Raw genomic sequence first — 57,671 nt, 5'->3', positions numbered from 1 at the left:
ATGAAAACCGAAACTCCGATAATAATATATTGTGTAACCATATTGCTCCTTATATTTTTCTTATATTAATAACTATTTAATTTTATCGAATTTTGAATTGAATATTCAATATTCGCGAAGCTTGAGTTCTTATTCTGGTATTTTTTGCCATAAACAATATTAATAATGATTTCAAAAAAACACAATTTAGTTTATTTTATGCAACTTAATGTGATAAATATTGTCAAATTATCACAAAATATGAATTTTTTTTCATATTTTTATCTTAAAAATGGTAAATATATTTTAAAAATTCACTTTTGGTCGAAATAACGCATTAGCAGTCATATAATTAAAGTATGATGACATTACGTGAAGTTTCATATTCGTTTCAAGATTTAAGTATCAAACTTTATGATACAAAAATAACCTTAAAAAAATTAAGTTATTTAACTTATTTTTATGTGAAATCATATGTACTTGATTATGATTTGTGACCATTTCCTGTCGCTATGAAAATGAATGTTGATGATTTTGTAATAACTAAATTAAAATCTTTTTATGGTTTGGACAATGCTCGCCGTTTTAAAATCAAAGATCCAATTGAAATGAAACGTGTTTATTCAATTTTTGAAGAATACGGTCTTTGAACCGAGGAGGCACTTTTAGAGGAAATTCGACGTGAACCTTGATATACCAAAATTTCACATTTAAAGAGCACAAATGGTCTCTACTACCACGTCTCAAAATTCGACATTAAAAACGCTTTAGAGTCCCAATCCACCCCCGAAGAAATCGTACCACTTTATTTCATAGATGACGATGAATATACATATTAAAAAATTATCGAAAAAATTAATTTTTGATGCAAAAAAGCACTAAAAAATGCTTTTTTTCTTTTTTTAGTGCTTTTGCTTAAGACGAATGTGAAAATTTTTAATTCTAACTAAATCTATAAAAAAATTAAAATTTTTTATTTTTTTCTTTGCACTGAGCTTGAAAATGTGTAGAATAGTGGTGGATAGTGGGAGGAATTGGAATGTACGGTCAAGTAGAACGTAAGCTTGATGATAAGAATAGAATTACACTACCAACTCTCTTTCGGGATGTTCTAGGTAGCACTTTTTTTCTAACCATAGGCTTTGACGGTAATGCGGAACTCCGTAGTATCGAAAATTTTAACGAATATGTTTCTACCATTGAACAACAAAGTCATTTCAACAAAGATGCTAGAACTCTTCGCAGAATGATTCTAGGGAGAGCAATGCAGCTTAGCGTTGATTCGCACGGACGTGTTCTTTTACCGAAAAACATTATCGATTCACTTGCTATCCAAAAAGACATTATCTTTATTGGTGTAGGTTCTTTTGTTGAATTATGAGCAAAAGAGTCTTACGAAAAAATGGAAACTGAATATGATGACGAAAAAATTTCCCAAATCGCTCAATCATTAGTTTCATCATAATTTGTTATGAATCAACAACATTATTCAGTGTTATTAAACGAAACTATCGAGAGTTTAGATATTAAACCCGATGGAGTTTACGTTGATCTAACTCTTGGCCTAGGAGGACACTCAGCCGAGATATTAAAAAAACTTAATCAACAAGGGTTACTTATTGGTTTTGACAAAGATGAATATGCGATAGAAAAAAGTTGCAAACGTCTAAGTCAAATTGCTGATAATTTCATTTTGATAAGAAGTGATTTCAGAAATATACGATCACAATTAATGAAGCTCAAAATTGATAAAGTTGATGGAATAATTGCTGATTTAGGAGTTTCATCACCACAACTAGATATTAGTGAACGTGGATTTAGTTACAATAAAGATGCTCGGCTTGATATGCGAATGAATCAAGATCAGGAAATTGATGCTTATTATATAGTTAATAATTATGATGAGGTTGCACTGACACAAATCTTAATAAAACACGCTGATGTAAAGCTTGCTAAGCAAGTTGCGAAAGCTATTATTAAGTCACGTCCTATCACAACCACATTAGAATTAGTTGACGTTATTAAAAGTGCTTATCCTGCTGCGATTCTGCGTCAGAAAAACCCTGCTAAAGCGGTGTTTCAAGCCATTAGAATAGAAGTAAATGACGAATTTAATGCTATTCAAACCATGTTAAATGATTCCTTGGATTTACTCAAACCAAACGGTCACTTAGCAATAATAACCTTTCATTCTCTTGAAGATAAAATCGTTAAAAATTTCTTTGGAAATTTAATTAAGGATAAACTTCCTTCAAAAATGCCGGTTAACGAAATTAAAAATTACAATGCAAGACAGATAAAACCAAGTCAAGCGGAATTACTCGAAAATAAACGCTCACGCAGTGCGAAATTACGAGTACTAACGAAAATCAGCTAAGGAGGAGGGATGGCTAATCAATTATTCATTAATTTTTGAATTAAATCAGACCAAATGGTTTATCAAATTAATGAAGTGAAAAATAACAAAATTTTCACACTTGCTAAATCAAGTGGTCCATTGACTACTAATATTAAAACTTTGCTATCAGTTTTAGAGCAAATTAGCCACGAACTCGATCTTAAGCATACTTTAAAAACAGTAGTAACAAATGTTATTATTGATGATGTAAAATTTCCTGAAATTACTTTAAATAAGGTAAATCAGGAAATTGAAGTAGAAAATAAGATTGTTAATAACAATCATCAATTGGAAATTAATCGTTTAATTTATAATGCACTTGCAGATAAAAACAATGACATTATTTTAAAGCTGAACCAATATCAGTTTTTAGTTGAAAATGATTCACAAATTAACGAATATAAAAATTTTCCAATCAACAAAAACGGAAACAAAGTAAAAACTTTAGCAACTTACTTTAGTTTACCAAACACACATAACTTTCTCAAAGTTAAAGACATTTTTGAGAGCTACTTTCAAAACGTAAATTTTGTTCTGAAGTCACAAGTATTAGGATTTAATTCATATAATGAAAGTGGTTTCAACATTAATCTTGATTTAAACTATAACTATTTTAGTGTTGCACTTATTTATAATGGTCAAATTGTGGACTACTTAGGCTCATCTATGGGGATAGAGAGCATTCTTAAGGACCTACAAGCGACTTGAAAAATAGATGATTCGCAACAAGTTTATAAAAAGTATTGTTTTTACCAACTCAATGCTAATAAAACTAACGACACTGAGGTGGTACTCTATCGTGAAGTTTTTCAAAATTTTTTAAGCAAAATGTTAGTCCAAACCAACCAATTTGTGGCTAATTTGAATTTGAATACTGGAATCAATACAATAACTTTAAGTGGTTTTTTAGTTGATGATCTGAATTTCAAGAATTTGAATTTCAACTTTGCTTTTAAGCGTATAGTTCAAACACAAGAATTAATTATTGCTAATCACTTATCAGAAGAAGAATTTATTTTCCAAAGTATTAGTGAATATGAACTAAATAGTCTACTTTTAGAAAATAACCAAGCACAAACAATTAATCAATTTTTAAAGGTTTCTACACAAAAAGAATCCTGATTGCAAAAAATTAAAAAATCTCTATCCCAATGGAGAAATTAAGAGGAGAGTCTCATGAGTGAATTTCACAAACCAAATAATGGTACTGTCGACCAAAACAGTGCCAAAATCTCATTAAAAGTTATAGGTGTCGGCGGAGCTGGGAACAATGCTGTACAACTTATGATTAACAATTTAGCACAAAACGAAAATGACATTAACTATGTTGACTTTATCGTTGCTAACACTGATGCACAAGCATTAGCAAGTAACTCATGTAAGAATCAAATTGCATTAGGTAAAGAAACTCGTGGTTTAGGTGCTGGTGCTGATCCGGAAATCGGAGAAAAAAGAGCAAGAGAAAGTTTAAGAGATATCGAAGCTAAATTAGCTGGAACTGATGTGGTAATCATTGCGGCTGGATTTGGTGGAGGAACAGGAACCGGAGCTGCTCCAGTTATTGCCGAAGCTGCACGTAACTCAGGTGCATTAACCATTGCAATTGTTACAACTCCTTTCCTAATTGAAGGTAAAAAAAGAACTCGTATTGCTTTAGAAGGTATTGAAAAACTTAAAACCAAAGTTGATTCATACATTATTGTTTCTAATGAAAAATTATTGGAATACTTCGGAGATGTACCAGTTGATGATGCATTCCAATACTCAAATGTTAACTTAAAAAATATCATTTTCGCAATTCATGACATTTTATACAGAGTCGGACGTGTAAATATCGATTATGCGGATGTACGTAAAGTTCTTGATAACTGTGGTCTAACTTTGGTCGGTATAGGTCAAGCATCAGGAAAAGATCGTGCAGTCAAAGCCGTGACCAAGGCTTTTGAAAACCATTTATACTCTGCTGAAATTTCAGGTGCTGAAAAATTCCTAATCAACTTCCAATTTGATAAATCTACTTCATTCCGTGAAATTCAAGCGGCAATTAATAAAGTAAGCGAAATCCTTAACAAAGATACTGAAAGCGAAGACGAAATTATTATCGGTCAAGAAACTTTAGATGGTGTTGAAGATATCTTTAAAGTTTCTGTTATTGCAGGAAATGTCTATGAAAAAGTTAAAGAGGTTCCTGCTCAAACAAATGCTGATGTGCATTCAACTTCAAATGACAGAGTGATGGTGTCACCTGTGCATAAAGAAGAAGTTGCTCCACATCACCAATCTCAACCAGTTAACTACTCATTTGAAAAAGCAGAAGTTAAAGAAGTTCCTGACTTTGATGTTTACAAACCTGTAAATACAAATAAAACCGAAGAAATTGAAAACATTTTAGAACTCGAAGAGGATGAAGCTGAAAGCTATTCAGATACTAATGATTCATGATTTTAACAATTTGATGTCTCGAAAAAGAGTTTAAATCATTTTAGTAATCTTAAGAGCTTTTAGTTCTTATACACACAGTGCACACAAGCACTGTGTTTTTTCATTTGGACAAATCTATCATTTCTTAATGAAAAAAACTTGGTTGTTTTAATAAAATAGTTTATAATATTTACAAGCATAACTTAATAAGGGATTATCCCTTAGGAAAAGAAAGAGTTCTCTTAATCTCTTTCTTTTTTTATTTCGTTTATTGAAGTGCAAACAAAATCATAAACTTAAAAGACAAAAAGAAAGAGCCATCGCGGCTCTTTCTTTTTCTAATTAATTCTCAATGATTAATTTTCGTGTTTTAAATTGAAACATCATAAAAAGTATGATCGAAGCTAACTTATTTACTGATGTGCTTTCATTATTTTTTCTATAGGTAATTTTAAAAACTACTATTAGAATGTTTTTAATTACAAAAAAGATTCAAAATAAAATAACAAATGACATTGCAATTGAAAAAATTGTAAAAGATAGAATCTCATTTTCTTTAACACCATGTTTTGATATATCAATAATACAAAATAAAAATCAACCTCCCAAAAGAGTTAAGAAAATAGAAATCGAAATGTTTCAAATCATTTTTGTTTTTTTGTTTATTAGTTCATATACATCTTTTTTAGTCATTTTTTTCCTTTTTTATCTTTAAGAAGTTATTATAAATTTTATACAATGGTTATTTTAACATCGGTTTTATCCCAATAATAACTCTGTTTATATTGACATTTTAACCAATTAGATTATTTGTAAAGAAGTTATTTACCTTTTCTTCATTTAATTCAATTTTTTTAGTTTTCTATATCTATAAATATTTAAGCTTAAAAATAAGGCCGTTTTATATAAATTAGCAATCATATTAATGTTTATATTATTATTTTCTTTATTTCTGGTATTTGCGGTAATGAAAAAAACTCTTGACAAGATAAAGGAAGTAGTCAACAATGTGAAAATTAGACCTACAGCAAAACCACTTACACGAGCAATAATAGGTAATTCTTCTGTGCGTCCACGAACCAAAAAAGAAAAAGAAAACATAATAAGTATAATAACTGAAATAACTCATATAGGTATTAATAGGGCCAATTTTACTCAAGAGTTAAATGTTGTAAATTTGAATTTTAGAAATGATAATTCTTTTTGTAATTGTTCCATAAGAATCTCCTAAGTCAAAATATTTATTTTTAATTTCTTTTATATCAATTTAATTTTAAATAAATATTTTTGTTCTTAAAAAAAAAAAAAAAAAACGATGTTTATTTTTTAAATTATGGAAATTTTAACAGATTATATTTAATATTTGCTAGTATTTTATTTACTTAACAAAACCTTCAATCAAACAAAATAAATAAAAAGTGAAGCACGAAGCTTCACATTCCTTTCATAAAACTATTTCTTGCTATTTAATTTTTTTAATTCTTCTAAAATTAATTCTTCGGTTGTAGGTTTTGGTGTAACAGGTGCAGGAGCAGGTTTCTTGCTTGCACGGTAGTTAACGATTAAGAATCATACGATTAAAATAATAAAGATAAATAATGTAACAATGACAAATGTCATTAAAGCACCTAAGAATTTACCAACGTTCATTCCAGCAACAACTCATTCAGTGTTTTGTTCTGGAAGAATATTGTGTTTAATAGCAGCCATAAGAATGTCGTTAGCAAAAGAGCTAACTAATGCTGAGAATACGGTCCCTAGTAAAAGACCAATTGCGAGCATAAAAACGTTACCTTTTTTAAGTACGCTCTTTGCATCATTGATTGATTTTTTAAACATATGATAAAATTTTAGCATAATTTTTTAAAAATGAAAAAATACCAGTTTTTTTGTTTTAATTAGAAAAATTAGCAAAAATAGCTTGAAATTAAAATAATTTATTCTTACTAAAGTGCTATTATTTAGTAATAAAAGGACTTTGATAATTAAGGAGCTATTATATGATTTTTGATAACCTAAAAAATATTCAAAACTACAAAGGAATTCACAAAAACTTAGATATTGCAATTGATTGGTTAGTTAATAACAACTATAAAGATTTTGACGGTGAGCGTTTAGTAATTAATGATGATATTTATTTATTACACAATCACTTTCCAGCTGCAAATGTCGAGAATTTAATTTGTGAAATTCACCACAATTACATGGACATTCACTTATTTAGTGATGATCAAGAATTAGTATTTTTTGATGCTGATTTTAAATATGAAAATGATCAAGTTATGCAAGAATATGATTCGACCAAAGATGTTATGTTCATCAAATCTGATTCACAAAAAACACCAAATCATTTAGAATTAACCAAAGATTCATTTGTAATGTTTATGAAAAATGAAGTACACTGTCCAAGAACTAATTTTGTTGGAAATTCAAAAGAAAAATTACACAAATACATTATGAAAATTAAACTTTAAAAATAGCAAATTTAGGTTTTAAATCTAAGTTTGTTTTTTATTTTTAGAGCAGAATTCGGTAAAATATTTTTATTATGTATATGAAAATAGGAAACGTACTAGAAGGTATAGTCACAAAAATTAATTTTAAGTTCATTGAAGTCACTGTCGCTGATGAGTGAATTTTTACTATTAACGTTCAAAATGTGAGTGATTGATATAAAACAATCAATCTCTTTAAGACTTTTACTCTAAATCAAAAAATTAACTTTATTACCAAAAGTTTTGATTTAAAAACCAAAACTGGAGAAGGTGACTTTAAAGCAAATCATCCAAATTTTGCTCGCAATCCTTTCTCACACCAACTTAAAGAGACTGAGCATGGATTTGCAAATTTAAAACAACACGCAATTGAAGAATTTGAGAATAAAAATGAGCATTAATCATAAATTTTTAAATTCCAATTTAAACCAAAATATTGATTTAGTAACAAGTGAATATTTTGACGATTTTGTAAGTAAAAAAATCATTAACCCTCAATTTCTGGAATTTATTGAATTAGCAAATTCATACACAAACAAAAAACTACTCAACAAAATTCTTGAAATCGCAAATGCGATTAAAACTAATAAGTCAAGCAAAGTGGTTGTATTTGGAAATTATTGAATTCTTAGAGCGATTAAAGCTTGCATTTCATTTATTGATGTTAATCCCTATATGAAAAACAAAAAAGATTTAGAAATAATATTAATAGATGAAAGAATCAAAATTCAAAACATGAAAGATCAGTTAAAAAACTTATTTTATTCAAATGAAGATATAACATATGTAATTTGCGATTTTAATTTGCATAATTCCAATTTTATTCGTGTTATTAATTCATTTATTTCGTCGCTCAAAAATAAAAAAGGATATTTTTATTTAAGTAAAAGAATTATTTTGGTCAAAGAATTATTCTCAAAAGAGTCACAGTTTAATTTTCGTTTTGAATCAAATTTAGTTTTGACTATTTCAAACACTGTAGCAAGCAATTTTGCATTTTTTTCCGAAATCTCACTTTTAATTTTGTCGCTTTTAGGAATTAATATTATTAAATTCTTAAATGGTTTTAAAAGTGCTCAAAACACAGCTTTTAATAATGAAATAAACGAAAATATTCCATTGCAACTTGCATGATTCATCTCTAATGAATCAAAAATTTGTTATTTTAATTTAAACAATCCTAGTTTAGAGTCGATTTTTCAGTATTTTGTATCCGTTTTAAATTCATTAAGCAAAAATGTATTTTTTGACTTTGGTGTGTTTCCAAATAATTTTTACAGCACCTCGCAAATGCTATTTCAAGGTAAAAATAACAAAAGCATTATCTTTGTTAAACTTGAAAAAGAGTATTTCGATTACCAAATTTCAAGCGATGTGTCAATTAAAGATCTCTTAAGTGATTTAAGAATTAAAAAAATCTCAAATTATAGTAACGAATCATTCGACGTTTTAACTGAGTACACTTCATCATTCTCACATAATTTAATTTCCGTTTTATCAATTAATAAAAAAGATGAGACACATCTAGGTAACTTAATTGGTCAATTAATGTTTTGTTTAATTTACTGATCGATTATTAATCAAACTAACGTATTTTTAAAATAAACACCACAAATAAGGAGGTAAAGGAATTTGATAAAAAAAATAGTCAATACAACCAAAAAAGCAGCTGTTATTGAACTTTTTTATGATCTTGTTTTTGTTTTGGCAATTGGAAAATTAACTTTATTATTACACCACATCGAAAATGGTGTTATTCCACTTTTAACTTTTGCTAAATTCTTGTTAATTTTGATCGCTTTAGTCAAATTATGAATCGACAAGGCTGATATGGTCAATCGTTTTGGAGAAAATTCAATTAAAGATAAATTATTTATTTTAGTCGATATGACCTTTTTACTTTTTATGTGTAAAATGTTTGAAAAAGATTGATATCAAACTTTTTATAATTTCAATATCGCATTCATTTGTTTGCTCATTAGCATGTCGTTAAATAATTTAATGTATCTATGCAACAAAACTTTAACCAAAGCAGAACAAAAAATATTAATTTTAAATATTTCAAAACATTTCTTTATTATCTTAGGAACAATCACAGGATTATTAATCGGTTCAAAAATCGGAACTTATGTAATTATTGCGACAATTATTATTAGTTGATTTGCACCATTAACTTATTTTCGAGTTAATAAACATTCACCAGTTAAATTAGAACACCTAGTTGAACGACTAAATCTATTAGTTATAATGTTTTTTGGTGAGTTAATTATTGGTATTGTAGTCTTTTTTGAAGAATTTAACTTATTTGCCTTTATTTGCATGATTATTGTTGGTTCATTATTTCTTTATTACTCAACTAATTTTGAAAAAATGATAGATTTACATAGTCACTCCCGTTTAAATTTTCTAATCTGATTTGCTCATATTGTGATTGTTATTTCGGTTATTTTAGTCACAATTTCATTCGAATTGAGTTCTGAACACATGCATGCTCAAAATGAACTATCACATATTTTTGTTATTTCACTAGCTTCAATTGGCTTACTAATGTTTGTGACAATGATAATTTTGTGTATGTATTTTAATCGCAAAACACTTCAATATAGATTTTTTGACATTATTTTAGATTTTGCGATTCTCTTTAGTGGTACCATCTTAGAATTTATCTTCCGAGAAGACTTTTTCGTTGTTTTTAGCATTTATGCTGTACAATGTTTTGCATTAGCACTTCATATTTTAATTTTCAACCACAATCGTACTAAAAAAATGCGTAAAGTAATTATTGATACAACAAAATAAAGGAGGTTATTCATGAATAAAACAAGTTTTAGTGCCTTTATTAAAGAAGAAATAATTACTTATAATATGAAAAAAAGTGAAATTGAAGACTTTTTAAATGGTTTCATTTTGGCGAATTCAATCACTAAAGATGAGACTGAATATCTTAAATTGACAATTAAAAATCCGCTCATTTTTAATTATGTTGTTTCTTTTTTGAAAAAATTAAAAATTCAATATCAAAAAAGCAAAATAACTATCACTATTGATGATTATAAACAAGATTTGTATAAAATATCTTACTCTAGTCCACAACATTTTTTTGCTGGAGTCTTTTGTGGTAGTGGTAATATTATGGACAAAAATTCCACTTCATATCACTTGGAAATATCGTCGCACAATCTTGAAGCTCTGAGTCTTTGCATCAATAAATTAAACGAATATGATTTCAATTTCCAAATTATCCAACGAAAAAACAAATGAATAGCATATATTAAAAAATTAGATAAAATTGCCGATTTTTTAGCTGCGATTGGAGCAAAAAAATCATACTTTGAATTACAAGATATTAAAATTAATCGAGATTTAGATAATTCAATTAATCGAATCAACAATATCGATTTTTCAAATTTAACTAAATCAGTTAAATCATCATTAAATTATTCAAAAATGATCAATTTTGTTTTAGAAAATAATATTGAACATCTCTTTAGTGCTGAACAATTAATTTTTTTTGATTTAAAACTTAACTATCCCGAATCAAGTTTGCAAGATTTATCACTCATTTTGTCCGAAAATCACAATATTTTCATTTCTAAAAGTGGTTTAAATCATTGACTTATAAAACTCAAACAAGTTTATAAAATGTACAAATAAAGTGTCGATTCACAAAAAATGAATTGCACTTTTTTGTTTTTTAAACCGTTTAAACAAAAATATGGAATATCATTTTTCACAAAAAAACTTTAAACAAGAAATTTTTTCAACCAATCTTTAAAAAATAGAAAAAATCTAAAATTAAATCATTATTCAAATGTAAAATATTTTTAAAAATATATAAAAAGAAAGATAGGTGTAGAAATGAAAAAAGCTAAATTAATTATCGGACTAGCATTGGGGACAATTTTAACTTCTGCTACCGTATCTTGTTGAAACACTAAACAAGATAATTCAACTAAACCAAATAATCCTAAAAATCCAGTTGATGGTAACAAAGAAAAAAATTCAGATAAACCAACCAAAAAAGTTGTAAAAATCAACTTCACCTACAATGAAAGCAACATTAAAACTATTTCAAAAGAAATTGGAGTTGATGATCAAATTTTTAGCGTGTCGGTTGATGAAGTACCAAATGGTTATAAAACTAATATGATACTTTCTAATATCGAATACAGCGAAACCATTAATATTCCATTACTCAAAAACATTAAAGTGGCAACATTAGAATTTAACTACGCCGGGAAAACTGTGGGGCAATTAAAAATTGATGTCGAGTCCACACAAGAGACAATTGAAATTAATGGTGTGCCACATGGATACCAACTAGCTGACAATCAAGAGTTGATTGTCCCTTATAGCTCTGAACCTATTAGTGTTAACGTGGTACCACTTACTAAAATCGCAAACATTAGCTACGTTTATCAATCACGCGAAATTGAAAAACAAATTATTGATGTACCATTTAAGTCAAACGTAATTGAACGTGATTCTTTACTAATTCCAAATGGTTATAGACTTGAAAGTCAAGAAATGACATTTGAATACCAAGAAAACGTTAGATTAGAATTAGTCGAAATTGAAAAAACAGCAGATATAAATTTAACAATCAATTTTACATTTGAACAAAACACAATCTCTACCGAAACTGTGGTAGTACCAAACAACACAAATCAAATTAATGTCGAAAAATATGTACCACAAAATTACCGTTTAGCTCAAGGACAAGATAAAGTGGTTGCTTTTAAACAAAGTAACTCAATTAATGTTCCGATAGTGCCAATTATAAAAACAGCAACAATTCGCTTTTTAAATGGTACCACTGAAGTTAAAAGTTTCAATTTAGAATTATCTTATTATGATAATACTATAACTGTCGATCCTAATTTAATACCATATAACTATGAATCACTTTCTGCACTTAACAACATAACATATAAACCGATAATTGAAATTCATTTAACTGAAAAAGCTATTGTCGCACCAACTAAAAAACTGCAAATTAATTACACTTATAACTATAATTCAATTGAAAAAGTGGATATCCAAATTGATTCTTCAGTTGAAGAAATTAACTTAAACGAGCATTTACCACAAGGATACGTTTTAGCTGAATCTCAAGAGCAGAATGTGCCTTATACTCAAGATTTAATTACTGCTAAAATTGTTCCGGATCACAAAACTATCAACATAGTATTCTTGAAAAATAATCAAGAAATTGCACAAAAACAAATAACTGTACCACATAATAGTACACAAGTTTCAATTGATCCTAATTTAATCCCAGAGGGATACCTAACAAATGATCAATTACAAAACTTACCAGTTCAAGATACAATCCAAATTCATTTAACCCCAAAAACTCAAGAAGAATCAATAATGACTCTTAATTTTGTTTACAATAGTCAAACATTAAATTCATTAAGCATTAAAGCTCAAGACAACCAAGGGACAGTTGATTTAAGTAGTTATGAACTACCACAAAACTACCAACTCGCACAGGGACAATCAAGTACAATTGCATATTCAAATGGAATCGTAGAAGTTCAAATTGTTCCTCTTAATAAAAATGTATTAATTTCTTGAGAAGATGAAAAACATTCAAAAGTTGCAGAAAATGAAATTACGATTCCTTACTACAACCAGACATTCGATATTCACGAATCAATGGTACCAAAAGGTTATACAACCACAAGTCCACTAAAAGGAATTAACTATACACCGAATATCACAATTTCACTTGTAATGCAAACCAAAACTTTATTAATTAATTTTGTCAATGGTTCTCAAACAGTAGGGACAGTTAATGAAAAAATACCTTTTAATGTTCAAACAATTAATCTAAACGATTATTTACCAAAAGGTTATACATTTAAAAATAGTGATAATTCACAAGCTCCTTACCAAGAGGGGACAATTACTGTTGAAGTAGTGTCTGAAACTAATAACAATCAATCTAATTCAAAAATTGAACAAATTAACTCACTTAAAGCAAATGTTGAGTTAATTAAAACTCACCTTAATTACTTCAATAATGATTCAATCTTAGAATCAAAAATTAATGCTATTTCGTTTGATTCTCTAGAGTCTAAAAGTGACCAAGAATTAACAGCAATTATTGAATCAATCAACGATACATTCAATCAAGCTAGTTCATTAATTAAAGGTTTATTAACTCCATTATTTGATAAATATAAAGAACTTGAGAGTGGAAAATATTACCTTGAAGACTTTAAAAATAGCATCGATCAAATTAGAAATTGAGAAAATTTAGATACATTACCTAAAATTACTGAATTTATCAATAATTATGATCAAATTGTTCAATTAACCACACAAATGGACAACTTTAAAGCTGCAGCTGATTCCATTAATCTTACTGATACAAACTTCTATTTATCATTAAGCATGGACTATCCATTAGAAAATGGTACTTATGAAGTTGGTGATAGAACTGAAATTGAAGTTAAAGTAGTTATTAAAAAAAATGGTACTGATGAAAATTACGAACTTAAATATATTCACCAAATTTTAAATAACAACACAACTGAATTAGGTTATAGATACGCAAGGAGAGTTTCATACACAAATATTAATTTAACTAGTGAAAATGTTAATTATGAAACTAGCGAAATAACATTACCATTCTCAAGCGTTTCAGGAAATGATGAAGTGCCTGTACACCTTAGACTGGGTTCATTAACTAAAGATTCAAGTTATACAATTTTTGTTCGTCGTGGTATAGTTGTGGACAATACTCCGACTGATAAAGAAGTAAACTCATTAGATGATTATTGAATGTTTCCAGTTGGTTACGAATTTGAATTCGTAAGAAAATCAGACACAGACTGATATGGTGCTCAAAAAATAATCAATAATAATATTAGTTCAGTTTGAAATAAACAAACGTCAAATCAAAGTAACTTTAGTTATAAAGATGCATTATGAATTATGTTCTTAAAAGTCTTCCAAAAATTAACATTTGAAAATAATCCTTTTACAATTAATTCTGCAACTTTCACATCACCTTTTGATTCAAATGGTAATTTCACCTATACAATTACCGCAACAGTAAATAGTGATTTTAATACTAATCAATTCCCTAACTTAGGTGGTAAATTCTTTGAATTTAGTTACGTCGATACTACTGGAGTTGGTGTTGCACATCAACAATTACACACTGGCGACAAGGTTGTTATGACATTAAGTCTTGAAAATGCTAATGGTACTTTCTCAATCAACAATAATGCTGGTAATCGACTACCAAGCTTATCAGGTGCTGAATACAATCTCTCATCTCTAACAGGAGCTAAACCATTCGTCGGTAAAATACCGGGACTATTTAGAATGCAATTAGCAGTAAATAATAATCAAGTATGAAACGTAACAACTGATGGGAATGACATTACTAACTCGCGTAGTAATCAATCGGATACATTACCAATTTTCGTAATTCAGAAAAACGATAATGCTAAGAAAATTTATGTTTATGTCCTTTAATTTGGGATAATCTAGGGACACTTAACACGTGACCTTACTCTTGTGAGTAAGGTTTTTTTGCACAAAAAAATCTCCACACATTAAGGTAGAGATTTTAAATTCGATTATTATTTCTTTTTAGCTAATGAAAGTTTTAAGGCTGCACTACGAGCTGCTTCTCAAATAATTTCATTGTAAGTTGGATGTGGATGAATTGTACGTGCTAATTCAAATACTGTGACTTCTTGTTCCATTGCAAGAGCAATTTCAGCAATATAATCGGTTGCATTTGCACCAACAATGCTTGCTCCTAAGATTTCACCATATTCTTTATCAACAACTAATTTAACAAATCCTTCAGTTTTGGTTGTGGCAATTGCTTTTCCTAAATATTCAAAAGCATATTTAGATGAAAAGACATCTTTTCCTTCAGCTTTCGCTTGTGCTTCTGTTTTACCGATAAATGCAATTTCAGGATCGATGTAAATGCATCCTGGAACACCTTTAGGTTGGTATTTTGCGCTGTTTTTGTGAAGAATATTTTCCACAGCAACTAATGCATGTGCATAAGCGACGTGAGCTAACATGTTTTGACCTGTTACATCACCAATCGCATACACACCAGCAACATTAGTTTCTTGGTATTCATCAACGATAACTTCTTTGTGTTGTCCTAATTTAATACCTACTTCAGCTAATCCTTCTGAAACTGGAGCACGTCCAGTTGCTGTTAAGATTAATTCAGGTTCAACAACAACTTCTTTGTCATCAACGCTGTAGTATAGTTTACCATTTTCGTATTTGTTTGTTTGAGCGTTTAATACTACTTCAACATTCATGTGTGTTAAAGCTTCTTTAGTAATTTTTGCTACATCTGCATCACTACCTGGTAATAATTGGTTAATGTTTTGTAAAATAGTAACTTTGGTACCGCTAAGTGCAAACACTTGTGCAAATTCAACACCGATTACACCACCACCAATGATTACTAGTGATTTAGGTAATTTTTCTTTGTAATTAATTGCTTCACGAGAAGTAATAATTTTACCTTCTTGATATCCTTGAGCGAATCCTTCGATCATATCAAGTTTACGTGCACGTGAACCGGTTGCTAAAATTAAATTCTTAGCACGGTATACTTCACCATTAACTTCCACTTCATGTGCACCAACAAATTTTGCTTCAGCTTCTAAAATGTCACATTTTGATGCTTTCATTAACATTTTAACGCTACCAGCAACTTTGTTAACTACACCTTCTTTACGTTCGTGCATTTTTACTCAAGTTTGATCTTGGTCAAATTTGATATCATCGAAGTTTGCAACAAGACCATATTTTGCTGCATTTTTAACTTCAGAAATCATTTCAGTTGATTTTAAAAGAGCTTTAGTTGGAATACATCCAGTGTTTAAACAAACACCACCTCATGCTCATTTTTCAACAATTAAAGTTTTTAATCCTGATTTTCCAGCTTCTTCAGCAGCTAAGTAACCACCTGGACCTGAACCAATTACAATAACATCATATTCAGCTTTAATAGGACCAGTGTATACTTTACCAGCTTCTTTATTGCTTGCAGCAGCTGGGGCAGGTGTTTCAACTTTTACTTCTGTAGCAGGTTTTGCAGCTGAAGTGGCAAAGCTTGAAAAGTCAATTAAATCATCATTTACAACTACTTCACCAACAACACTAGCTCCACCACCATTTGCAGGTTTTGCAGCAGGTGCTGCTGAACTTTCACTTGAGTGGTCTTTACCATCGTCAATTACGTAAATTTCTTGTCCAACGTGGATTGTGTCACCTTGGTTCATTAAAACTTTTTTGATTTTACCACTAACAGGTGAAGGGATGTCAGAAGTTACTTTATCGGTTTCAACAGAAAATAAAGAGTCCCCTTCATTAACTGAATCACCTTCTTTTTTGTAAATTTCAGCAACTACACCTTCGTGTAGACCTTCCCCAATATCAGCAAACTTAAATGAATAAAAACTGCTTGATGCACCACCATTTGCAGGTGTAGACACTGGGACTGATTCAGTCGCGGTTGGGGTAGGTGTAGCAACTTCCTCACTGTCCCCGCTACCATCGTCAATTACGTAAATTTCTTGTCCAACGTGGATTGTGTCACCTTGGTTCATTAAAACTTTTTTGATTGTACCACTAACAGGTGAAGGGATATCAGAAGTTACTTTATCGGTTTCAACAGAAAATAAAGAGTCTCCTTCATTAACTGAATCACCTTCTTTTTTGTAGATTTCAGCAACTACACCTTCGTGTAATCCCTCTCCAATATCAGCAAACTTAAATTTATACATTACTTAGTACACTCCTAACACTTCAGGGTTTTCTAATAATTCTTTAACACGTGATGCAAAACGTCCAATTTCTGCACCATCGATTCAACGGTGGTCTCCAGCTACAGTTAAGTACATTACTTTCCCTGGTACCACAGCACCATTTTTAACAACCGGTTTGTCAATAATTGCACCAACACCAGCAATTGCTAACTCAGGATAATTAATAACTGGTACACCTCATAATGAACCAACTGAACCGTAGTTAGTTACAGTGAATCCAGCACCTTTCATTTCAGCAGGTTTAATAGTTCTTTTTCTTGCAGCAGAAGCTAAACGTGAAACTTCAGATGCTAATTCTACAATGCTTAAACGGTTAGCGTCATTAATAACTGGTACCATTAATCCAGCTTCAGTGTCCACAGCAAATCCTAAATTAATATTTCCAGGATACTCTAAAGTTTGTGCTTGTTCATTGTATTTAGCTAAGAATTTTGGAAATTCTTTTAATGCAATCGCAACTGCTTTTAAAATGTAAGGTAAAAATGTTAATTTAACATTTTCAGATTTAAGAACAAGATCTTTAATTGAGCTACGAATATCTCATAATCTTGTCATATCAATTTCATGAACTAAATTTGTATAAGCAACATTTGATCATGAATTTGTCATTGCTTTAGCAATAGCTTTACGAATAGGTGTAACCGCTTCACTGTGTGCTTCTAAAGTTGGTTTTACAGGAGCTACTGGGGCAGCAGCTGGGGCACTTTGAGAAGTTACAGGGGCACTCGCTTGTACCACAGGGGTAGCAGTTGGAGCTTTGAAGTTTTTAATATCATCAATTAAAATTCTTCCACCAATCCCAGTACCTTTAACATTTTCGATATTGATTCCTAATTTTGCAGCCATTGCACGAGCAAGTGGAGTTGATTTTATTTTACTCATTGAAAATTATCCTTTCCTCTCTTAAAATTTAAAGTCCATGACTTCTTTAATTTTCTTAACAATTTTACGATCGTCAATTGCATGGTAGTATTCACCTTTAGCAAAAGGAACAGTAATATCGTATCCGGTTAATCTTGTCATTGGTGCTTTTAAATACTCGAATGCTTTTTCATTTACTTGTGCCATGATTTCAGCTGAAACTGAGAATGATTTAACAGCTTCATGTACAACTAATAAACGACCAGTTTTTTTAACTGATTCAACTACAGTATCAATATCTAAAGGTTTAATTGTTCTTAAATCAATTAATTCGATTGACACATTTGAACCTTCAGCTCTTAATTTTTTCATCGCATTTAAACATTCGTGCACTTGTGCTCCGTATGTTACAACAGTGATGTCATTTCCAGGTACAAGAACGTTTGCTTTACCAATTTCAACTGTGTAGTATCCAGTTGGAACTTCTTGTTTTCCGGCACGGTAGATTTTTTTAGGTTCTAAGAAAATAACAGGATCATTATCTTCAATAGCTGCTAATAATAGACCTTTTGTATCATAAGGAAAGGCTGGCATAATAACTTTTAATCCAGGTACATGTGAATAGATTGCTTCAAGTGCTTCAGAGTGGTGTTCAAGAGCTCTAATTCCACCTCCCATCGGCATACGGATTACCAATGGTGCACTAAAACGTCCACGTGAACGGTTTCTAAATCTAGCTGCTTGTGTAAAGATTTGTTGCATTGCAGGATATGAGAAACCTTGGAATTGAATTTCACCAATTGGTCTTAAACCAGCTGCAGCTGCTCCAATTGCAACTCCAGCAATCGCAGCTTCAGAAATAGGAGAGTCAAATACACGTGCTTTTCCGTATTTTGCTTGTAATCCTTCTGTTGCGCGGAATACACCACCTTCGAATCCGGCATCTTCACCAAAGAGTACAACTCTTTCGTCACGTGCCATAGCAACATCCATCGCATTAGTTAAGGCTTGGATATTATTCATTGCTACTTTTTGATCAGACATTATTTACCTCCTTCAATTTCAGCTCAGTATTTAAGTGCATCTTCTTTTTGTTCTGCTAAGTCCTTAGGCATTTTTTCGTATGTGTAATCAAAAATATCATTAATATCGGTTTTAATTCTTTTCATACTTTCTTCGTATGTCTCTTTAACTTGAGCTAATGCATCTGCTCAAATTTGATCTTTTTCTTCTGGAGTAATAATTTTTTGATCGTAAAGATATTTTTCAATCCGGTGCATTGGTTCTCATTTTTCTTCTTCATGCTCTTGTTCTTCGGTACGATAAATTCTTGGATTATCACTAGTTGTATGTGGTCCTTGTCTTCAAGTAACAAATTCAACAATAACTGGTTTGTGTTCGTTACGTGAATATTCAATTGCTTCTTTAATAACTTCGTATGAAGCGATTAAATCGTTACCATCAACACGTAAACCTGGACAACCATAAGCATAAGCTTTAGCTGCTAAAGTTGAAGAAACTGACTCTTCTTTATTTGGAGTTGAAATCGCTCATTGGTTGTTGTTAATACAGAAAACTGCAGGTCATCCTTGCACAGCGGCAAAGTTAATTCCTTCAGAGAATTCTCCTTCAGTTGTACCACCATTACCAATGAATGTAACCGCAACACCAGGTTTGTTTTGTTGTTTAAGAGCATATGCAACACCAGCTGCATGTGAAATTTGACTACCAATAACAATGTTAATTGGTAAAACATTAACTCCTTCAGGAGCTTTAGCACCTGTTTCATTACCATTTCAATATAACATTTGGTTAATCATCGGCATACCTAAAATTAACATTGAACAGTTACTACGGAACGCAGGTAAAAATCAATCTTCCTTTTTATCCATAGCAAAAGCAGTAGCTGCTTGAAGTGCCTCCTCACCAATATTTGGAGCAAAAGTAAGCATACGTCCTTGTCTTTGTAATTGAAGCATGTAAACGTCCTGTTGTCTTGAAAGAACCATTCATTTATAAGCTTCTAATAACTGTTCTTTTGATAGTGAATGTTGTAATTTTTCTTTTTTGTTAATTACATTTCCATCAATGTCTAAATAGCGAACCATGTAATCTGGATCGGCCATAACATTAGGTTTACCATCAACTAAAACATATTTATATTTGTTCATGTATCCTTCTTCCATTATCTAGTATTTGATATTTAAATAATATAAAAATATTATAGTTTGTTTTTCGTGTTGCTATATCTGCAAAAAATAGTTTTCACAAATGTGGAAACTATTTGAGCTTCTTTTTACGCTCCTCAATTATTAAACTGGTAATTTTTCCAGATACAACTTGACGCAACTCTTCTTCTGAAGCGTTATAGATGTTAGAATAAGTTTTGAATCGATCTAAAAGTTTCTTTTCAATCGCTGGACCAATTCCTTTAATTTTGGATAAACTTCCTGCTAAAGTGCTAGTAATTTGACGTTTACGGAAGTGACTTTTAGCAAAACGATCAACCTCAATTTGGATTTCCTTAAGAAATAAGAACAAATCATTATTTTCAATTTTAATTTCTTGATAATTATTTGTGATTATTGCTCGAGTTAAGTGATGGTCATTTTTAACTAGCGAAAAAATTTGAAATTTACTAATTCCTAATTCGAGCAATGCTCTTTGAGCTTCTTTAAGCTGTGGAATCCCTCCGTCAATGATAATCACATCACTTTCTTGGTGTGAATTACTTTGAAAATATTTTTTAACACTCAAGTACATGTATTGAACATCCGCATGTCGATAATTTCCAACCAAATCTTTAGCATGATTAAACTTTTTATATAGCGATTTATTTTTGACTCCGTTGCTATAAACTACAGCAACACCGACAGGATCGGTATTATTAAAGGTTGAATTATCAAAAACTATTAAATTTTTAACATTTTGAAAGTTCAACAGTTTCTTTAACTCTTTCATGCACTCAAGATTTTTTGCAATTTTGTTGTCTTTTTTAACTATTTGATTATTTTCGATGAAAAATAGATTTTGCTCATGAGCGACTTTGATTAAATTAGCTAATTGTCCAACTTTTGGATAAGTTACGTTTTTGAGTGTAATTAATTCTAAATTTAACTCTTCAATTTCTTTATTAATTAACAACTTATCAGGCAGTTCTTTGTTTTGATAATATTGCTCAAAAAATGTCTCTAAAGTTTCATTCACACTAGTTAAGTTTTCTAATAAAATTTTATCTTTTGATATTAAAACACCATAACGATAGAATAAAACGGAAATAAAAATCTTATCATCTTTGAAGATACAGTCAAATACATCAATATTTTTTTCAGAATTTAATTCAACAATTTGAGCATCTTTAAGTTTTTGAAAATAATTAATTACGTTTTTATATTCCAAAGCAATTTCGAAATTTAAGTTTTGTGCAAAAAACTCCATTTTACTCTTAAGATGCTTTAAAAAATTATTTTTTTTAAAAGATAAAATTTCAATTATTTCGTCACGTTTTTCTTCTCAATATTTAATGTCTTTATTGTTAATTGGTAATCCATTTTCGTAGAGAAATTCACGTTCAAGCATTCTCATTATTTCTTTAGCACCATAACCTTGCGGAAAAGGACCGTATAAAAAATCGTTTCTTTGTTTATCTTTGATTAAATTCTTGGTAAAGCTAAAAGTCAACCTGTCTTTGATGCTGACTTTAATATATGGATATCTTCGATCATCTAAAAGTAAAATATTATAAGGCGGATGATATTTTTCGATTAAATTTTTCTCTAAAATCAACGCTTCACGTTCATTTAAAGTGATAAAAATATCAAAATCATCAATATTTTTGACTAAATCATAAGTTTTATATGAGTTTAAACGTCCTTCAAAATATTGAATCATCCGTTTGCGAAGTGATTTTGCTTTACCAACATAAATCACTTCTCCATCACTATTTTTTCATAAATAAACACCAGGCTTATCTGGTGTTTGTTTAATTTTGTTAATTATTAAAGATTCATTTTGATCCATAATTACTCCTGAGTTGGTTTATCCTCAAAATAGGAAACTAAAGAAGTTTGAAAAGAAATTTAATAATCTTGCTAATCAACCTAAACCAGTTTTTTGCATAACAGTATTTACAGAATTTTCAACCACACTAATAATTCCATCAACACGTTTACTTGGTTGTTCAGTAGGTTTTTCAGGTTCTTTATTATCAATGTCTTCGTCATCTGATTTACTTGGTTCTTCAGGTTTTGTATCACCTTGATTGTCCCCAGGTGTTACTGGTTGAGTTGGTTGATTGTCCCCGGAATCGTTTGTAGGATTTGATGGTTCATCAGGTTGATCATCTCCAGAATCATCTTTAGGATTTACTGGTTGATCAGGATTTTCATTATTAGAATCTTTTTCATTATTATATTCTTCAATCAAAATTTCAGCTCGAGCAACAAATTCACGAATGTTCTTAATAATTGTATTTGTTACTGGTAAGCTTAAGTATGAATTTAAGTCTAATCCTGCGAATAAATCATCATATAAATCCATAATTTTTGGATTATTTTGTTGACTATCCATAACAGTTTTTACATTAACAAATTCAGTGTTAATAATTTTCATGTTTTCTTTTAAATTGTTACTCAATTCCGTAAATTCATCCAATTGCTCCATTGTATAAAATGAAGAAAGTTCATTTTTTAAATATTCAAATTGTGCTGTATTTAAGGAAGATTGGTTAAATGCTTCAATTTCATTTCTAATTGTAATAATTAATGTATATAAATCTTTTAATTCTTGTAATGATTTATTAATATTATTGTTTTCATTGAAATAATCATATTGATCTTGAGAAAAATTGTTGTAGTCTCTGATTAATTCATCATTTTTTTCAATAATATCTTCTTTTTCATTTAGAAAATCATTAACTAAAACATTTAAAAATGATTCTAATTCAACAATGAAATCATCAACTTGTTTATTTGTTAATTGCTTAATATTATTTTGTAAAATTAAATCATTATATTGTGTAATTAGGTCAGTTAATGTAGGATATTTTTCAAAAATACTGTCAATTTCAGACTTAATATTATTGATTTTGTTAACTTGTGAACTTCGAATCGCAATAATATGTTCGATTTTTGGTAAATCAAATTTTTCAAAATTGGTTAAGGTATTTTTTAGATCATTTAATTGATCAATTGTTAATTCATATAAATTAATATTTTTAATATTATTAAACTTATTAATTAATGCTTCATTATCTTTAACTTGTAAGTCATGAGTAATTGAATCAATATTTTGAGCAATTTCTTCAACTTTTGCACTTAAATCACTAAATAATTTCTCTTTTGTTAATTTTTGTGAATTAACTAAAACATAAATATTTTGCAATTTAGAAATTGATTCTTTTAATTCATCAATTCCAGTTTGTGAATCGACACTATTAAATGCTGCAATTTCAGAGCTTCCAAATTCATAAATATCGCTGAATTGAACATTGTTAATATCACTTAATAAGATATTAAGTTTATTGAATTCATCTAAAAATGAATTGTAAAGTCGTTCCTGAATCACTTTCATTTCTTCGCTTGAATTAATTCTGTTTAAAATTTTGTCTAAACTATTTAAAATCGAATTTAATTGAGTTATTTTTTCGTCAATTTCTTCATTATTTTCAGCATTTAGATTATTTTGTAATGAAGAAATTGTATTTTTAATATCTTCAAGTTCATCAAATGATTTTTGATGTTGAGATTCGAAAGTAGAAATTTTGCTAAAAATTTGAGATTCTAACGACTCAAAAGTATCGATTTTTGATAATTTTTGTTGAATTGAATCAGTAAATTCACTTTCAATTACTGCAAGCTTTTGAATTAATTCTTTAATTTTTTCAATCGTACTTGAATCTGCATTAGTAATTTGCGTATCTAACTTATTTTGTGCTAAATTAGCATAATATTCATTAATTGATAATGTATTTTTTATATCATCTAATTTGTGTTTAAAGTTTTCTTTATTTCTTTCTAAAAGAACTTCATAATATTTAATTTTCTTATTAAAATACAATGATTCGAGTTGTTTGTATTTATTTTGAATATCATCTTCTGAATAACTAGAATAGTTTGTTTTAACTTCATTTAAAATTTGTTTAATTTGATTTACTAGTTTAATTTCTTCATTGATGTTATTAACATTTCAAGGTGCTGAAGCTAAATTGGTGCTTTCATCTTCCAGAACAATTGCTCCTAATTCTTTAAAATGTTTTAATGATTCATCAGTTAATGAATTTAAGTAAGTTTCAAAATCATTTTTAACTGTTTTAAAATCATTCATTTTAGAATCTAAATCATTTACTGAAGTTTTTAATGATTCTTGATTTGCACTATTGAAATTATCAGTTGAAACTAAAGAATATAGTTGGTTTGTTAAATTATCTTTTTGTGGTTGATTTAAGTTAGATTTTTGATTAATAAAATCTCTTAAACTTGCAAGAGTTTTAAATTCAGCACTAATTTGATCAATCTTGACATATTCATTAGTTTTTTTGATCATCTCACTAAAATGTTTTGCAACTACAGCAGGGAAATTTAATGCATTTAGTGATTGAAGTGCTTCATTTTTCTTGTTTTCAAGATTTTGAGAACCATTTAATTGTGATTTTGAAAGATTAAAAGCTTGAATTGCACTTTGGATGGCTGTGGTTTGTAAATTTTGATTTTGTATACTTAATTGGTAAATGTTTTGATATTGAAGTACAAAATTCTCTTTTTTATCAGAATCAGCATATTTATAGTTAATTTCGTTTTCATAATTTGAATTATTAGCATAAAGAGTTTTTAAGTTTTGCATTCAAGTTACTAATCTATTAATGTTTTCTTCTAAATGAGTGACATTTTTTGAGAAATTATCTAAAATTTGAGTTTTTAAATGTTCTTTTTGAGCTTGATGTAAACAATCTTGATTTGTTAAATTAACTAAATCTTGGTTCAATTTATCGATTTCTAATGCATTATTTTTAAGTTCATTTATTTTTTGGACACTTGTTAGTTTTTCAATTTCAGCTAATCAAGCTTCAACTCTGGTTTGACTAATAAAAGTTAAACCTTTAACTGCATTTTTTGCTTCATTTTTAACATTAACAAAATCTTGGTATTGAGTTGTCATCAAATCTTTTAACTGATTTAATTTTTCGACTCTTGAACTATTATTTGTTTCTCAAGTTTCTCAATTTGCAAAATAAGTAATTTCTTGTTTAAGAGCTTCAAATAATTGTTTGTACTCATCTTGAATTGAACTGCTTGCGAAAGTAAATGCTTCATTGGTTAAATAATTTTGAAAATCTGTAACCAAAGTGTTATATTTTTTAACTAAATTTTGAGCTTCTTCGATTTTACTTCAGAAATTAGAAAAACCGGATTGCGATAATAACAATGTTACGAATTCATCTTTAAATACGTTGAATTGTTCACTATTTAAAGATGAATTTTGGTGAATTTGTACTAATTTTGTATTTTGTGTACCAACAAAATTGATAAAAGCAATTAATTCATTTAATTTATTTTCGTAACTATTTTTGGTTTCGGTTAAATCGCGGAATTTAGGTGTGGAATTGTAAATTTCTAAAATTTCATTCTTATATTCTTGGATTTTAGTTTTGTATTCTTCTAGTCCTCATTTTAGAGAATTATTTGAATTAAATGATGTTAAAACATTATTTTTTGAGTAAACTTGATCATCAGCAATAATTTTTTTGGTAAATTGAATAAATTCACTTAAATAAGCAATAAAATCATTCTTAAAACTTGTCAATTGTGAACCAGAATATCAATTATCATTATCAATTCATTGGTTAAATTTATTGTTTAAGTTATTGTAGTAATTATCGATTTGATTAAAATCATTTGCACTAAAGTATTGGTTTTCATTAAATAATAATTTAGTGTCGATGATTGCATTCATATTTTGTTGAATTTGTTCAACTGCGCTAATTAGAACTGGAGCATCTTGAACTAATCTTTGATCTAATTTAATGATTAGATCACGTTCTAATTCACCTTGTTCAGACAATTCTTCATATAAAGGTTGAATATTTTTATCAAAATAATTCAAAATATTTGAACTTGAACCGGTTAATTCAACTATTCTGTTACGGTTACTTTGAATTTTTTTAAATAAAGAATCTAAAATTGATTTTCTTAATCTATTTTCGACAATTCTAAATTCTTCTTGAATTTTATTGTATCTTCTTCCATAAGGATAATATTGATTGCCAGGAATTTCTTTAAATGCAAAAACAGTAACTACTTCATCTTTCTCAAAAGCTTCATTAACATATAATTTTGAAGCATTAACTCTTGGAACTTCCACTTGTGCATCGGTCGAACCGCTTTTTACACGTCTAATTTCGAACTTAAATTCACTTAAATCACCTGACACATTGATAAAATCATTAAATTCAATTGGTGCTTCGAATGATAAACTTTGTAAATTAAATAAATCAGTTCTTAAAATTTCTTTATCGGTGTAAGTGTAGTTTGTCTTAACAACTCTTTCTAAAATTGCATCACCTGGATAGTCAAAAACCAATATTCCAGTTCTTAAAATAGTTTGATCTTGATATAAATAATCATATAAACGTTTATTTATACTTCTTGATGTTTCATATGGTTTTGATCTATTTTTTGACCGAGAAGTAAAGTTGATGACTGTTGTATTTGATTCTTTAGTATTAGAAACTTTTAACATTTCACTAATAAAATGCATTTTTATTTGTTCTTCAGTTTCTCAAACATCTTGAATTTCTAAACCGTTTGAACGTCAAGCTGCTCCGTGTGATGCATCATTATTCAAAATTGTGTGGTACATGTTATCAATTAAATAGATCTTACCACGCATCTCATTTAAGGTCGGATTTACATAAGTATCACCACTAGTATTATTAAATAAAAAAGGTTTTAATCAACTTTGGTTAAACAAGGTTAAAATTTTGTTTCTTCATTCTGCAATTTTTGTTGAATCACTTTTTGCAGCATCTCAATTTTCATCTTTAAAACGAATAATAATTGTTTCGGTTGGATATCTTTTTAAAAAATCAACAAATTCTTTAAGTGCTTTTTCGAATGTGTATGAAGATCAAATAGGACCATGATAAATTCACATATCTTCTGCAATCCGAATATCAAAAAAACGAATTCCAGATTTTAGTTGTTCATAAAAATTACGTTCTTGGGTTTTGGCTCAAGCCTTTGCGATTCCTCAAGTAAAATGTGTACTAGCAAACATTCCTGAATCATGTGTACCAGGAATTGATAAATCGCTTAAAGTTTTGTTACCGTCGACATATTTCATTCAATCATTAAAATTTAATCTAGTGGTTGGTTGGTCAACTGAATCTGTTTGAGAACGATCAAAACTTTGTTTTGGTAAATCTACAACTGAAGCACTAATAACAAATGGTGCTAAAAATGAAGAACTTAATAAAATTGCACCTAATTTAATTTTTTTATTCAATTTCATAAAAATAATCCCAAATTCATGTTAACTATTTAAATAGTTAACATATTTTAACTTAAAAAAATCTTTTTTCATCATTAATATATAACTTTTTTTAGTTTTGCACGAAAAATTAGTAGCTTTTTTATTTAAAGTGATTGAATTTTTGACATAAGAAACAAAAAATGACGATTTTTTTCGTCATTTAGGCAAATTTATTTTTCGTCTTTTTGAAAATCATCAATTACTTCAACTTCAGTTGTTTCTTCTACAATAGCTTCATTTTTTGGTTGCAATTCAGATTTCATTCATCTTAAATTTTTTGCAATATTTATAGATAAAATAATTGATAAAACAATGAATACTATATCTATAACAGTTCTTATATAACTAATTCCTGGAATATTAATAAAAACAATTAATGGTGTTGAAAATAAAATAATTCAAAAAATAATAAATACAGAGTGAATTACAAGAATTGGAATAAAAAGTTTAATAGAGTTTTTGTTATTTATTGAAAATTCTTGACTTAAATTTAATTGATTGCTATTTTTTGAGAGTTTCACAGCAAGAGTGGTTAAAGATGCTAACACATATAAAAGTACAATGGCTGGAAAAAAAGACACAACTTTAGAAGTTACATATAATTTTTGAACAATTACAGTAATAATCTCCTTCGCAGTTACTAATGAATCCACACCAGGATTAAGTAGTCCGAATCTCAAAATTCCTAAAAAAGCTTGAGAAATGCTTATTCCTAAAAAAATAGATGGAATTGTCAACAACAATCAATTTAATACTAAAAAAGCAATAAAAAATCATTTAAGAAGTTTGTAAACGTCACTTAAATTTTTATATTTAAGAAAAAAAATATCTTTAATTTTTGTCATTATTTTTTTACCTTTCCTTAACTATAAATATATTATAAATTTTTTTATCGCTAACAATTAAAAATAATGCTAAATTTCATTTAATGATTCTGTAAAAGTTGGATGTGTGTAAATAAAGTTTTTTAAATCATTATATTTAATTTGATATTTGATTGCTAAACTAATTAAATTAATCATCTCAGCGCTCTCATAATTAAAGATTGTTGCTCCTATAATGCAGTCGTTTTCGTCAATTAAAAGCTTCATGAAACCTTTCTTTTCGTCTATTACATGAGCTTTTGGAATTTGCAATGTTGAAATGCGTTTAATACTGTATTTTAAACTCATCTTTTGAGCTTGTTTTTCATTATATCCAGTACGAGAATAAGTAGGATCAATAAACGTTGAAGTAGGTAATCAAGTTCGATCGCTTAAATCTCTCAATAAATCTAAACTAAGAATTTGGGGTAAGATAATTCTTGAATCATCAAGAGAAACATAAGTAAAAAACGCTCCACCTTTGACATCTCCACACGCAAAAATATGTTGTGCAGTCGTTCTTAATTTTGAATCAACTTTAATTGCATTGTTTTCGACTTCAACACCAGCTTTTTCTAAATCAAGACCTTGAATATTAGGTATTCGACCAATACTCATTAAAACAACATCGTATTCGTTAACATGATTTGAGTTTTCATAAGTATATTCAACAATTACCTTATCACCTTGATCTTTGAAAGATTTAATTTGTGCGTTGAAAATAAAATTAATTCCTTGGCTTTTTAGTGTTTCGAGTACCACATTAGCATCGTCATCATCTTCACTTGGTAAAAAATCATTATTATGCTGTATTACTGTTACTTTGGTTCCGAAATTACTATAATAACTAGCAAATTCTAAACCGATAAAACCAGCTCCAACTACCAGCATTGTTTTTGGTAATTGATCTAAATCTAAAATTTCTTTGCTTGAGAGTACCCGGGGACTGTCAACTGCTCCTGGGATAAAATTAGGTACTCGTGGAGTTGAACCGGTGTTAATTACAATTTTCTTAGCAGATATCACAACTTCTTCATTTTGATGATTAACTATTTTGATGTTATGTGAGTCAACAAATGAAGCTTCTCCAAGATACACGTCACAATTTTTATTATTTGCTAATAATTCATAATTTTTTTGATTTAAGAATTTAACAAATTCTCTTTTGTGTTTCATCGCTTCTTTAAAGGTGTTTTGATTAAATTCTCAATTTCTTTCAACACCTAATTTTTGCACTTGTTGCAACACTTTTGCACTATGAACTAATGATTTAGATGGTAAACAACCAACATTGATACAAGTACCACCATACATTTTTGGATCTTTTTCAATAATAGCAACCTTTAATCCTGCATTCGCTACTTCTTTTGCTAAGGTTTTTCCGCCTTTACCTCAACCTATAACTACTAAATCATATTTACTCCTTAGTTTCTATTAATTGTTTTTCAATCGATGAAATTGAAATATTAGACAATTCTTTTGTGATAGTTTCATTGAGTTTTTCAACTAATTCATTTGTAAAATCGGCAAAATTTTTCGAAATGTTGCAATTAGAATCACCACCGCTTAACCACGTAACATTAATAAAATTAAAATTAATTGTTTTGACCAACTCATTTAAGTTCAAATCATTTTGTGCAAAAATATAACCACCAAATCTTCCGTCTTTTTTGTTGATTATTCCTTTCTCGACAAAAATTGACATTAGTTTTCTAACTTGCACAGGATTTGCGTTGATATTTTTTGCTAATTCAGAACTTGAAACGTAATCTTTTTTATGTCATAAATAAGTTAATGCATGCAAAGAGATCACAAAATCACTAAAACAAAATTTATTATATGTAATATTTTTCATTACATATATTTTAAACTAAAAAATCAATTTTACTGAATAAAAAACACGGAAATTTCATTTTTTCCGTGTAATTACAAAATTAATCAGTTTTTAAATCTGCTAAAACGTACACTAATTTGGTACCACCATAATTGTCATAAAATAGAATTTCACTTGTATTAGAACCATAAAGATCGTAATCCGCAAAGCTTTGAGTATCTAAAATATATTTTTTGAGATCAAAATCACGTAATTTATTTTTTGATTCAAGTAATTTTGGAAAAGTATAAATATATCCAAAGATTGAAATTTCGGGTTTTTGTTGTTCTTTATAAATTGTTAAATTAATTTTAAAAATAAATCCTTCATTAGTTAAAAAATAGATATAAAATTCACTCGAATAATCATCATCGCTGTATTTTTGAATTACATAATCAATAATTTTATTTGATTTTGGATTATAAAAATTTTTGTAAAGTAAAGAATTTTCATCTGCTTCTTCACGTCTGGCAACGCTTTCTTGATCGTTTCCAGTATCATCTTCATCTTGAACAAAAATCATTTTGTTTAAATTAAATAAATAAAAGAGTCAATTTTTACTTAATAATTCTTCAATTTTTGCATCAGCAACTTCTAAAGTTTCCGCTTTTGGATATCCTCAAATTCCGCTTCTAGTTGTATTTAAGGAATAAGTAATATGATTCGCATAACGCAAGGCAGCACTTATTTGCATTTTATAGTCTTTTTTGAGTTCTTTTTGTTGATTTACGTATTCATTTGCTGCGTTTGAATCGTGTCCAAAACATAGTTTTAACAACTCTTGGATCATTTTGTTTTGCACAAAAATTTCAAATTCATCATGACTAGTTTGAACATCAATTTTTAAATCGTGCCGCTTATTAATTGAAGTATTAGAACATGAAATAGCACTTAAAGTAGTGCCGAAAAAACTAAATAAAACTAAATTTTTAATAATTTTTGATTTCATTTTATTCCTTAATTATTGGTAAAACTAAAGAAGCTTCACCATAACGTTGTTTTTTAACTAAATCATAAACATATTGCTTATATCCACTTGCGTATTTGTGAATCAGTGCATAGTGATTGATCGAAGAAATTAAATTCAATGATAATTTAGGATTTTTGCTATTTGCAAAATATCAAATAAATGGTGCGATTTTAATATTTGCATTATTAGAATTTAAGTTTGAAATTGCAATTCGAAATACCATTTTATCCTTTACCAAATAATAAATTGCACTGTTGTTTAATTCTTTAGATTCTTCTCCGAATTGCAAATTATCAAGATATGAATCCAAAAATACTTTCTTTTTAGGTAATTTTGTTTCTTGAAGTGAATTTAAGTAGTTTGAATTAAAGATTTGAGCAAATTCATCAGGTAAATTGTTATTATTTTCCCTCATTAAATCACTATAAAACTGTATTGAAAGTAATTTAAAACTTTCGAATTCAAAAGCATTTATATTACTTAAAAATCAATATCAATTTTGATTAATTAATTCATCAACTTGTTCTAAATATTCCATTTGTTTGAAATTCAAATCTAATAATTTATCATTATTTGCTTTTATTCTTTCTTTGGTTTGAGCAATTTCGACTTGTTTCATGTTTGCAAAGAATTCCAATACTTTTAATTCCTTAACAAGTTCTTCGTTTTGCAATTCTAATTCGTTTTTTCGTTCAAAAACATCTAAATATTTTTGTTTAACTTCATAAAATAAATCTGATATTTGCGAACTGCTTTGTTGTTTTAAAAACTCGACCTTAGAACTTTCATCGCTTTTATAGACTAATTTGAGCAATTTGTCTAAAATTTCTTGTGTTTTGTTAATTTCATCACTCTTAAAATTCGAATAATAATCTAAATTTTGGTCAATATATTTTTCGAATTGCTCTTTTTTCTCATAATTTACACATGATGTTATAGCTAATGGTGTTAAACACAAAGAACCTAATAATCAAAATAATTTACTTGTCTTCATTAACATAACCTCATGTATATCTTTTAATTTGCGTTTGACCTTGTGTATTAATTTTAATAATTGCACGCTTTAAAAATTCAGAATAATTACCTAAGCGATAAAAATCAAAAACTTTTTCATCATTATTGTTCTTCAAATAGTTTTCAAAGTCAAAATTCGGATCAAGTGAAATTTGATATTCTCTTTCTTCTTCGTCATAAAGATTTTTAGCTTCAAATAATGAATCTGTCAAATCACTTAACAAATTAGTTAAATTGTCACTTTTTTCTACAACTAATAATTCAGGTAAAACTCTCAAATATCTCTTGTTTTTAAATTCAAAACTCAAAATTGGCACTAATTTATTTTCTTCGAATTGAATAAAGAGTAATTTCTTATTTTGAAGTTGATCATATTTTGAGTTTGTAATTTTGATTTCGTGAATATTTTCAATATGATTAGATTTTAAAGTCACTAAAATCGTTTTGTCTTGGTACATGTTTTGAATCTTTTCTTTAAGATTTTCATCAGAACTATAAACACTACCATCGTAATAATTACCATATGGATTAAAAACAAAAACTTGTTTTTTAATATTATTTAAAAATCAAAATCAATCTTGATATAAGATGCTTTTGATTTTTTTAATTGCTAAATTAGTTCGTTTAACTTTATCACCAGAATTAGAATAAACATTCACATCTCACAAAGGAGCAAATAATATTGCATAGTTAAATTCTTTAATTAAATCACTTTGAATTTGTTGTTGTTTAGTATAAAAATCTTGAATCTGTTTTTGGTCGTTATCAAAAAAAGATTCAACCAAGTCATTTAATTTTGCATCAACCGATTGCGAAAATTTTTTTTGATATTGAATTTGTGTGACGTTTGTATTAGTACATGCGGCACTTAAAAATAGTGGAGCAGCAAAAATCAGACTTGAAAAACTAATTTTTAATAACTTTTTCATAGAAAATTGATTCTAAACTTTCTTTTTTGACACCGCTATACAAAATTTGACCTTGATGAATCAAAGTTAATGAATCGACATATTGATCTAATTCACTCAAAACATGTGATGAAATAAAAATTGTTGTTCCGTTTTGATTTAATTCTTTTAGCAATTTAAACAAATTAAATCTTGCTGTTGGATCTAAATTGGCTGCTGGTTCATCTAAAATAATCAATTCTGGATTAGTAATTAATGCTTGAATTAATAAAATCTTTTTCTTTTGACCAGATGAAAAATTAAACGGTTTAGCATGTTTAAGTTCAAAAATACCAAATTGTTTTAATAATTGATCAATTTTGACTTCAATTTCATTTTTGTCAATATTACTTAATAATGCAAGTGAATAAAGATACTTATAAACACTAATGTCTTTTGGAAAATTCGCATGTTCTGGTACATAACCTAAAAAATGTTTACTTTTATAATCGCGATTTGTTAAATTATTAATCAAAATTTCACCTTGATAATCATAATAAGCACCAACAATACTTTTAATTGCTGTTGTTTTTCCAGCACCGTTTTCACCAATAAAAGCATGAAATTGTCCTTTTTCAACGTTAAAATTTAAGTTGAAAATACCACTTTCTTTTGTTTTATTTCGATATATTTTGCTTAAGTTTTTAATTTGTAAAATATTCATTATTTATAATCCTTTTTGGTGTATTTGATTCCGTTAATAGTTAGTAAAAGTGAAATTAATAAAATTCAAATGATAAAGTAAGTTTCTTTAATAATGATTGGATTTGAACGTGAAAGTTCAAAAACATTTGTAACATTTTGGAACATATAATTTTCATTTGAGTCTAGATTATAGCGGATTACTACATTTTTCTCACCATCAATTTCACGTACTTCTTGCATTGTAGTATATGCCGAATAACCACCAATATTGTATTTATAATCACCAATTTGTACTTTTAATTGATGCGGTTCAAAAGTACCATTATCATTATTTCATAAGATTGATTCTAAAATCTTTGAATCTTGTAAATTAAAGTAAACATAATAAATTAACGCTGCTGCTAAATAGATTTTTTTCTCGCTTAGAGTTTTGATTGTTTTATTTTCAATCATTTTTTCATCAAAAAGAGCAACAAATGAATTTTGATAACGATTTAAGAATGAATCTGAATTATTTAATTCTTTTTCAATTTCTTCCAAAATTTTGGTTTTTGCGTATGCTAGTTCATCATTTTTGATTTTTGCTTCAAGTTGAGCGAATAATTTTTTTGCATAATCGTTAAAATTTTGATCTTTTAAAACATCAATTAAGAATTTTCATTTTAATTCACCAACTAAATTATCACTTGCTGAAAAAACATAAGTGTCTTCTGGAAAAGTAAGATTAAATGAATCAGCACCTTCACGTGCATAAATTAATGTTGTATTAACTATATTTTCTCTTTCTGTTTGATTTTTCAATAATGATGGTATTAAATAGTATTTTTGTTGATCTTTTTCATAATTAAATAATTTTGCGTTTTGGTCTAATTTATAGTTGTATAAGTATGAATCTGAGTTATTGTAATTTAAATAATTGTCTAAATTATTTTTATTATGTTGTGTTTTATTATTGTTAAAAATATCTAAAAATTGATATGGTACAACTAAATATGAATATCAAGCTAATTCATTAACTGAATTTTTTGATTTGTTGTACGCTTGAGTAATAAATTCTTTTTGTTTATCGCTAAATTCATTTTTTGCATATCCATTTGGAACAAGATATAAATTATCTTTTTGATTATTAAGATAAAAATACTCTGAATTTGAAATTTTTCCTGATAAATTATTGTCGTATTTTAAATTTAGGTAGTAAGCAAAATTATTTGGAATGCTGGTTGAATTATAATTAACGATAATACCACCTAAAATTGCTGGAATACTCACTAAATAAGGTATCGTAATTGCAATTTTAGAATTCAATTTATAAGCAATTAATGATGAAATCACTCCGAAGAAATTAAAAATAGTAAAAAAGGTGATTAAACTAAGTGCAAAAACTAAAATTCAGCTTAAAGAATAAGTAAAAATTAAAGCAAAAATCGAATTAAAAATAGTAAAAAGTAAACTGTAAAATAAACTAAAACTTAAACAAAATAGCGTCTTACCAAAAAATATGTTTTTCCGACTAATTGATTTACTTAAGCTTAATATTTCAATTCCTTCTTCTTCTAATTCTTTAAAAACACTTATATAAATTAATGAACTATAGAAAATACTAAATAAAATTTGAATAAAAACGTTGATATATAGTGGTGAAAATCCATTAAAATCGATTTTTAACAGATTTAAAGAAATGGAAATTATTAAATCTAATAACAAAAAGATTATCAGACTCAATCATGTTATTTTTTTAGAAAAAATTATATTTTTGAGAAATAAAACATAATTTAGTACTTGTTTTGACATAAAACTCCTATTTTATATTACTGATTTGTAATATTATACATTATATATTGCTACTTAGTAATATTTTAAGCAAAATAAAATCAAGCACTAAATAATGCTTGATTAGTATTCTATTTATGATATTTCTTATTATTTAAAATTGAGAATCCACGATAAATTTGTTCAGCTAACATGACTTTAAAAAGCTGGTGTGGAAAGGTCATTTTACTAAAATTAATTTTTTTCGCAAATGAAAATTCTTCCTCAACCACTCCGTCACTACCACCGATAATAAAAGTAATATTATCTTTGGTTAAAAGTGATGAAAATTCAACACTATCATATTGTTGTCCACGCAATGAACAAAGATAAACATCTGAATTCTTTGGAATTTTTTCTAAAATTAACTGAGTTTCTTTCTGCTTAATTAATTCAATATTTTTGTTTTTTTGTTCTTTAATAACTATTTCGTTAATTGTTGCATAAGCACCAGTTTTACGAATGTACTCATCAAATAAGATTTTAAAATTCTTATCTAAAGTTCCGACTGTAATTAAATTAATTTTCATTTTTTTTGTTTGTTTCTAAGTAAAATAAAAGCATTTGGATATCAGCTGGATTGATTCCGCTAATTCTTGATGCTTGTCCAATTGTTAAAGGACGAATTTTTTCCAGTTTTTGTTTTGCTTCAGTAGCTAAATTTTGTACATTTTCGTAATTGATGTCACTTGGTATTTTAAAGTTTTCCAAACGACGCATTTTATTTGCGTGACTTTCTTGTTTTTTAATATAACCATCTAATCTCACAATTGTGGTTAATTCATTTTTATATGGAAATTCTCCTAAAATGTCTACACTTTCCACATCAGGACGAGCGATAACTTTTAGCAAGCTAACACCATTTTCGATACCGTATTTTTTCGCAACCGGATCCTTCGATGATAAGAATTTAGTTTCTAATTCTTTGATTTTGTCATCAATCATTTGATATTTTGTTTCAATTGCTTGGTATTCCGCTTCGCTTAATAAGCCAATTTCATAACCATATTTTGCTAAACGTGAATCAGGATTGTCATTTCTTAATAATAAACGATATTCTGCACGTGAAGTCAGCATACGATATGGTTCTTTAGTTCCTTTAGTTACTAAATCATCAATTAAAACTCCGATGTATGCTTCATTACGTTGTAAAACAATTGGCTCCTTGTTTTGTAATTTACGTGCTGCATTAATCCCTGCCATTAAACCTTGTGCCGCAGCCTCTTCGTATCCACTGGTACCATTAATTTGTCCAGCTGTAAAAAGTCCTTTGATTCGTTTAGTCTCTAATGACGGAGTCAGCTCTAAAGGATCGAGTGCATCATATTCGATTGCATAAGCTCATTTTTGAATTCGTGAATTTTCTAGACCAGGTATTGAACGAACAATTTTGTCTTGCACATCAATTGGCATACTAGTTGAAAGACCATTGATGTACATAACGTCCCCTTCTTTAGTTTCTGGCTCAAAAAAGATTTGATGTCTTTCCTTGTCTTGAAAACGCATTATTTTATCTTCAATACTTGGACAATATCTCGGACCAACTCCTTCAATTACACCTGAATACATTCCACTTAAATGAACATTTTCTTTAATAATTTCGTGTGTTTGAGGCGTAGTGTAGGTTAAATAACAAGAGATTTGATTTGGTAACTTAACATTTGAACGACTTGAAAAAGTTAGTGCTGTGTCGTCCAATTTCTCCTTTTCGACTTTCGAAAAATCAATTGAATCGGTAAAAATCCGTGGCGGAGTACCAGTTTTAAGTCTTTGTAGAGTAAAACCGAGCTTTTTAAGTGAGTCAGATAAGCTAAATGTTGTTCTCTCCCCATCTGGACCACTCACCGTTACTTCTTGTCCCCGAATAATTCGTGAACTCATATATGTTCCGGTAGTCATTACTAAAGCTTTTGCACTTAAAATAGTCTCACCATTAATTTTTATTCCTGTAACACAGTTGTTTTCATCGACTAGAATTTCAGATACCTCAGCTTCAATTAAGGTTAAATTCGGTGTCTTTTGTAACGCCTCATAAATAATTTCTGAGTATTTTTCTTTATCAATTTGTGCTCTGATTGCACGCACTGCAGGACCTTTTGATTCATTTAACATTTTAATTTGAATCATAGCTAAATCCGCAAAATATCCTTGAACACCCCCGAGTGCATCGATTTCACGTGTGATTATTCCTTTTGCTGGACCACCAATTGAGGGATTACATGGCATCATCGCTAAACGTTTTAAATTAAAACTCACTAAAGCGGTTTTTTGGTTCATTTTTGCAAGAGCAAAAGCTGCTTCTACTCCCGCGTGTCCACCACCAATTACAATCGCATCAAATTCTTTATTCATATTATTCATAGTAACATAAATTTTAAATGAAAAGTTATTTTTTATATCAAAAAAAGCAATTTTTATTAACTTTTTTGCTTTATTTATCCACAGAAAAACAACTAAAGTTAATTGTCCCCTTTCTTGAAATTACATTTTAGGATGGTTGTGATTCAAAAACAAAAATGTCCCTACTGGGGACATTAAAGTTATTACTTATTATTACGTTTTTTGACTAAAAAGTATCATAATCCAGCAGTTAAAATAATTAATAACACACTAGGGATCGCAGTTGATAGAGCAATTTTCACTGCTTGTGTTTTTGAACTTGGGCCAGAAGTTGAAAACTGTGTTCTTTTTTCTTTTAAAGTAGCAATTTTACTTTGGTAAGCACTATAAAGAATTTCAGAAGCATCATTCTTTTGGACTGATTCTAATTTTCGAATATCTTCACCACTTAATTTTGATAAGTCTTGTTTTACTAAACTAAAGAAATTAGTTTCAACTAATTTTTCTTTAAAACTTTGATCCGCTTGATCAAAACTATTTAAAACTTTGTAAGCACTTCAATATTGTGCATCATCTGCGTTTACAATTCCTTCTACTAAAGAAATTTCTGCATTAGCAATTTCAAGTTCTTTGGTTAATTGTGCATTTAAGTTATCAATAATTCGCTCTAGCACAGAATCAGAACTTGAATTTGGATATGTTAATTTATCAGTATTTGAAATCGCTTTTTTCAATTCATTGATTGCATTTTGATCAGCATCTCAAGTTTTAGATTTAAACGTCACCACTGCTTGATTAATTGATTGAATATTAGCTAATTGTGCAACAGATTTTTTATAAATGTTTTCCTCTGAGAACCAACTCAATTTTTTCAATAATTCTTGAATTTGGTCAGCGCTTAAAGAGTTATTTGGCGCGTTGTTTACTAAAGCTTCTTTAGCACTTTCAAGGTTATTTGCATTAGTTAATAATTCAAATAATTTTGTTTTTACGGTTGGATCAATACTCGTTAATTCATCAATAAAGTATCCTTTTTCTTTTGGACTTAACAATTTTAGATCATTAATTTCTTTTTCAATGTTTATCTTAAAGTTATTAAATTCAAGTGCTTGAACTGCATTTTGTAATGCTACTTTGGCATCGCTGTATTGTTTTACAGTAGTTCCAGCAACGCTAGCTTTATTTGCTAAGTTCAACACAGCTTGCGCTGCAACTTTTAAAGCGTCGATTTTTTGTGAATCTGAGTCTAAATTAGATAAATCACCATTAAAATCTTTGACATTTAAAAGATTTTTAACTTCATCAATGAAGTTTGCTAAATTTTGTTGAGCTTTTTTAAGAGTATTAACTTGATTTAATAATTCGTCTAATTTTACTTTGTATTCTACAATGTTTAAGGTTAAATCCACTTGATTGATTAATTCTAAAATAGCATTTTTATCTTGTTTACTTAATCCATCATTTTGCATCAATACTACAATTGCATTAACTTTGTGGATTAAATTATCTAAATGATCTTCATTTAAAATTGAATCTTTGATTAAAAGATCTTTCACCATATCTTGTGTTGCAACTGAATTTTTAGCATCATATAAGGTTGATTTTAATACTTCTAAAATTTGTTGCAATTTTTGTGATTTCACTAAATCATCAACAGCTAAATTTGTTAATAATGAAGTTAAAGTAGCTTTTTGTGTAGCGCTAAGGTTTAATTCTTTAATTAATCCGGTTTGTTTGATACGGTTAAATAATACCAATACCTGTGTTTGAATTTGTTGAGGATCTTGATGATCTACGTAAGGATATACTAAATTGTTTAATTGACTTATAAAGTCACTACGTTCTTGATCACTTAAAAATGACGCTGAATTGATTAATTCAAAAACAGCTCATTTACCAACTAAATCAGCTTGCTCAGGTGCAATTTCACCATTGGTTTCATTAGCCAATTTTGAAGATTTAATTATTTCACTAATTTTTCTACTTAAGTTACTTTTTACATTCTCAGGATCTTTTAAATTTTCACTATCAGTATATATTTCACTCATTTCCTTGAAGAAATCTAATGTCATTTCAGGAGAAACATTATCTAGATATAATAATTCACGAATTCCGAATAGCACATTGTTGTATACATTAACCTTTTCAAACAAACTAGTTCCATCAGAAAATTGATCAGGAGTTGAATAAAGTGAATTAATCATTTTATCTTGAATTTCTTTAATAGTTTTTGCGTTTGAATTTTGAGCTTGTTCATCTAAGTTTTGTGATTTCTTTTCTAGTGAATGTTTTAAATGATTTACAAATAATATTGTGTCAAAAGTAGATTGAGCTTTGGTGAAATTCATATTGATGACATCGTAAAATTCATTTCTCATTGTTTCATCGGTGTCGTATTTCATCATTGTTTGAGACAATCAAAAAATCGAATCAGCTTCTATATAACCTTTTTTAGAAGCGTCAGGTGTTGCTAACCATTGTTCTTTAACTTCATTATTAGCATAATTTTTTAAATCTGCCAATCAAAGCATTTTTTCAATGTAATAATGAACTGCACGAACTTTTTCTGCAAAACTGTAGCGATTTTCAGATGTTAAACTAGTATTTTTTACGAAATTTTTCGCATCATCTAATGTATATCAATTATATTGAGAAATCTCCGGAAACTTATCTCGAACATCAGGATTAGATAAATTATCTAATTGATCATTGATATAAGAAGCTAATTTCAGTCTAGAAATTTCGGTTGTTCAAAAACCTGCAAATTCTTCGTATTGGAGATTGTTAGGGATTGTTAAGATATGGTTTAATAGTATATCTTTTTCGGAATTTTTTTGTCTTATTTCACCACGAATATTAAGGTTAATAAAACGATTCTCATTAGATGTAGAAGTTGGATCGTAAATTGAATTATTGCGAATCTGCTCGACTGCATAAATTTTTTCATTGATAATTCTTAAAGCGGTTGAAACTTTTCGACTAGATTCTTCATCATTTGTATTAAAATCAATTTTTAAAAGATTTTCATTAATTAAAACATCAGATTTTGGTAGATTTTTACTTCTTATTCTATCTATAAATTTAGCAAGTGAATTTCCGCTTGCACTAGCAATAAACCTTAAAAGATGCTTAGCAGAATAAATTTTTGAATCATCACTAGTAACATTAGTAATGTCTTTTAATTTATTAAATAATGTCATTTTATCAGTTTCATGTAGATGTTTAAATTCATAAATATCATTCGATACTAAAACTTTTTTTTCCAAAAATTCAAATAAATTACTATTAATATATGCGTTACTTGATTTAAGTGAAGTAAAATAGTCTTTTCAAGCTTGTTTAGCAGTATCGTCTAAATTTGGTTGACTATCAACTAATCAAATTAAACGTGATTCGGTAATTTCTGCTGTTGTACTTGCACTTGTCGCTACTAACATTGACGCTACAGGTGTCGCACTAGCAATTGCTAGAGCGACGTTCTTGTATTTTTTACTCATATATCTCCTAAAAAATAATTTAAAATTATTTATTTTTCAGTTTTATTGTATTTTTTCTATAAAAGTTTTTTCTTTTCTTCTTCGATTAAGATAAATTCTTGATTTTTTCTGTCATTTTCAATATTTTCGATCTTATCAATTACTCTTTTTCTGATGCTAAATTTATTAATTTTGTTAATTAATGTTGAATTAATTGCTTTTTGAATATCTTCAATAAATTCATTAATTCTATTGACCGAATTTTGAATTGAGTTTGCTTCTTTAAGTAATCCGCTGAGTTTGCTATTGATTTTTTCTGATGCAGTTTTGAGTAAATCATCTTTAAAGCTATTAAATTCTCTTAAAATTTCTTCTTTTTCTAAAAAGTTCATTTCATCAGACTTGAGCATGTATTTTTTGAGTGTAATATTGTAAAGAAGACCAATAATTTGCATCATCACTTCAGGCCGAACTATAAAAATATTAGGATAATTAATATCAGTTTCTACCAAAAAATTCTTTTCTGGATCTAATTCAGTAACTAATAAAGCGTATTCATGTTGATTTTTGATACGTTGTTTTTCGATTTTATCTAATCAATCAGCATTTTTTGTTGATCCTTTTTGACTAATTCTTGATTTAGCTTCAATTACAATTGAACCAATGTTTTTTTTGTCATAAAAATAATTAATCGCAAAATCTAATTTTTCACCATCAGTAGTTTTATTGATTTTTTGAATTCGATAAGGTGAACCTTCACCGAGTGGAGCAATAAATGATTGCACTTCATAAACAATTTGATTTTCAAAATCTTCACCGTAATCTTTAGTTGTATACGAGCTACGTTTGATTAATTGTGCGTTGTATTTTTCCTCTAATTTATTTTTTCCTTCTTTTAAGTACTCAATTTGTTGTTCGTTGTTTTTTAAAATTTGATCAAATTGTTTTTCAATCTCAATTTTTTGTACTTTTTGAAGTTCTTGAATTTTACGATTTACCGCTAATTCAACATCTTGCTCTTTAGTGCGTTTTAATTGATTGATTTGACTTTCTAGCGAATCAGAAAGTAATTTTTTTTCATTTTGAAGTTGCAATAATTGTTTTTCTAATTCTGACTTATGTTGTTCTTCTAATAAAGATATTTTATTCTGTAAATTAGCTAGTTTTAGATTATTTTCAACATTATTTTGTGAAATTTGTTTTTCGATTTCACTTTGTTTGATTTGGTTTAAGTTTTGAATTTGACTTTTGAGTTTTTCAATTTCAATATCTTTTTGTGTTTCTTTATTTTTCAATTCGATTGCTCATTTATTTTTCAACTCAAAAATTTTATTTTCTAAGTCTTGAATTTCAGAATTTTTAGCTTGTTCAACTTCTAATTTAAGAGCTCGCATTTGTGATTCATTAATTTCTTTTCATTGTTGTTCTTTATTTTTTAATTCTTCGCGATATTTTTGTTCTTTAATTAACTCAACATGTTCTAAAAAGAAACTAAAATCAAGTGTGTTTAAGTCATTTAAGTCAATATAATCACCTTGTTTTGCGTCTTCTTCAAGAATAAAAATTAATTTTTTTGGATCCTTAACACTAATACTGATTTTCTTAGACATATTACTCCTTTTTAGTTCTATAACTATCATTATAATATAAAAACAAGTCCAATTTCTAAAAGTTAGAATTAAACTTGTTTGTGAAAATTATTTGCGGTTTGCTCAAAAATAAAGTACGTAACCAAAAAGAACAGCAACAATAAATGAAACCAAAGTAATTGTATTATAGATACTTCAGCTCACGAATAAGATAAATGGAAATAGATAGGTGAAAACTAAAACAATTAAAGCAATAAAAGAAATTGAATAAATTATTTTTTCTCAAAGTGGAATGCGTTCAATCTTTTCTTGTTTTTCGAGAATAAATGCACAAACAAAAGTTAAAATATATTGCAATAAATAAGCTACGGTACCAATATTAATCACTGAAATCAAGAAATCTCCGATTTTAAAGACTTCCGGAATTAATCAAAAGACAATCAAAGAAAAAATTGTTACAACTAATGAAAAATAAATTGCGTTACTGAATTCTCCGTATTTGTTTCTTTTGACCAAAAAACGTGGTAAATAATTATCTTCAGCAAGTGGTATTAATAAACGAGCGTTGACTACGGTGTATGAAAGTTTCGATGAAATTTGGTTAAAAATTGTTCCGATAACAAACACAACTAAACCTGTAATTGATCAAACGCGTTTAAAAATATTGCTAAATTGTCCATTTAATGTTTGAGAATTAACACCTAAAATAACTAAATAAAAAATAAGATAAAAACTAAAAGTAAATCCAAAAGCAATAAATAAAATTTTACGAATGTTATTAGTTTTAACTTCTTTAGTCATTCCGGCTAAACTTTCAAATCCACCAAAAGCGTTCATAAAAGCAATAACAGTAGTGATGATTAAATAAATATTAACCTTATTATTCGTTTGTAAGTTTTGACTAAATTGATGATCCACAAAAGCAAGATAAATTGTGATACTTAAAGCTAAAAATAACGTTAATCATTTAACAATTGCTGAAGCTAGAATAATTTTTCCGTTTAATTTGAGACCAAAAGTTGAAACGAAGATTAAAATGATGTAAAAAATAAACGAAATTGCTCGAATAATTGAAATAATAGTCGAATTGTTCGTGATTACTGAAATAGCATCTGCAATAAATAATGGAGCTGCTGCTGAAAGAATCGGACCTTGAATAAATTGCATTCAACCATTTAAAAATGTAAAATGTTTGGCAAATTTTGAAGGTTTGATTTGTTTTGCATAATAATACGAACTACCGTATTCAGCACTGAATTTTGTCGCCAGACGCGAAAATAGGAGGACAACTCCTAGAGTAATTAAAGAAGTAATAATAATGACCAAAAGTCCATAAACCTTAAGATTTAAAACGCTCAAAATTGTAGATACAAATCCAAAACCAACGACAAAATTGATAATGAAAAACATAAATCCAATTTGAGAGAATGATTTGTTTTTAACTGTCCTGTTCATGTATTAATTCTAGCAAAAAAGAAAAAAAGCATAAAAAATATGCTTAATTTTCATTTTTTAGTTTTTTTCGGTTTTGTTCGATTAAATCAACCGAAGCTTTTAAAACTTCATTTTCATCTAAATTATTTGTATTAATAATTGCATAATTGACATTATATTCGTGACACAAATCAATGAAATTTTGTTTATAGGTGCTGTGCATTTTTTTGTAATAATCATAGTTAGTATCTCAATTGTCAACTTCAGCACTACGATTGCGTTTAAATAAACGTTTTTTGAAGGTGTCAAAATCAACATCTAGAAATATAACAAAATCAGGAATGTTAGTTGGATTAATCATTTGATCAACCATTTTTTTGTAAGATTTTCAATGTCGTGAACTTAAATCAAATGCGTTTTGAGCAAAAATAATGTGCTCAACACAAAAACGGTCTAAAAAGATGTCAAATTCGTCGTATTTTCGCTTCATTTGAGCTTCGATGTTTGTGAGTTCACTGATGTGTGAATCCATAACATAAGTTTCAAAAGCTAATGTAACATTAGCGCGACGTTGTAGGTGTCATTTTAATAAATTGTGAAAGACAATGTCATCCTCTTTAAATTCACTTAAAAAAGTAGCAGGTTTAAATTTGGAGTAATACTCAACTAAAGATGTAGTTAAAGAGCTTTTGCCAGATGAAATCATTCCACTAATTGCTATTTTCATGTTGCTCCTTTAACTTTAAACTTTGTTGGTATTCGTGAATAATTGCTTTAGCTTGTTCTAAAACTTGCTCTTCATTTTTGTTATTTGTGTCTAAAATTTGATATTTAACATTAAATTCTTCGCAAATTTGGATGAATTTAGTTTTGTAAATTGAGTGTAATTGAGCTCAATATTCTAAATTTGCATCTCAGTTGTTAATTTCAGCTGGTCGAGAGCGCTTGAGTAAACGAGTTTTAAATGTTTCAAAATCCATATCCAGATAAATGACAAAATCTGGTAATGAAGTTGGTGTGACTAATTCAGCAATACCGCTTTTGTAAATTTGCAGGTAATGTTGATCTTGCTCACTTGCAAAATCAATGCAGGCAAAAATGTAGTGCTCAAGTGGAAAACGATCAAGAAATATAAAGTCGCTTTGCTCGTCTAATTGCAATTGTGCAAATTGTGTACGAATATTTTCAACACGTTGGACGTGACTGTCCATGACATAAATGTCAAAGCTTAATCCTACATGCGGCTTGTGTTGTAGGAATCAATCAAGTAAACTTTCGAAAATTGAGTCATTTGACTCGTACTCATCTAATTTAAGACTTTGATTTTGATAAAGTTTTGAGAGTTGTTTAACCAAAGTGCTTTTTCCAGACGAAATCATTCCACTAATTGCAATTAACATTTTGACTCCTTAATTTTATTGTGCAATGATTATATCATTGAAAGTGAGAAAAACGATAAATAAAAAAGCAGTTTCCTGCTTTAAAATTTCAAATTGAAAATTATTTTCCTTGTGCTAATTGAATTAACATTTCGAATGTTTTAGGTTCGTTAATAGCTAATTCTGAAAGCATTTTACGGTTAATAGTAACATTAGCTTGTTTTAATCCGTTAATAAATCTTGAGTAGCTCATTCCGTGTGCTCTAGTTGCAGCATTAATACGTGCGATTCATAATTTACGGAAGTCTCTTTTAACTTGTTTACGGTCTCTAAAAGCGTATGTTCATGATTTAACAACAGCTTGTTTTGCAACTTTGTAACCGATTGATTTGTGTCCAAAGTATCCTTTAGCTAATTTTAATCATTTTTTACGTCTTGCTCTTGTAACGGTTCCACCTTTAACTCTTGCCATATTTTAAATTTCCTTTCTGAAGTTGTGTAATTATAAATTTAAAATTGATGATTTTGTCACTCAAATTGGACAAAATTGTAAATACTAAAACATTGCTTTGAATCTTTTAATGTCTGAACGTGACATTAAAGCAGCTTTACGAGCGTGACGTTTTTGTTTAGTAGTTTTGTTTTGTGCTAAATGTGAACGGAAAGCTTGTTCTCTTAAAACTTTACCTGTTCCTGTAATTTTAATACGTTTTTTTAACGCACTTTTGGTTTTCATTTTTGGCATTTATTCTCCTTCTTTAGTAACATTTTCTTTGCTTTTGTCACTAAGTTCTTTTTCTTTTAGATATCTTGCAATTTTTTGTTTGTTCGGTTGAAGATTCATATCAAGGAATCGGTCATTTACCAATTTTGCTTCCTTTGTAATTTCAGCAATATCTTCTAACGTTTTGAAAAATTTATCAAGTGTTGCAAGACCTAAATCTTGACGACCAATTTCACGTCCACGTAATTTAAGTGAAACCTTGATTCGGTCACCTTTGAGTAAAAATTCACGTGCTTTACGACTTTTGGTTAATAAGTCATTTTCACCAATCATTGGCGTTAATCTAACTTCACGATTTTGAACAGTCGCTTGTTTTTCCTTAACTTCTTTTTGTTTTTTCTTACGGTCGTATTTGAATTTACCATAATCTAAAATTCTCGCGATTGGTTTTGGTTCTGCTTGAATTAAAACTAAATCCATTTTTAAGTTTTTAGCTTGTTCAATAGCATCATTTGTGTATGTAACACCGATTTTTTCTCCGTTAGCTCCAATTAAAAATACTTGTTTAAAAGGAATTGCTTCATTTACATAGTGCTCAGCACTAGGTTTTTTCATTTTTGGTCTGATAATAACCCTCCTGTGACGAATAAATTCTTTGTTTTGAAATAAAAGTAAAATAAAAAGTGGTTGTGCCACTTCTCTACTAAAAAAGGTATCAGAAAAAATAATTATGATACATTTAATTGTAGCAAAACCCAAGGCTATGGCCATCAGGTGAGAAGTGAATCTACTTTCTGCAATTAAATATTGCTTATTTATTTTATCACTTTCTATTTTTTTGATGCAAAAAATAATTAAAAAAATAGCAGCTCAAAAACTACTATTTTTAAAATGATTTTTAGCGTTGCGATTTGTCATATGGAATCCCAGCTGCAGCTGGCCCAAAGGAACGTTTTGATGTAAAAATCATAATCACGAGTGTTGTGAAAAATGGTAATGTGTAGAACAATTCACGAATTTTTAAGTTGTTCAGTGCTTGAATAGAAGTAATTCCGTAGTAACTGAATCCGTATAATAATGCAAACATTAATGAAATTAATGCTGCTCAGTGCACTTTTCATTGTGACGTAATCATAATTGCTAAAGCTAGGAAACCAAGACCTTGGACATCACCGGTGGTTGATACAGTATCAATACGAATTTGCGAGTAAATTGCTCCAGCCATTCCAGCAATAAATCCTGAGATGAAAATACCTTGTCATTTCATTTTTAAAACATTAATTCCAGCTACGTCTGAAGCTTGTGGATTTTCTCCAACCGAACGAAAACGCACACCTCAACGAGTGAATTTTAATGCAAAGAATGCTGCAATACCAATAGCAATAACGACAAAAGTTTTGTAGCTGATTAAGTTTGAGATATTGGTAAAACTTTTTCCAATCGCAAGTTCATTTGTTTTTCTAAAGCTAACAACATGTCCTTCACCTTGAGCACTACGAATCGAAAGAAAAATAAGTAAAGCAATTCCAGCAACTAGTACATTCATAGCAAAACCTGAAATTGTTTGATCTGATTTTAATTTGATGGTAGTATAACCAAAAACCATAGCAAAGGCACCAGTTAGTAATGCCGCTAGCGGTGAAGTAAGAATTTGTCATCATGGAGAAATAGCTGTTTGATTACCGAATTTATCAGTAAAAATATAAGTAATTAATGCATACATTGTTGCACCAAAGATAATAAATCCATTGATTGCAATATTAACAATACCAGCACGTTCACTAAAAATTCCTGATAAAGTTCCTAAAAACAAGATACAAAAGATAAAAAATGATGAACAAATGACTGTACTAATTATTGACATTTTTTACCTCCTCTTTATTTTTATTAAAGAATTTTTGATCAATTCTTTGTTTGAATTGAGTGTATAAATCTTCTTTAAAGTTAGCATAAATTACTTTATTATCAGTACGTTTTGCTATTTCGATATTAATTTCATTTCTTAAGTCACTATAAGAGTTATAAATTTGATTAATTTCTTGTTTAACCTTATAGATTTCATCATACAATTTCATTTTTTCTAAATCTGAATCTGTTTTTGAAATTTCTAATAATTTTTGATCGATAATATCATGATAAGGTTTAGCTTCTTGTTTTAATTTTGAATTATTTTTATGTTTAAAGTTAAACAATTGTAGTCGTTTTTGATTAATCAAAATAAATGACTTAAATGATTTTTGTTTATGTGTTTTAAATTTAGATCAATATTCTTTTAGCGTTGCTAAATAGATATATTTAGTGAAAAATCTCAATGGTTTGAACTTAGCAAAAAGTAAACCGAGAGCACCAGCGAAAATAATTAAACCTGTAATAATAGGGAAGAAATCTTTATCAACTTTCGCAATACCTTCTAATACTTGTAAGTCACCTTTTGAAGTAAAAATTACAGAATAAAGAATTGCACTAAAACTGATTCCAATTGGTGAATTAAGTACTAAAAGAGCAATAGCAATTGCTTCAAAAGCAATAGGATAGGGACCATTTGCAATTTCATCACTTATTTTTCCATTATAAATTATTAAATAATAAAATCCCGCTATTCCACTAAGAGCTCCAGAGAGACCTAAAACCGAAATTGTCGTTAATTTTTGATTAACACCAACATATTGCGAGTTAGTACGATTTAATCCAATCATCTTAATTTTATAACCAAGTGTAGTATAACGATACATTAATCAAAATGAAACTGATAGAAATGCAAAAAGTGCTAATCCAAAATAAATAAAATTAAATTTAATCGCTTTTGGAATTCTAATTTTTTGTGTACCAACTATTGTATCTAAAAACTTATCGATTTGACTAGATGAATCTGATGCTTCAAAGAAAATTGAATTACCTCTGGTGAATAATCATTGTGCTAAATAACAAATAATTCAATTTAAAAAGATTGTCGAAATAACTTCATGCACATTAAAGAATGCTTTTAGAAATCCAGAAATTGCACCAACAACAAATCCTAAAAGAATAAAGACAAAGAACATACCAACTATATATGATGTTGGAACTTTTGAAAGTGGAGTTTTTGTAGAAATTATAATTGCAAAGAAAACAATTGCTGGTAAAGTCATTTGTCCAGATGAACCAATGTTAAAATATCCAGATTTAAAAGCTATAGCAATTGCTAAACCAGTAAAAGCAAAAAATAAGAAATATGAAAGCAAATCAAAACGATTGTTTTTATCAAAACCGGATTTAAACATCTCCTTAATAAACGAAAAAATATTAATATTCAGGTGAGAAGCTTCTTCAGCATTTGCTGAGTAGGTTTTAATAAAATAAAATAATGATGAAAGAAATAATCCGATAATAACTGCTCAAATTGAAGAATAAATCCGTCTACGATTATTTTTCTTATCTTCGAACATTAAATACGAACGCAGAGAATTTAACTTTTGATTAATAAAATTCATTATTGACCTCCTTGCTCGTTATTGTGTTTAGACATGTAAACACCAATTTCTGTACGATCAACTTCATACGCTTTTTTATTTAAAACATTACGACCATTGTTAATAATAACAATTCGATCTGCTAAAGATAAAACTTCATCTAACTCGTATGAAATTAATAAAATACCTTTTCCTTTTGCACGTTCTTCTAAGATATTTTGGTGAATATTTTGAATAGCACCAACATCTAATCCACGTGTAGGTTGTAGAATTAAAATGAAATCGTGTTCACTATTCATTTCTCTTCCGACAATAAATTTTTGTTGGTTTCCACCTGATAAACTACGTGCTTGTGAAATACCATTTTTAGTACCACGTACATCGTATTTATCTTTAATTGAATTAAATTCATTTTTAATATTTTTGATTTTAAAAATACCAAAAAATTGTAGTGTCTTGTCTCAAAGACGTCTAAGTTGAGTATTCTCAGAGATTTTGAAATCCAAAACTAAACCGTGTTTGTGACGGTCGCTTGGAATATATGATAATCCCATTTGCGAACGCTCAAAAGTAGAATAATCTTTAAGATCAATATATTCGTTGTCCTTGAGTTTTTTCAATTTGCTCATTTTGATGAACTCAAGAGTTAAAACAAGTCCAAAACCTATAATAATCAAGGCAAAAACTACTATATAGGTGATAAACATCATTTTAAATAATTGATTTTTTGTTATGGCGACAACAATTATAGAAGCGACTAATAAACAAATTAAGAAAAATAAAACTAATGTTTTAAAGTAGAGTTTTTTAACTTTATTTGAAAAGAATAAGTCAAATTTACGTTTAATTAACTCGGTTTTTTTCAAGTTAATTTGACTATCAACACCTTCTTGTTTAAGTGGATTCATCAATCCGCTAACCACATATTCTAAATCTTGTTGACCATTTCCCTCAACTCCGGCAATAGCAACAATTTCACCAGCATGCACTTTAAGACTAAAATCTCTTAAAGGTTTTGCAGATTTAGTCGAAACATTTTTCATTTCAAATAAAACTTCGTCACTGATATTTTGTCCACGATCAGTGTTAGCGGCATGAGTAATGTTGCTTCCGACCATCATTTGAGCCATTTGCTCAATTGAAACATCAGAAACTTTAAAGTTTCCTGTTACTTTTCCGTGTCTTAATACAGTTGCATAATCTGCAACTTCTTTAATTTCGTTTAGTTTATGTGAAATGAAAATAATTGTTTTACCTTGTTTTTTAAACAATCTAAAGGTTTCGAGTAAACCCTGAATTTCTTGGTCTGTTAAAACCGCTGTAGGTTCATCAAAAATCAAAATTTCAGAATCTTGATAAAGCATCTTCATAATCTCAACTTTTTGACGAGTTGAAACTGCTTCATTACTACTTTTATTGTTTAAATCAAAATCCAATTTAAAAACATTTTGAATTGTTTTGATTTTTTCAATAGCAGGAGCATAGTCAATAACACCAGGAGAATTTTTGCGTTTTGGTTCAACACCAAGAATAACATTTTCTAAATTAGTATAAACATTAACTAATTTAAAATGTTGGTGAACCATACCAATGTTGAGTTTCTTAGCATCGTTAGGTCCGGTAATACTAACTTGTTGACCATTAACTTTAATATATCCACTATCTGGTTCATATAAACCAAAAAGAATCGACATCAAAGTGCTTTTACCAGCTCCATTTTCACCAATTAAAGCATGAATAGTTCCTTTTTTAACAGCAAAAGAAATATTTTGATTCGCTTTAATTGAACCGAAAGATTTGGACAAATCAACAAATTCAATTGCATTAATTTCTTTCATGTATTCCTTTCTAATATTTAATATAAAAGTAGAAGAAAAGTTAATTTTCCTTCTACTTTAAAGCGATGACTAAGAAACTAACTTAATTTAGCAATTTCGTTAATAATTTTATTCAATCTTACAGGAATTTGTTCTTCTGGTGCATTATCAGATTTTAAAGCTTTTCCAGAGTTAATGAATTCAATATCTTCATCAGATAAAGCATCAAATTTCATTCTTGCAGCTTTCAATGCTTCATCCATTTTTGCACGATCTGCTTCATCTGTGATTTTAGATAGAACATATCCAACTCAGTTTTCTTTTAAAGAACCTGAGTGAGCAAACTTAGTATTAGCATCTTTTGATTTTAAGAAATTAGTTCCAGCCACTTCAGGGAATAAAATTTCTGTAACAATGTCGTATGTAGATTGAGCTATTCCTTTAGTAATTGATGTTAAGAATTTTCCAGCATTATCTTTGTAGGCTAGACTTTGGTCCACATCAACACCGATTACATATGTAGAATTAGAACCAGCTTTTCCTAATTCTGTTAACACTTCACCTGTAGCAGGTCCAGCAACAGGTAAAATAACTGAAGCTTTTGTAGCTACAGCAGTTGTTACGGCATTGGTCATTGTATCACCTGCTGCGAAACCAGAATCTAATTTAATATCTGGAGTATGTTTAACTTTAGTTTTAGGATTTTCCTCAGCATAAGCATAAAGTCCTTTTAAGAACCCTTCATTGAAGTCTGTAACACCTGGGAAAGGTCCACCACCAAATGAATTTGCTAATCTTTTAGCTTCATCGTTTGAATATTTTTCACCTAAGAATTTTGCAGTTGCAAAACCAACAACATATCCAGCTTCTTTCATTTTGTATTGTAAGCTGTAGAAGTAAGGATAATTAATATCTTCTGCGATATCAAAGTCAATACCAATAATGTGTACTTTCTTTTCAATTAAATCATCTAAGTTTTCAGTAATATATTCTGCAATTGCTGATTTGTGTTTAAATCCAGGTAAAACAATTATTTTATTACCTTTATTAATAACTGCTTTATATGCAGTTTCATAATTACCACTTGGTTTAACATAAGTAGGAATAATTTCAGTTTGATCGTAAATTAAGTTTAATGATTCTCAAGCAGATTGGTTAAATGATTTATCGTCAACATTCCCTTCATCTGTTACAAGAGCCATTTTCATTTTTTTAATTTCATCAGAAATAGTTTCTTTTGCAGGTAATTCTTTTTTATTAATTACAGCAACACGTGCATCTTCCTTAATATAACCAGGAACTGTTAATTTGTTATCGTCCCCAGGGGTTGTTGTCCCAGTACCAGGGTTTGTTGTCTCAGTACCAGGTTTTTTATCTACTGGTTTTTCTGGTGTTTTTCCTTTTTCGACAACACATGCTCCTGAAATTGCTGGTAAAACTGAAAGAAGTGATCCAGCTCCAAGGCATAGAAGTAATTTGTGTTTTTTCATAATTCTCCTCAATTTGTCTATTTGTCTACATTTTCATTATATATTTTTAAAGTTCGAACAATCTTATTTTTTATAAAAATAAGTTAATTTTCCACATATTTTATCAATAGTGTTAAATATCATGTGAATTTGCGAGTTTTTAAGAAATCGAGTTTCACTAAATATGAAAATTTTTCACAAATCAGAAAAAAGGTAATAAAAATATCAGTCTAAAAACTGATATTCGAAATTATTTGATTTTGTTTAATTTATTAAATTTGTTTGCACGTTCAACTGCTTTAGCTTTAGCTGGAGAGTGCATACTTAATGCTTCTAAAATTGGATTTGCAACAACATCGCCTTTAATGATTCCGATCGCGATTCCACTTTGTCCCTCTAATAAGAATTCAACAGCTTTAATCCCCATTAATGCGGCACTAATTCTTTCTTGAGCACTTGGACGTCCACCACGTTGAATGTGTCCCAAACTTGTTGGACGAGTTTCTCATTTAGTAGCTTTTTCAATTTCTTTTGCTAATTCAGCGATGTTGTATCTTTTTTCTGAAACAACAATCATAATTGAACGTCTTGATAAGTCTTTAGCTAATTCAGAAGCTTGTTGAACAATCTCTTCAACACTTAAAGTGTTTTCGCTAGTTGAAATAATTTCAGCACCAGTAGCAAGTCCGCTTCAAAGTGCTAAGTCACCACATTGATTCCCCATCACTTCGACTACCATAATTCTACGGTGACTAGTTGCTGTATCGCGAATTTTATCAATTGCATCAACAACAATATTTAAAGCAGTATCGTATCCGATTGTGAAATCACTTGAAGCAATATCATTGTCGATTGTCCCTGGTAGACCAACAGTTTTAACCCCAGCTTCATGCAAGAGTTGTGCTCCCATGTAGCTGCCGTCACCACCAATAACAACCAAGGCATCAATGTCTTTTGATTTTAAGTTGTTAATAGCTACTTGACGCACTTCAGGGTTTTTAAATTCTGGAAAACGAGCAGAATAAATTACAGTCCCACCTAAATTATTATATGCATCGAAATTGATTGTATCAGCTGGTACAATATTTCCTTCGTAAAGTCCTTTATATCCTTCGTAAACTACAAAAGCTTCCAAACCGTTTGCTTTAGCACTTTTAATGATTGCTCTTAGAGCAGAGTTCATACCTGGAGCATCACCACCAGAGGTTAATACAGCTATTTTTCTCATAATTCTCCTTTACTTATTTTAACTTTTAAATTCGTTTTATTCGTATTTCGATATAGATAAGAGTTGATAAAATTATATACGTTTTCACTTTATTCAATATTGGAAAATATATTATTTTTAGTGATCTGGTCTAAATAGCAAACTAATGCTAAAACTTATCGGAAATCGCAAGAATTTTCTTGCTTCTCAATCTAGTTTTAAATCTTTTTTTCGTTAACAAAAGCAAAAAATCAAAAAAATTTAAAACGAAAAATCCCTACAGGTTTTAGGGTTAATAAATCTTAATAATTTTTAAGTCCGAAAATTCTTAAAGTTTATTCGCGTGCGCGTCACGATCGCACGCCCGTGCTTTTAAGCAAGAGCGAAAAAATGGAAAAAGTAATTAACATTATCATTTTTTCGCAGTGTTTAATTTAACTTTGTTAAATTAAGGTAAGTGTTAGAAAATTTTCCAACTTTTCCAACAGAATTAGTAAAAACATCACTTTTTCCAACTTTTTTCCAACAAATAGCTAAAAATTCCCTTTATATTAAAGGAGTAAAAAAATTAGCTATTTTTTCCAACTTTTTTCCAACTAAGCATTTTTCCTGTCTAATTAATAGATTTGCAATAAACCAATTTTCGTATCAAAATTCTTTCTTACTAAGTGAATTATTGTCGAACTATTATACAAAGTAGATTGCTTGTAAACGTATTTTTTGAAGTAATTTCTAACGTAGCTTTCAGTGTGAGATTGCTTATTAATTTCGTCAGAAATATCAAAAATTGAGCGTTTATTATTGTTAATATATTTGCTAAAAGTGACTAAAGCTTTTATAAAAACATTGTTAGATTCACGCTCATTGATCCATTCTTTTATTCTAAAATGTAATTTATCTCAGTCAATTATGCGATAACAACTCAAGATTTTTTCTCAATATTCTCGATAATTTTGAACTGAAAAATCGACTTTAAAGTCTTTTCAATAACTAATGCAGAACCATTTTTTCATACAAAAATTGAGAGTTACATAACGGTTTAAATGAAAAAGATCGAGTACTTAATATTCAAAATGTTTAGCAACTTGTTTAATATTTCATGCTCCATCACCTTTAATACAAATCTTTAAATTTGTGTCATAATAATTGTTTTTGATTCATTTAATTAATTCTTTAAGCTCAGTATCATCATTATATTTATTGTCTTTTAAGTGAGTTTCGAAGTAAATTTGAACATTATTTACGCACTCAAATTGACCAGTTTTTCAATTAAAAAGATTAAAAGTTAGCATGCGACACATTAATTTACTTGCTCCCTTATCAATTCGATATTTCTTATATGTGTCGTCCATTTCCACATATAGCACTCCATTATGTTCAGGTTTAACTTCATATTTTTTAAGTAAATTTGACTCAGAATTAATTGAATTTTGTATCTTATCACATAATTTTTCACTAATAGCTCTTTCGCGTCTTTGCTGTTTAATTCAACTATTATATGTGTTAATATTCATTCATTTAGGTCGCTTGCTCCCGTTAAAATGAACATCAAAAGCTAATTTTTTTGCTTCTGGTGAGTATTTAGATTTACCAACTTGTTTTAAATAATCATGATGATAATACTTAAAATAACGTCTCTTTTTTTTACCATCAACTTCTTTAATTGTGTAATACTGAGTGATATTGTAATAATATTTATTTCCGAAGTCATCAAGTAAACATCGTGATTTTGTGCGATAAACTCTCCAATCAGGATGCTCAATTTTACGAGTAATTGTTCTAAATTCTTTTTCAATTCGGTTTAATTCATCAACAAAATATTTAAAGACTGATTGCTCCATTATTTATCTCCTTAATAAAAAAATACGAACTAAAAACTGCTTGAGAAAGCAATTTCTAGTTCGTATCATATGTTTTGTACATATTATTATCATAATATTTTTGCTATTTAATAACAATTAAATTTCCACAAAATAACCATATTTTATGTCAATTTAATACTCTTAAGAGCAAAATATTAGTCAAAATCAATAATTTATATTAATCTTTTTTGTTATTTTAGTTTCTTTTTAAATTTGCGAACATATAAAACAAATCCTGTAATTCCACAAATAGCTAAAAAGCTAAATAATGTACTTAGAACGATTTTTAGAATGTTTTTCTTACGATTTTGAGCTTTTATTTGAGCATTTTTATTCTGAATTTGAATAATATTTTCTTTATTCTTAATATATTTTCCATTTAACAAAGGATGATTATATGTATTGAAAACACTATAAAAAGGGGAGATTTTAACTCAAAATATTAATGAAACATAGCCAAATAGCATTTTAGTTTATAATTCTATTTTTATAATTATGATATTTTTATTTAATGCACTATGATAGTATTTTAATATTGCAAAATTATTTAAAATATGATTTAATTAAAATAAAAAAGGAAGTGATTAAATTGTTTAATCTAGTTGAGTTTACTAATGATAAATATAAGATTTTAAAATTTCTATATGATAATCAGATACAAGTTAAAAATGATAAGTATATTGTACTATCACAACAAGAAATTGCAGATATGACTCATTTTTCTAAAAATAAAACTAATAAAATAATACAAGAACTAAAAAGAGATAAGTTTATTGATAGTTTTAATAATACAAAAGGTAAATATATTATTACTAATAAGGGAAATAAGGTTATTGAAGTGATTGAGAAAAAATATTAAAAATAAGGAGATATTAAATGAGTGAACAATTAATTCAAAATAATTTATATAGCGAAAATGTATCTATTTTAGGTAAATACGAATGTTTAAGTTTAGGTTCTACAACAATCAAACAATTAATAAATTTAGGTTATATAAAAAATATCAATTTATCAAATAAGGCTAAAAATAAAAAACCAGATGTGTTAATAATTGATAATAATAAAAATGTTGTAATTTATATTGAACAAAAATTACCTATTAATTTAAAAAATGAAAATGACATCAAAAAAGCAATAGAACAAGGATTATTTGTTGCGAAAGAAGTTAATGCTAAAATTTATATTGTAAGTGATGGAACTAACTATTATTGGATTAATCCATTAACTGGGAACCCTATAAAAAATGAAAATGATAATTTAGTTACCTTTCAAATAAAACCAAAAGAAAATGA

General features: G+C 28.3%; 49 protein-coding genes (2 of these 49 cut by a window edge). 13 read left to right on the top strand and 36 right to left on the bottom strand.

All coding sequences use genetic code 4. From position 1 onward, the window contains the following. Nucleotides 1-41, bottom strand: the 5' end (the start) of a protein-coding gene (locus BLA55_RS03330) for an SPFH domain-containing protein (RefSeq protein ID WP_073372670.1). 880 nt of this gene lie to the left of the window's left edge; 41 of the gene's 921 nt are visible here — the first part of the coding sequence; it begins with the start codon at nucleotides 39-41; its stop codon lies off the left edge, out of view. Between the two features lie 297 nt (nucleotides 42-338). Here BLA55_RS03330 and BLA55_RS03325 point away from each other — a divergent pair, with 297 nt between their 5' ends. The 5 genes from BLA55_RS03325 (at nucleotide 339) to ftsZ (ending at nucleotide 4,825) form a co-directional block, all read left to right on the top strand. Next, nucleotides 339-818, top strand: coding sequence for a hypothetical protein (locus BLA55_RS03325; RefSeq protein WP_073372669.1), 480 nt, complete (start codon nucleotides 339-341; stop codon nucleotides 816-818). 200 nt (nucleotides 819-1,018) lie between these two features. Then, a complete protein-coding gene (locus BLA55_RS03320) occupies nucleotides 1,019-1,444 on the top strand; it encodes a division/cell wall cluster transcriptional repressor MraZ (protein WP_073372668.1) in 426 nt (141 codons plus the stop codon). Nucleotides 1,445-1,450: 6 nt separating this feature from the next. After that, nucleotides 1,451-2,356, top strand: a complete 906-nt coding sequence (rsmH, locus tag BLA55_RS03315; RefSeq protein ID WP_073372667.1) for a 16S rRNA (cytosine(1402)-N(4))-methyltransferase RsmH — start codon at nucleotides 1,451-1,453, stop codon at nucleotides 2,354-2,356. Nucleotides 2,357-2,365: 9 nt separating this feature from the next. Next, the gene (locus BLA55_RS03310) at nucleotides 2,366-3,541 is read left to right on the top strand and encodes an MAG3720 family protein (RefSeq protein WP_073372666.1); all 1,176 of its coding nucleotides are present in this window, start codon (nucleotides 2,366-2,368) and stop codon (nucleotides 3,539-3,541) included. 12 nt (nucleotides 3,542-3,553) lie between these two features. Beyond that, nucleotides 3,554-4,825, top strand: a complete 1,272-nt coding sequence (gene ftsZ / locus BLA55_RS03305; RefSeq protein ID WP_073372665.1) for a cell division protein FtsZ — start codon at nucleotides 3,554-3,556, stop codon at nucleotides 4,823-4,825. Nucleotides 4,826-5,140: 315 nt separating this feature from the next. On the opposite strand, the gene BLA55_RS03300 is transcribed toward ftsZ, so the two are convergent. The 3 genes from BLA55_RS03300 to BLA55_RS03290 all read right to left on the bottom strand — a co-directional run bounded on the left by BLA55_RS03300 (nucleotide 5,141) and on the right by BLA55_RS03290 (nucleotide 6,637). Continuing rightward, the gene (locus tag BLA55_RS03300; protein ID WP_073372664.1) at nucleotides 5,141-5,491 is read right to left on the bottom strand and encodes a hypothetical protein; all 351 of its coding nucleotides are present in this window, start codon (nucleotides 5,489-5,491) and stop codon (nucleotides 5,141-5,143) included. Between the two features lie 147 nt (nucleotides 5,492-5,638). Beyond that, entirely contained in the window at nucleotides 5,639-6,016 is a 378-nt protein-coding gene (locus BLA55_RS03295) for a hypothetical protein (RefSeq protein ID WP_073372663.1), read from the bottom strand. Nucleotides 6,017-6,250: 234 nt separating this feature from the next. After that, complete coding sequence (locus BLA55_RS03290; RefSeq protein ID WP_073372780.1) at nucleotides 6,251-6,637, bottom strand: large conductance mechanosensitive channel protein MscL; 387 nt, start codon at nucleotides 6,635-6,637, stop codon at nucleotides 6,251-6,253. A 161-nt stretch (nucleotides 6,638-6,798) separates the two neighbouring features. Here BLA55_RS03290 and BLA55_RS03285 point away from each other — a divergent pair, with 161 nt between their 5' ends. The 6 genes from BLA55_RS03285 (at nucleotide 6,799) to BLA55_RS03260 (ending at nucleotide 14,787) form a co-directional block, all read left to right on the top strand. After that, nucleotides 6,799-7,272, top strand: a complete 474-nt coding sequence (locus BLA55_RS03285) for a NanQ anomerase/TabA/YiaL family protein (protein WP_073372662.1) — start codon at nucleotides 6,799-6,801, stop codon at nucleotides 7,270-7,272. A 74-nt stretch (nucleotides 7,273-7,346) separates the two neighbouring features. Continuing rightward, entirely contained in the window at nucleotides 7,347-7,694 is a 348-nt protein-coding gene (locus BLA55_RS03280) for a hypothetical protein (RefSeq protein ID WP_139553899.1), read from the top strand. Continuing rightward, nucleotides 7,684-8,898, top strand: a complete 1,215-nt coding sequence (locus BLA55_RS03275; RefSeq protein ID WP_073372660.1) for a hypothetical protein — start codon at nucleotides 7,684-7,686, stop codon at nucleotides 8,896-8,898. Before BLA55_RS03280 ends, BLA55_RS03275 begins: the two co-directional genes overlap by 11 nt. A 27-nt stretch (nucleotides 8,899-8,925) precedes the next feature. Continuing rightward, entirely contained in the window at nucleotides 8,926-10,092 is a 1,167-nt protein-coding gene (locus BLA55_RS03270) for a low temperature requirement protein A (protein WP_073372659.1), read from the top strand. A 12-nt stretch (nucleotides 10,093-10,104) separates the two neighbouring features. After that, nucleotides 10,105-10,947 carry a DNA-binding protein WhiA gene (whiA, locus tag BLA55_RS03265; RefSeq protein WP_073372658.1) on the top strand — a complete coding sequence of 281 codons (843 nt, stop codon included), beginning with the start codon at nucleotides 10,105-10,107 and terminating at the stop codon, nucleotides 10,945-10,947. A 204-nt stretch (nucleotides 10,948-11,151) separates the two neighbouring features. Next, the gene (locus BLA55_RS03260; protein ID WP_073372657.1) at nucleotides 11,152-14,787 is read left to right on the top strand and encodes a hypothetical protein; all 3,636 of its coding nucleotides are present in this window, start codon (nucleotides 11,152-11,154) and stop codon (nucleotides 14,785-14,787) included. Nucleotides 14,788-14,894: 107 nt separating this feature from the next. On the opposite strand, the gene lpdA is transcribed toward BLA55_RS03260, so the two are convergent. From lpdA to BLA55_RS03105, 32 genes are all read right to left on the bottom strand, one after another. After that, nucleotides 14,895-17,081 carry a dihydrolipoyl dehydrogenase gene (gene lpdA / locus BLA55_RS03255; protein ID WP_073372656.1) on the bottom strand — a complete coding sequence of 729 codons (2,187 nt, stop codon included), beginning with the start codon at nucleotides 17,079-17,081 and terminating at the stop codon, nucleotides 14,895-14,897. Between the two features lie 3 nt (nucleotides 17,082-17,084). Further along, nucleotides 17,085-18,005: a 2-oxo acid dehydrogenase subunit E2 gene (locus BLA55_RS03250; RefSeq protein WP_073372655.1), complete on the bottom strand. Its 921-nt coding sequence runs from the start codon at nucleotides 18,003-18,005 to the stop codon at nucleotides 17,085-17,087. 21 nt (nucleotides 18,006-18,026) lie between these two features. Beyond that, nucleotides 18,027-19,028: an alpha-ketoacid dehydrogenase subunit beta gene (locus tag BLA55_RS03245; protein WP_073372654.1), complete on the bottom strand. Its 1,002-nt coding sequence runs from the start codon at nucleotides 19,026-19,028 to the stop codon at nucleotides 18,027-18,029. Next, a complete protein-coding gene (gene pdhA, locus BLA55_RS03240; RefSeq protein ID WP_073372653.1) occupies nucleotides 19,028-20,155 on the bottom strand; it encodes a pyruvate dehydrogenase (acetyl-transferring) E1 component subunit alpha in 1,128 nt (375 codons plus the stop codon). The genes BLA55_RS03245 and pdhA overlap by 1 nt, the downstream gene beginning before the upstream one ends. A gap of 109 nt (nucleotides 20,156-20,264) precedes the next feature. Continuing rightward, complete coding sequence (locus tag BLA55_RS03235) at nucleotides 20,265-22,004, bottom strand: GIY-YIG nuclease family protein (protein WP_073372652.1); 1,740 nt, start codon at nucleotides 22,002-22,004, stop codon at nucleotides 20,265-20,267. An 18-nt stretch (nucleotides 22,005-22,022) separates the two neighbouring features. Continuing rightward, nucleotides 22,023-27,491: a hypothetical protein gene (locus tag BLA55_RS03230; RefSeq protein ID WP_073372651.1), complete on the bottom strand. Its 5,469-nt coding sequence runs from the start codon at nucleotides 27,489-27,491 to the stop codon at nucleotides 22,023-22,025. Nucleotides 27,492-27,682: 191 nt separating this feature from the next. Beyond that, the gene (locus tag BLA55_RS03225) at nucleotides 27,683-28,357 is read right to left on the bottom strand and encodes a hypothetical protein (protein WP_073372650.1); all 675 of its coding nucleotides are present in this window, start codon (nucleotides 28,355-28,357) and stop codon (nucleotides 27,683-27,685) included. Nucleotides 28,358-28,426: 69 nt separating this feature from the next. Further along, nucleotides 28,427-29,776: a dihydrolipoyl dehydrogenase family protein gene (locus BLA55_RS03220; RefSeq protein ID WP_256373985.1), complete on the bottom strand. Its 1,350-nt coding sequence runs from the start codon at nucleotides 29,774-29,776 to the stop codon at nucleotides 28,427-28,429. Nucleotides 29,777-29,792: 16 nt separating this feature from the next. Next, complete coding sequence (locus tag BLA55_RS03215; RefSeq protein ID WP_073372648.1) at nucleotides 29,793-30,230, bottom strand: Rrf2 family transcriptional regulator; 438 nt, start codon at nucleotides 30,228-30,230, stop codon at nucleotides 29,793-29,795. A 79-nt stretch (nucleotides 30,231-30,309) separates the two neighbouring features. After that, complete coding sequence (locus BLA55_RS03210; protein ID WP_073372647.1) at nucleotides 30,310-31,197, bottom strand: aromatic motif membrane protein; 888 nt, start codon at nucleotides 31,195-31,197, stop codon at nucleotides 30,310-30,312. A gap of 1 nt (nucleotide 31,198) precedes the next feature. Further along, nucleotides 31,199-32,212 (bottom strand): aromatic motif membrane protein, encoded by a 1,014-nt coding sequence (locus tag BLA55_RS03205; RefSeq protein WP_157089922.1) that lies wholly within the window; start codon nucleotides 32,210-32,212, stop codon nucleotides 31,199-31,201. Further along, a complete protein-coding gene (locus BLA55_RS03200; protein WP_073372645.1) occupies nucleotides 32,199-33,161 on the bottom strand; it encodes an aromatic motif membrane protein in 963 nt (320 codons plus the stop codon). The genes BLA55_RS03205 and BLA55_RS03200 overlap by 14 nt, the downstream gene beginning before the upstream one ends. Beyond that, nucleotides 33,139-33,843, bottom strand: coding sequence for an ABC transporter ATP-binding protein (locus tag BLA55_RS03195; RefSeq protein WP_073372644.1), 705 nt, complete (start codon nucleotides 33,841-33,843; stop codon nucleotides 33,139-33,141). Before BLA55_RS03195 ends, BLA55_RS03200 begins: the two co-directional genes overlap by 23 nt. Beyond that, nucleotides 33,843-35,615 (bottom strand): ABC transporter permease, encoded by a 1,773-nt coding sequence (locus BLA55_RS03190; RefSeq protein ID WP_073372643.1) that lies wholly within the window; start codon nucleotides 35,613-35,615, stop codon nucleotides 33,843-33,845. The genes BLA55_RS03195 and BLA55_RS03190 overlap by 1 nt, the downstream gene beginning before the upstream one ends. Nucleotides 35,616-35,725: 110 nt before the next feature. After that, nucleotides 35,726-36,163: a 23S rRNA (pseudouridine(1915)-N(3))-methyltransferase RlmH gene (locus BLA55_RS03185; RefSeq protein WP_073372642.1), complete on the bottom strand. Its 438-nt coding sequence runs from the start codon at nucleotides 36,161-36,163 to the stop codon at nucleotides 35,726-35,728. Continuing rightward, complete coding sequence (gene mnmG / locus BLA55_RS03180) at nucleotides 36,153-37,985, bottom strand: tRNA uridine-5-carboxymethylaminomethyl(34) synthesis enzyme MnmG (RefSeq protein WP_073372641.1); 1,833 nt, start codon at nucleotides 37,983-37,985, stop codon at nucleotides 36,153-36,155. The genes BLA55_RS03185 and mnmG overlap by 11 nt, the downstream gene beginning before the upstream one ends. Before the next feature lie 191 nt (nucleotides 37,986-38,176). Further along, nucleotides 38,177-41,470 carry a hypothetical protein gene (locus tag BLA55_RS03175; protein WP_073372640.1) on the bottom strand — a complete coding sequence of 1,098 codons (3,294 nt, stop codon included), beginning with the start codon at nucleotides 41,468-41,470 and terminating at the stop codon, nucleotides 38,177-38,179. A 56-nt stretch (nucleotides 41,471-41,526) separates the two neighbouring features. Then, a complete protein-coding gene (locus BLA55_RS03170; protein WP_073372639.1) occupies nucleotides 41,527-43,059 on the bottom strand; it encodes a DUF2130 domain-containing protein in 1,533 nt (510 codons plus the stop codon). An 87-nt stretch (nucleotides 43,060-43,146) separates the two neighbouring features. Beyond that, the gene (locus tag BLA55_RS03165) at nucleotides 43,147-44,493 is read right to left on the bottom strand and encodes an APC family permease (RefSeq protein WP_073372638.1); all 1,347 of its coding nucleotides are present in this window, start codon (nucleotides 44,491-44,493) and stop codon (nucleotides 43,147-43,149) included. A 43-nt stretch (nucleotides 44,494-44,536) separates the two neighbouring features. Then, nucleotides 44,537-45,199 (bottom strand): deoxynucleoside kinase, encoded by a 663-nt coding sequence (locus BLA55_RS03160; protein WP_073372637.1) that lies wholly within the window; start codon nucleotides 45,197-45,199, stop codon nucleotides 44,537-44,539. After that, entirely contained in the window at nucleotides 45,183-45,872 is a 690-nt protein-coding gene (locus BLA55_RS03155) for a deoxynucleoside kinase (RefSeq protein WP_073372636.1), read from the bottom strand. The genes BLA55_RS03160 and BLA55_RS03155 overlap by 17 nt, the downstream gene beginning before the upstream one ends. Nucleotides 45,873-45,972: 100 nt before the next feature. Continuing rightward, nucleotides 45,973-46,323 carry a 50S ribosomal protein L20 gene (gene rplT / locus BLA55_RS03150; protein WP_073372635.1) on the bottom strand — a complete coding sequence of 117 codons (351 nt, stop codon included), beginning with the start codon at nucleotides 46,321-46,323 and terminating at the stop codon, nucleotides 45,973-45,975. Nucleotides 46,324-46,407: 84 nt separating this feature from the next. Next, entirely contained in the window at nucleotides 46,408-46,596 is a 189-nt protein-coding gene (gene rpmI, locus BLA55_RS03145; protein ID WP_073372634.1) for a 50S ribosomal protein L35, read from the bottom strand. Then, complete coding sequence (infC, locus tag BLA55_RS03140) at nucleotides 46,597-47,190, bottom strand: translation initiation factor IF-3 (protein ID WP_073372779.1); 594 nt, start codon at nucleotides 47,188-47,190, stop codon at nucleotides 46,597-46,599. Nucleotides 47,191-47,473: 283 nt separating this feature from the next. Beyond that, entirely contained in the window at nucleotides 47,474-48,439 is a 966-nt protein-coding gene (locus BLA55_RS03135; protein ID WP_073372633.1) for an ABC transporter permease, read from the bottom strand. Next, the gene (locus BLA55_RS03130; RefSeq protein ID WP_073372632.1) at nucleotides 48,426-50,045 is read right to left on the bottom strand and encodes an ABC transporter permease; all 1,620 of its coding nucleotides are present in this window, start codon (nucleotides 50,043-50,045) and stop codon (nucleotides 48,426-48,428) included. The genes BLA55_RS03135 and BLA55_RS03130 overlap by 14 nt, the downstream gene beginning before the upstream one ends. Continuing rightward, nucleotides 50,045-51,862, bottom strand: coding sequence for an ABC transporter ATP-binding protein (locus tag BLA55_RS03125; RefSeq protein ID WP_073372631.1), 1,818 nt, complete (start codon nucleotides 51,860-51,862; stop codon nucleotides 50,045-50,047). Before BLA55_RS03125 ends, BLA55_RS03130 begins: the two co-directional genes overlap by 1 nt. Before the next feature lie 77 nt (nucleotides 51,863-51,939). Then, nucleotides 51,940-53,331: a BMP family ABC transporter substrate-binding protein gene (locus BLA55_RS03120; RefSeq protein WP_073372630.1), complete on the bottom strand. Its 1,392-nt coding sequence runs from the start codon at nucleotides 53,329-53,331 to the stop codon at nucleotides 51,940-51,942. Between the two features lie 229 nt (nucleotides 53,332-53,560). Beyond that, nucleotides 53,561-54,538, bottom strand: a complete 978-nt coding sequence (gene pfkA, locus BLA55_RS03115; protein WP_073372629.1) for a 6-phosphofructokinase — start codon at nucleotides 54,536-54,538, stop codon at nucleotides 53,561-53,563. A 596-nt stretch (nucleotides 54,539-55,134) separates the two neighbouring features. Continuing rightward, a complete protein-coding gene (locus BLA55_RS04295) occupies nucleotides 55,135-55,530 on the bottom strand; it encodes a hypothetical protein (protein ID WP_157089921.1) in 396 nt (131 codons plus the stop codon). 48 nt (nucleotides 55,531-55,578) lie between these two features. Then, on the bottom strand, nucleotides 55,579-56,358 hold the full coding sequence (locus tag BLA55_RS03110; RefSeq protein WP_073372628.1) for a hypothetical protein: 780 nt from the start codon (nucleotides 56,356-56,358) through the stop codon (nucleotides 55,579-55,581). A gap of 212 nt (nucleotides 56,359-56,570) precedes the next feature. Continuing rightward, entirely contained in the window at nucleotides 56,571-56,765 is a 195-nt protein-coding gene (locus BLA55_RS03105) for a hypothetical protein (protein ID WP_157089920.1), read from the bottom strand. A 125-nt stretch (nucleotides 56,766-56,890) separates the two neighbouring features. On the opposite strand from BLA55_RS03105, the gene BLA55_RS03100 reads away from it, so the two are divergent. Beyond that, nucleotides 56,891-57,238 carry a hypothetical protein gene (locus BLA55_RS03100; RefSeq protein ID WP_198763816.1) on the top strand — a complete coding sequence of 116 codons (348 nt, stop codon included), beginning with the start codon at nucleotides 56,891-56,893 and terminating at the stop codon, nucleotides 57,236-57,238. 17 nt (nucleotides 57,239-57,255) lie between these two features. Further along, a protein-coding gene (locus BLA55_RS03095; RefSeq protein ID WP_073372626.1) for an HsdM family class I SAM-dependent methyltransferase crosses the window boundary here: on the top strand, nucleotides 57,256-57,671 show its 5' end (the start). It continues 1,702 nt past the right edge of the window; the window shows 416 of its 2,118 coding nt (coding positions 1-416); its start codon is at nucleotides 57,256-57,258; its stop codon lies off the right edge, out of view.

The organism is Mycoplasmopsis pullorum, from assembly GCF_001900245.1.
In the GTDB taxonomy this organism is placed as follows: domain Bacteria; phylum Bacillota_I; class Bacilli_A; order Mycoplasmatales; family Metamycoplasmataceae; genus Mycoplasmopsis; species Mycoplasmopsis pullorum.
This window is presented reverse-complemented; position numbering and strand designations above follow the sequence as displayed.